We start from the raw sequence: 56,522 nt of genomic DNA, 5'->3' as shown, positions 1-56,522 counted from the left end.
ACAGATCGCGCCGGCGCGGCCGATACCCTGGGTGCGTGACGTTCCCGGTAGTCGGCATGGTCGGCGGGGGCCAGCTCGCTCGTATGACACACGAGGCAGGCATCCCGCTGGGCATCAGGTTCAAGCTCCTCAGTGACACCCCTCAGGATTCCGCGGCGCAGGTCGTCGGTGATGTCGTCGTAGGCGACTACCGCGACCTCGACACGCTGCGCGAGTTCGCGAAGGGCTGCGACGTGATCACCTTCGATCACGAACACGTACCCACCGAGCATCTGCGTGCTCTGGAGTCGGACGGCATCCCCGTGCGCCCCGGCCCGGACGCGCTCGTGCACGCCCAGGACAAGGGGGTGATGCGCGCGAGGCTCGACGCCCTGGGCATTCCCTGCCCGCGGCACCGGATCGTGAGCGACCCGGAGGACGTCGCGGCGTTCGCGGCCGAACTCCAAAGGGGGGAGCCCGAAGGGCCTTCCGGCGAGGGCGGTGGCGGACGGCGGTCGGGCGGCTTCCCGGTCGTCCTCAAGACGGTCCGCGGCGGCTACGACGGCAAGGGCGTGTGGGTCGTCGACTCCGCGGAGGAGGCCGCCGAGCCCTTCCGGGCCGGCGTCCCGGTCCTCGCCGAGGAGAAGGTCGACTACGTCCGGGAGCTGGCGGCGAACGTCGTACGCTCCCCGCACGGCCAGGCCGTCGCGTACCCGGTCGTGGAGTCCCAGCAGGTGAACGGCGTCTGCGACACGGTCGTCGCACCCGCCCCCGGCCTGCCGGAGTCCCTGGCCCTGGAGGCCGAGGAGATGGCGCTGACCATCGCCAAGGAACTCGGCGTCGTCGGCCACCTCGCCGTCGAGCTGTTCCAGACCCGCGACGGCCGCATCCTCGTCAACGAGCTCGCCATGCGCCCGCACAACTCCGGCCACTGGAGCCAGGACGGCGCGATCACCAGCCAGTTCGCCAACCACGTCCGCGCGGTCCTCGACCTCCCGCTCGGCGACCCGCGCCCCCGCGCGACGTGGACCGTCATGGTCAACGTCCTCGGCGGCGACTACCCGGACATGTACTCCGCGTACCTGCACTGCATGGCCCGCGACCCCCAGCTGAAGATCCACATGTACGGCAAGGACGTGAAGCCCGGCCGCAAGGTGGGCCACGTCAACACCTACGGCGAGGACCTGGACGACGTCCTCGAGCGCGCCCGGCACGCGTCCGGCTACCTGAGAGGCACGATCACGGAATGAGCCCTGTTGTTGGCATCGTCATGGGGTCGGACTCCGACTGGCCCGTCATGGAGGCCGCCGCCCAGGCCCTCGACGAGTTCGAGATCGGCTACGAGGTCGACGTCGTCTCCGCGCACCGGATGCCGCGCGAGATGGTCTCCTACGGCGAGCGGGCCGCCGAGCGGGGACTGAAGGTGATCATCGCGGGGGCCGGCGGCGCCGCCCATCTGCCGGGCATGCTCGCCTCCGTGACCCCGCTGCCGGTCATCGGCGTCCCGGTGCCGCTGAAGTACCTCGACGGCATGGACTCGCTGCTGTCCATCGTGCAGATGCCGGCCGGTGTGCCCGTCGCGACCGTCTCCGTCGCCGGTGCCCGCAACGCCGGTCTGCTCGCGGCCCGCATCCTCGCCGCGCATGACGAGGACCTGCTCGGCCGCATGCGCGAGTTCCAGCAGGAGCTGAACGACCAGGCCACCGAGAAGGGCAAGCGCCTGCGCGCCAAGGTCGAGGGCGCGGGCAACGGCTTCGGCTTCGGGAAGTGACGCGGATGACCCGTCTGGAGGAAGCCCGCGAACTGCTGCGCGCGTTCCCGGTCGTCGACGGCCACAACGACCTGCCCTGGGCGCTGCGCAAGGTCGGCTACGACCTGGACGCCCGGGACATCGCCGTGGCCCAGAACACCCATCTGCACACCGACATCCCGCGCCTGCGCGAGGGCGGCGTCGGCGCGCAGTACTGGTCGGTGTACGTCCGCTCCGACCTGCCGGACGCGGTGCCCGCGACGCTCGAGCAGATCGACTGCGTACGGCAGTTGCTGGAGCGCTATCCGGCGGACCTGGCGCCCGCGCTGACGGCCGCGGACATGGAGGCGGCGCGCGCCGGCGGCCGTATCGCCTCCCTCATGGGCGCGGAGGGCGGCCACTCCATCGGCTGCTCGCTCGGCACGCTGCGCGGTCTGTACGAGCTGGGCGTGCGCTACATGACGCTCACGCACAACGACAACATCCCCTGGGCGGACTCGGCGACCGACGAGCCGAACGTCGGCGGGCTGTCCGCGTTCGGCCGTGAGGTGGTGCGGGAGATGAACCGCCTCGGCATGCTCGTCGACCTCTCGCACGTGGCGGCGACGACGATGCGCGACGCGCTGGACGCCTCGTCCGCGCCGGTGATCTTCTCCCACTCCTCCTCCCGGGCCGTCTGCGACCACCCGCGCAACATCCCGGACGACGTCCTGGAGCGCCTGCCCGGCAACGGCGGCGTCGCGATGGTGACGTTCGTGCCGAAGTTCGTGCTGCAGGCCGCCGTGGACTGGACGGCCGCGGCCGACGAGAACCTGCGCGCCCACGGCTTCCACCACCTGGACACCGGAGAGGAGGCGATGAAGCTCCACCGTGCCTTCGAGGAGCGCAACCCGCGCCCGGTCGCCACGGTCGCCACGGTCGCCGACCACCTGGACCACATGCGGGAGGCCGCCGGCGTCGACCACCTCGGCATCGGCGGCGACTACGACGGCACGGCCTTCACGCCCGACGGCCTCGGCGACGTCTCCGGCTACCCGAACCTGATCGCCGAGCTGCTGGACCGCGGCTGGTCCAGGGCCGACCTGGCCAAGCTGACCTGGCAGAACTCGGTGCGGGTGCTGGGCGCGGCCGAGGACGTGGCCCGCGGGCTCCGGGCGAGCCGCCCGGCGTCCAACGCGACGATCGAGTCACTGGACGGCTGAGCGGACGCCGTACCCCCGAACGGCTCCGCTCATCAGGAAGCCCGGCGCGCTCCCGTGCGACGGTGGCCGTACCCCCACGGGACGGACACCACGTACGGAGCCGCCATGGCAGACCTCCAGGACGAACTGCACAGCACCAGCGGACTCGACGGGGTGCCGGACCCCTTCGAGGACGCCTCCCGCACGTCCGCCCGCGAGCCGGACACCGCCGAGCTGGAGCGGGCCCGCGCGGTCCTCACCGCGCATCCCGTCGCCGACGGCTACAGCGGGCTGCCGTGGGCCCTCAGACGCCTGCCCTGGTACGACCTGGAGCTCGGCGAGAGCTCCGTCGACACGGACCTGCCGCGGCTGCGCCAGGGCCACGTGGGCGCGCTGTTCTGGTCGCTGCACCTGCCGGAGGGCATCGCCGGGGACGCGGCCGTCGGCTCGACGCTGGAGCAGCTGGACCTGGTGAACACCGTCGTGCGCACCCACCCCGAGGGCCTGCGCCTGGTGTGCACCGCGGGCCAGGCCACCGACGCCCGCCTCTGCGGCCGGGTCGCGGTGCTGCTCGGCCCCGCCGGGGCCGCCGCCCTCGGCGACTCGCTCGGCATCCTGCGCGCCCTGCACGGCCTGGGCCTGCGCGTCCTGACCCTGTCCGGGGTGTCCTGGGCGGGCGAGAGGGGGCTCACCCGGTTCGGTGAGGAGGTGGTGCGCGAGATGAACCGGCTCGGTGTCCTCGCCGACCTCTCCGGCGCCTCCGCGGACACCGTCCGGCGCGTCCTGCGGGTCTCCCGGGCACCGGTCCTGTTCACCCGCTCCGCCGCCCTGGCTCTGCGCCCCCACCCGTCGAACCTGCCCGACGACCTGCTCGCCGGGCTGGGCGCGGCCGGGGGCCTGTGCATGGTGCCGCTCACGCCGGAGCAGACGGGCCCGTCCGTGCGGGCCGTGGCCGACCACCTCGACCATGTGCGGGAGGTCGCGGGGCCGGAGTGCGTCGGCCTGTCCGGCAGCTACGACGCCGGCACCGCGCACCCCCAGGACCTCGGTGAGCCCTCGCGCTATCCGCACCTCATCGCCGAATTGCTGCACCGCGGCTGGTCCGAGGCCGACATCGCCCTGCTGACCTGGGGCAACGTCCAGCGGGTGCTGCGCAGCGCCGACTTCACGGCGCGTGCGGCGCAGCAGCGCCGGGAGCCGTCGACCGCGCGGATCGCGGACCTCGACGGCTGACCCGGCCCGCCGCACGGCCGCTACGGCCGGTCGATCCGGCACAGGCAGAAGGGATGCCCGGCCGGGTCGGCGTACACCTGGAAGTCCTTCTTCTCGCGGTCCTGCAGATCCAGCGGCCGGGCCCCCAGCCGCAGCACCTTCTCGTGTGCCGCGTCCATCTCCTCCCACGTCGACCCGGCGTCGAAGTCGATGTGGAACTGCTGCGAGTTGCGGTCGGCGCGCGGCCACTCGGGCGGTGTGAAGCCCTCGGCCCGCTGGAACGCCAGCCGGGGTCCGTCCGGGACCTGGAGCACGACCCAGTCGTCGTCCTCGGCCTGCGGGGTGCCGCCGCCGACCTCGGCGTAGAACCCGGCGAGCGCGCGCGGGTCGGGGCAGTCGAGGACGACGGAGCGGAAACGGGCCACAGACATGGGTTCCTCCCGGTTCAGCAGGCGCAGAGACAGAACGGGTGCCCGGCCGGATCCGCGTAAACCCGGAAGGTGCGGGTGCGGTCGCCGGTGTCCAGCGGCTTCGCGCCGAGCGCCAGCACGCCCGCCTCGGCCGCGTCGAGGTCCTCGACGGTCAGGTCCAGGTGGAACTGCTGCGAGTGGCCGGGCGCGGGCCAGCGCGGGGCCACGAACCCGGGGGCGGCCTGGAAGGCCAGGGCCGGTCCGCCGGGCGGCTTCAGGTCCACCCAGTCCCCCTCGCCCTCGACGGTGCCGCCCAGCACCTCGGCGTAGAAGGCGGCCAGCGCGCCCGGGTCGGGACAGTCCAGGACGACGGCACCCAGCTCGGCGAGAGCCATGGGTCCTCCTCGGATGGTCGGAGTCCGGTTACCCGAAGAACCCGGTAACCGGTAACGGTTACTGCATACTCCCGCATGGGGGGTAACGTCGCAAGCATGAGTGAGAGATCGGCCGCGCCCGGCGCGCTGGCTCTGGTCGAGTCCCTGGTGAACACGGTGGACCTGGAGTCGGGCAGCGACGCGCTGGACACGGCGGAGGGGCGGGCGCGCTTCGGTCTCGCCCAGCACGAGGTGGAGCAGGCACGCGAACTGCGCGAGTCGCTGCGCGCGACCCTGCTCGCCCACGCCGGCCACCCGCCGCACCGCGCGGTGACCCCGCTCGGGCGGCTGCTGGCCGGGGCTCCGCTGGTGGTCACGGTCGACGAACGGGACGGCACGGCCGCCCTGGCCCCCGCGGACCGCGGCCCCCTGGTCTCCCGCGTCGCGGCCGCCGTGGCCGACGCGCTGGTGGAGGGCACCTGGGCCCGGCTGAAGGCCTGCGAGGCCGCCACCTGCCACTGGGCGTACTACGACCGCAGCCCGGCCGGCCGCGGCCGCTGGTGCTCGATGCAGGTGTGCGGGGCACGCGCCAAGATGCGCCGCTACCGCGCCAAGTAGTTTCCGCCGCGGGGCCACGGGCCGGTGGTGCAGAATGCGACAGGACGCCGGTTCGGCCGACTGAGCCTCGGCCGAACCGGCGTCGCCCTGCCCGCGGGGCCGGTGCGGGGGATCAGGCCGTCGGGCGGCCCATCGCGCGGTACGTCCAGCCGGCCTTGCGCCACAGCTGCGGGTCCAGGGAGTTGCGCCCGTCCAGGATCACCCGCTCCGCCGCGACCGCGCCGAGCTCCGCCGGGTCCAGCTCGCGGAACTCCCGCCACTCCGTGAGGTGCAGCACGACGTCGGCGCCGCGCACCGCCTCGATCGCGGAGTCGGCGTAGCCGAGCGTCGGGAAGACCCGGCGGGCGTTGTCCATGCCCTTGGGGTCGTAGACGGTCACCTGGCCGCCCTGGAGGTGGATCTGCCCGGCGACGTTCAGCGCGGGGGAGTCGCGCACGTCGTCGGAGTCCGGCTTGAAGGTGGCGCCGAGCACCGCGACCCGCTTGCCCAGGAAGGGACCGCCGCCCAGCGCCTGCCGCGCCAGCTCCACCATCTGCCCGCGCTGGCGCATGTTGATCGAGTCGATCTCGCGCAGGAAGGTCAGCGCCTGGTCGGCGCCGAGCTCACCGGCGCGCGCCATGAACGCCCGGATGTCCTTGGGCAGGCAGCCGCCGCCGAAGCCGATGCCGGCCCGCAGGAACTTCTTGCCGATCCGGTCGTCGTGCCCGATCGCCTCGGCGAGCTTGGCCACGTCGCCGCCGGACGCCTCGCACATCTCCGCCATGGCGTTGATGAAGGAGATCTTGGTGGCGAGGAAGGAGTTCGCCGAGGTCTTCACCAGCTCGGCGGTCGGGAAGTCGGTGACGACGAACGGCGTCCCCTCCGACAGCGGCGTCGCGTACACCTCCCGCAGCAGCCTCTCCGCCCGCGCGCTGCGCACGCCGGCCACGATCCGGTCGGGGTGCAGGGTGTCGTCGACGGCGAAGCCCTCGCGCAGGAACTCCGGGTTCCAGGCCAGCTCGGCGTCCTGCCCGGCGGGCGCGTGCTCGGCGAGGTAGGCGGCGAGCCGGTCCGCGGAGCCGACCGGCACGGTGGACTTGCCGACGACCAGGGCCGGGCCGGCCAGGTGCGGGGCGAGGGAGGCGATCGCGGCGTCGACGTGGGACATGTCGCAGGCGTACTCGCCGTGCTTCTGCGGGGTGTTCACGCAGACGAAGTGCACGTCGCCGAAGGAGCCGACCTCCGCCCAGTCCTGGGTGAACCGCAGCCGCCCGCTGGAGCCCTCCAGCCCGGCGACGTGCTTGCGCAGCAGTTCCTCCAGGCCGGGCTCGAACATCGGGGCCTCGGCCCGCCGGAGCTTGTCGATCTTCTCCCGCACGACGTCCAGAGCGAGCACCTCGAAGCCCAGCTCGGCCATGGCCGCGGCGTGCGTGGCGCCGAGGTAGCCGGTGCCGATCACGGTGATCTTGAGGCTCATGGGGGCTCCAGTACGGGACGGTGATCGCTGCGGGCCCGAGCATATCCGGGGCGTGCCGGGGCCCTTCGGCGGGCAGCTCTCCCGCTGTCGCCAAGCTCACGTATCACTCCCGTGGGCCGCCCCCTAAAATTTGAGTTACTTAACGGTAATTAGCGCCATCACCACCGTTCGTCATCAAGCGTCCTTGGAGCGTGAGAGACCTTGGCCGGATCGGCTGACTTCGACCTGTACCGCCCGTCCGAGGAGCACGACATGCTCCGCGACGCGATCCGTTCACTGGCCGAGGCGAAGATCGCGCCGTACGCGGCCGCGGTGGACGAGGAGGCCCGCTTCCCGCAGGAGGCGCTGGACGCGCTGGTCGCGAACGACCTGCACGCCGTGCACGTGCCCGAGGAGTACGGCGGCGCGGGCGCGGACGCGCTCGCCACCGTGATCGTGATCGAGGAGGTGGCGCGCGTGTGCGTCTCCTCGTCCCTGATCCCGGCCGTGAACAAGCTGGGCTCCCTGCCCGTGATCCTCTCCGGCTCCGAGGAGCTGAAGAAGCGCTACATGACCCCGCTGGCCAAGGGCGAGGGCATGTTCTCCTACTGCCTCTCCGAGCCGGACGCCGGATCGGACGCGGCCGGCATGAAGACCAAGGCCGTGCGCGACGGCGACCACTGGATCCTCAACGGCGTCAAGCGCTGGATCACCAACGCCGGCGTCTCCGAGTACTACACCGTCATGGCGGTGACCGACCCCGCCAAGCGCTCCAGGGGCATCTCGGCCTTCGTCGTCGAGAAGTCCGACGAGGGCGTCTCCTTCGGCGCCCCGGAGAAGAAGCTCGGCATCAAGGGCTCGCCCACCCGCGAGGTCTATTTCGACAACGTCCGCATCCCGGCCGACCGCATGATCGGCGAGGAGGGCACCGGCTTCGCCACGGCGATGAAGACCCTCGACCACACCCGCATCACCATCGCCGCCCAGGCCCTCGGCGTCGCCCAGGGCGCCCTCGACTACGCCAAGGGCTACGTCCAGGAGCGCAAGCAGTTCGGCAAGCCGATCGCCGACTTCCAGGGCATCCAGTTCATGCTCGCCGACATGGCCATGAAGATCTCGGCCGCCCGCGCCCTGACCTACCAGGCCGCGGCCGCCTCCGAGCGCGGCGACAAGGACCTCACCTTCCAGGGCGCGGCCGCCAAGTGCTTCGCCTCGGACGTGGCGATGGAGGTCACCACGGACGCCGTGCAGCTCCTCGGCGGCTACGGCTACACCCGTGACTACCCGGTGGAGCGCATGATGCGCGACGCCAAGATCACGCAGATCTATGAGGGCACGAACCAAGTCCAGCGGATCGTGATGGCAAGGAACCTTCCCTAGCGGGATTTTTGCAGGTCAGGGGCTGTTTCGAAGCTTCGGAGGGGCACTCTCGGCTTTCTGCCCGTTGCGGCCCGATCAGGGCTGTTCCTGGGCGTCATGCTGGGGGAATCCTGGGCGGATGCCGGGCTGAAAATGGCCACTGACCTGCACAAACAACACAGCCCCCGGCGCGACGCTGGGGGCTGTCGTCGTACGCGGATCAGGCGACCTCTGATGCCTCCGTCGGGTCGTCGGCGCCGGGCGTCAACATCGTCGCGATGGCCGCCCGGCCACGCTGCTCGGCCCCTTCGAAGATGTAGTGGTAGTGCTCCCTCAGCACGTCCGTACTGCTGTGGCCCATCCAGTCGGCCACGTCGTTCTCGGGGACTCCGGCGTACAGCAGTCGCGACCCGTAGTAGTGCCGGAGTGAGTGCGCCTTGCAGTACTTCACCTGTCCCTTGCCCAGAGCCTCCATCCAGATCTTCGGGTAGAAGTACGACGCGTAGAGATAGCCGGTCCGCGTCACGTTGGGGAAGAGAAGCCGCTCCGGTCCCCATACGCCGTGGTTCTTGATGTGCCTCCGAAGCTCGAAGGCGACGTTCGGCGGGAGAGGGACGGATGGTGTCCCTCGTCGTGGTGTTGCGGATCAGCGGCTGGGAGTGCGCGGGCGTTTGCCCGGGGCGCACTTCCACGGGTGAGTGCCGCTCCCTGAACAGGGGGTGGGCCACCGCGTAACTCTCTTTGGTGAACGCCCAGTTCAACCACGAGGAGTGCGCGATGGCCCTGTCCCAGTCCGAGCTGATACGGCTGCTTGAGTCACTACGTTCGACCGACGGAATCGAGCTGATCCACGCCATCGCGGAGCGGATGGTGCAGGAGCTGATCGAGGCCGAAGCCAGTGCCCACATCGGCGCGGAGTGGAACGAGCACACGCCGACGCGGACCACCATCCGCAACGGGCACCGGGAGAAGGTGCTGACCACGCTGGCCGGCGATCTGGACCTGGAGATCCCCAAAGTCCGCACCGGTAGCTTCTTCCCGTCCCTGCTGGAGCGCCGGCGCCGCATCGGCCAGGCTCTCTACGCCGTCATCATGGAGGCATACGTGCACGGCGTGTCCACCCGCAGCGTGGACGACCTGGTCAAAGCCCTGGGCGGGGACAGCGGCATCTCGAAGTCGGAGGTCTCACGGATCTGCGCGGCGCTGGACGAACCGCTGACCGCGTTCCGCACCCGCCCGCTGGATCATGTCCGCTTCCCCTACGTCTATCTGGACGCGACCTACTGCAAGGCGCGGGTGAACCACCAGATCGTCTCGCGGGCCGTCGTGGTCGCCACCGGCATCACCGAGGACGGCAACCGCGAGGTCCTCGGGCTGATGGTCGGAGACAGCGAGAGCGAGGCGTTCTGGAAGGAGTTTTTGCGCTCGCTGCGCGAACGCGGCCTGCCCGGGGTCCGCCTGGTCGTCACCGACCAGCACTCCGGCCTGGTCGCCGCGGTCCGCAAGGTCATGCTCGGCGCCGCCTGGCAGCGTTGTCGTGTCCATTTCCTGCGAAACGTCTTCAACGTGATCGACCGGGACTCCGGCGAAATGGTCGCCGCGACCATCCGCACCATCTTCACCCAGCCCACCGCCGAGCTGGTGCGCGCCCGACTCGACACCGTCGCCGACATGCTCGGCACCCAGTTTCCCAGGGTCAGGGGCATGCTCCTGGACGCGAAGGAGGATCTGACCGCGTTCGCGAACTTCCCACCGAGGCACTGGAAGAAGATCCAGTCGACCAACCCGCTGGAACGGATCAACCTGGAGATCAAGCACCGCACCGACGTCGTCCAGGTCTTCCCCAACGACGACGCGCTCTTGCGGCTGGTCACCGCCGTGCTCTTCGAGATGCATGACGAATGGATCGCTTTCCCCCGCCGCTACCTGCCCGAAAGCAGCATGGACGAGGTCTACCGCGAACGCCCCGAAAGCGCCCCCGCGCTACCCAACACCACCAACACAACCGCCAGTTGATCCGCAACACCACGACAAGGGGCACGATCAACGGTCAGGCAAGACGGGTCGGCCGGCCACCGTTTTCACACTCCGCGGTGACGATTCCGAGTCCGAGTCAGAACCGGTTTCCCATTCTTCCGCCCCCATGCCGGCCGCAGCAGATCGGGAGGCGCAGCGGCCCACCGTGGTCCGCCTGGACGCCTACCGTCCGGAGCCGAACCGTGCCCCGGAGCCTGCGCCGGAACCGAAGCGGTCGGTTCGCCCACCGGTTTCCGTGGCCGAGCGGCCCGAACCGCTCGAAGAGAACCCGTTCCGCGCACTGCTCCAGCAAACAAAGTCAGCCCTCGGAACCACTTCCGGGGGCTTCGTCCGGCATCTGGCAGGTGGCGCCAGTCGACGTCTACACCGGCTGGATGGGTGCCCTGGTGAGCGAGTACGTGGTGAAACCGCACCGATGAGAGGGCGCAAGCATTTTGCGAGCAACCGCGCGGTCCGGGCAGGGACTGAGAGTCCGGTGTTTATACCTTGCTCGCGACCACCATGTAGTTCTCGGCCTCCAGATCGAACGTGCTCAGTTCCATCTGGAGTCCGACCCGGTGCAACTCGACTTCGAGTTCCTCGTACCGGTAGGGCCAGCAGGACAGCAGTTCCGAGCGGACAAGAACCAACCCGGTCGCATCAACTTGCGCGATCGCAATCTCGATATGGTGCTCCTCCTCCCAATGCGGCGCAATCTCCCAGCGGTAGACCACGACGGCATCGCGACCGTTCCGGCGGACGAGTCGGTCACTGATGTCCAGCCGGGAACCTCTGGCCCTCACGAGTTCCCAAGTACGGGAGGTGAGTACCAAGCGCCCGCCGGGACTCAGAAGCCGTGACATCGACTCCAGAGCAGCAACCCTGCCTCTCGCGCCCACGGCATGGTGCAGCGAGTTGCCAACGCAGAACACCATGTCGAACGTGTTGTCCTGGAAATGGTCGGGCAACTCTTCCCAGTTCGCCCGTACGGCCCGGACGGATGCTCCGAACTCCTCAGACAACTCTTCAGTCCGACGAACCATCGTTTCGCTGGCGTCAGTTGCGACAACCTGCATGCCGCGACCGGCGAGGCCAACCGCCAACTGTCCGGTTCCGCACGAACAGTCGAGGACGTGAGCGTTCGACGGCAGGAGACTGAGGACGTCATCGAACGACGCAGCGAACTCGGCTGGAGCCAGCTTTGCATCCGAGATGAGCCACTCGTACACCTCGGCAAGCGCGTTATAACCCGTCACAACTACTACCTCCGTCACGCGGCAGACTCACGGCAGGACGTCAGTTCATCAGCGGAGCAGGCCGGGCACCAATGGTTTTCGCAAGGATGGCTCTGACGGTGTTTATGGGTTGTCAGTCGTCCGTCTGAGTGGATGTCATCGGTTGGTTAGCTGAGAAGTTGTTCGTGAGGTAACTCTGCGCCGCAGCCGGCCAGCACGGACAGCAACAGGAACCGGGACACTTCCCGTCACGCGGAGCTGCAGTCGGCCAGCGCGGAGCGTGAACAGAACCGCGCAACGGTTGTCCAGCTTGACGCTTACCGACCAGCACCCAAGCCTGCGCCGGAACCGAAGCGACCGGAACCGCTCGGGGACACGAATCCCTTCCTTGCCCTGCTCTAGGCAAACCAAGCAGGCCCCGTCCATTCGGACGGGGCCTTTCGTTGTTTCGACTACGCGACTGGGCAGGCCGCTCCAGGAAGCGCACGATTCGGGGAGCACGTCACCACTGCCAGGGACAGATACGAGAGACGTTCCAGATAGAAGCCGTACGACACATCAGCGCCCGAGTACAGGTGTTCGGCAGCAGCGACCACCAGTCGGGCCAGGCGGGTGGTGTCTCGGTCCCGTTCCGCCGCGAACCGGGGCGCGTACTCGGCCAGCCGCTCACCGAGCCAGGTTGCAGCCTCCTTGGCTTCCTCCCATGTGCCACGAACGATGGAACGGGGCTTGATCAGCCAGTACGCCGTTTCAAGGGGCGGCAGGTCGACGGTCGGGAACTCCGCTGCGACCTCCCGGTAACGCTGGATCAGTTCTGGCCTGCTTCCGGCCGGGGGCGGCTCAGGATGTGGAGGTCGCCGCAGGGCCTCATTGTCAAAACGCTCTTTCGGGCCGGTCCATAGATAGCCATGGTGGTGCACCAGTCGTTCCGTTCCGAGGAGTGCCAGCCGGGCCGGACCAGGGACAGGAGGACCCGGCCCGGCTGGCGGGAGGGGGAGGCTCAGACGTTCAGGCCGAAGCGCGCCGGGTCGATGCCGGCCGCGTCCAGTTCCTCCGTGGTGAACCGCAGCGGTTGGGCGTCCGGCCGCTTGCTGTCACCCAGGGCCCAGGCGTCGTCACCGATCCGCGCCAGGGTCACGCACCCTTCGGTGCAGGGGCCGCCGCACGCCTTCACGAACGACGCCCCGTTGATGTCGAGCGCGTACAGATCACTTCCGTCCAGCATCACTGCACCTTCCTGCTCAACTGATCACGGCCATGACTGACCGTCGCCGCCCATACCGGGCGGGAGTTCAGGGATTCCACCGCAGGGGCGGTGTCTCACTCGGCGCGAACGACCATGGCGAACGAGGTCCGGATGCGCCGGAAACCGGCGTGCCCGGACCGGCCCGTGTGGCTCATGCACTCCACGTCGACGGAGGCCGAGTCATCGGCGGGAGTCGCCTTCCAACCGCAGTGCAGACACTCGGCCTCGCACGTCACTCCGTGTCGGGATGCTCGATGATCCGGTGCATGACGTACCGCATAGCCGCTCTGACGCTCACAGCCCACCCCTACGGCTCCGCGCGTTGGCTGCGGCGACTCTGCCGCTCAGTCCCGCTGACGGGCTATTCGGCGGGGGCTTGTAGTCAGGACACTTCGGGCTCCCGCACTCACACCGAGGCCAGCGCAAAGCCGAACTCGGCGCCAGGTCGGCGCCTTCGGGGCCAGGGTCGCTCGTCTGCACCATGAGCACGCCGCCGACACCGAACGCTCCGGAGAGACGGGAGAGGAACTGTCGGGCCTCACTGCTGCCCAGATGATCAGCCGCTTCGGTCCTATGCGCCTTGCTGTCGCTCACCATGGCCCCCATCTTCGGCGGCCCACGATTGCGCCTCTAGCCTGTTTCCTGTTCCCGCAAAAAGTCGTTGCGGATGCTTTCGATCAGATCCCGCATTTCGTCGCCGGCCAGCGCGGCTCGCGCGAATCCTTCGAACTTATCAACGTAGAGACTCACATCTCGCGGGTCCGTAACGACGACTTCGGCATGGACGGTTTCAACCGTCACCATGCGGTCGTCACGGATGACGAAGGCATGATTTGCGATGTCATGTTGCTGAATTCGCAGAGGGACTATCCGGATGTCCACGTGGGAGAGCCGCGAAATGGAGACGATGCGATCAAGCTGAGCGGCCATCATCTGCGGTCGCACGATGCGCCAGCGCAGAACAGGTTCGGTGATGATGAACCGGAGCGACTTTGCGTTGTCGTAGAGAACCGCTTGCCGTTCGAGTCGCCCATTGATCGTTCGCGTGAGTGCGTCTTCACTCAGATTGTGCCGTTGCAGAATGGCCCTGATGTACTCGGGCGTCTGGAGCAGGCCCGGAACGAGCGCGGGTTGAAACAGCCGCAGTACAGACATCTGGGCTTCCAGAGCCTTGGCGGCCTGCTGGCCCTTGTGGACCCCGATTCGCTTGAGCAGGCGCCACGCCGTCGCTTCCGTCGCTGACGCGCGTGCGGCTTCCGCGTACTCCGCTTTGACCTCGTCCGAGACACCGATGGCGGTCAGGATGCGCTCTACGTCCGTCGCGCTGGGTGCCAGCTTCGCATTCTCGATCTTGGACAGCTTGGACGGAGACATGAGGGCGCTGCGGGCCACCGCTTTGGCTTCCTTGCCGGATGCCACTCGCAGCGCCCGCAGCGCGGCTCCAAGCTGTGCTTTGTTCACGTCCCGTACTTCGCCCACCATTCGGTGAACGGTTCCGCGTGCGCGAGAGCCGCATCACGGTACCGTGTGAATTCCGCTGTTCGTTCCGGCGGTAGCACTTCCGATCCCAGGTACTTTCCGCTTCCGTCGTAGTTCATCACGGCCACGGATTCGGAGTCGAAGAACCAGAAATCCGGAACGTTCTCCAGGGGGTTGGGTTTGTCGGTGATGTCGAGGATGAAGAACTCTTCACCCCCGCTCACATTCTTGTGGTAGCCCCAGCCGAGTTCGAACCTGAGATAGTCCGTGAGCGGGCGGGACAGGATATGGACCCGGTATACCCGCTTCCCCTTCTCGGTGTGCGAGCGTAGTTCTTCGATCCAGCCTGCGTTGTAGTCGTCTGGCTGTGGCTCCCCGGCCAGGAATGCCTGATAGGCGTCGACGCTCCCGGACTTGCTGTAGTCATCCAGGGTCTCCAGCCGGAATGCCTCGCGTTCGAATGCCTCGAAGAGGTCGCCGAGGGTCCTAGATGAGGTTGTCACGGATGGCCTTCTGGATCAGTTCCATCGGGATCTCGACCAGGGTTTCGTGCGCGGGAATCTGAAGCCCGTGGTCGGTCGGCGTCTCGCCCTGTACCAGGAAGGTGCCGCGATCCGTGGCGTAGATCGTCGGGCAGTCCTTGATGTCGCACGTGCTGACCAGCTTGGTGACCTTCATGGTCTGGGTTCCCCTCTCCCGTGCCGCTGCCAGTACCCCGCCTCTGGGTTGATGCTCCCGAGGGCTGTGCGCACCGGTCAAGCGATCACGGTTGACGGAACGGGAAACCGCGTAACTTGCGTCGGGCCTGCTCGTATACCGCGCGACTGGCGGCAGGGCCTCCAGCGCGCCTCGGGCCTGCACAGACTGTTGACGATCATGGGGAAATGCTGGGGAGGCCCTCTCCAGGAGGAGTCTTCGTGCAGGTCAGGGTCGTATGACCTGTAAAGCACGCAGATCTACGAGGGCACGAACCAGGTCCAGCGCATCGTCATGGCGCGCAACCTGCCGTGACCCGCGACCTGCCGTGACCCGCCTGCCCGGGAGCCCGGCCGGCTCCCGGGCGGAGAGCCCCCGGAGGGATTCCGGGGGCTCCTGCCGCTCCGGCGACGAGACATTCGTGGCGGATTGTTCGCGTCCGCCCCATGGCGCCCGGTGCCGGGCGGGCGTAGGACGGAAGGGCACGGGCCCACCCCGGACCCTCTTCCTCGCAGGAGGAGCCATGACCCAGACCGGACCCATGAGCGCCATGAGCAAGGAGACGCAGGAGTGCGTCGAGGCCTGCATGACCTGCCACAGCGTGTGCGAGGAGACCATGAGCTCCTGCATGCAGAGCATGGGCGGTCAGGCCCAGATGCAGATCATGCGCGCGCTCATCGACTGCTCCGAGACCACCCGGATGTGCGCGGACATGCTGATGCGCCGCTCGCCGATGTCGGCCGAGATGTGCGGGCTGTGCGCCAAGGCGTGCGACATGTGCGCCGAGGCGTGCATGTCCATGCCGGACGACCCGCAGATGGCGCGCTGCGCGGAGGCCTGCCGCCGCTGCGCCGGGATGTGCCGCGCGATGGCGGGCGCCACGATGTGAGCACCGCCCGGCCCGCGTCCGCGGGCCGGCTCTCAGTCGAACAGCGGCTCCAGCGCCCGCTCCAGGTCGGCCGGTCCGCGGAAGTGCACGGCCCGCATGCCCAGTGCGGCGGCCGCCTCGACGTTCTCCTCGCCGTCGTCGACGAACAGACAGCGCTCGGGCAGCGTGCCCGCCAGCTCCGCCGCCATGCGGAGGATCCGCGGGTCCGGCTTGGCGAGCCCGACGCGGGCGCTGTTGACGACGTGGTCGGCGAGATCGCTCAGCCCCATGGAGTCCAGGTCGGCCTCCAGCTCCAGGGCCGCGTTCGAGACGAGGACCAGCGGCACCCGGACGCGGGCGCGCCGCAGCAGGGCCACGACCTCGTCGTCCGCGTGGAAGGGGGTCTCCAGCAGGGCCAGGGCCAGGTCGTACGCGGTCTGCGGTTCGGGCACGAGTCCGGCGAGCCCTTCCGCGATCGCCTCCGCCCACTCCTGCGAGGTGATCTCGCCCAGCAGCAGCGGCAGCACCGTCTCCCGCGCGAACGCCACCTTGGCGGTGGTGCCCTCGGCGATCCCCGCGACCCGCTCCAGCGCCCGGAGGCGGGAGGAGTCGAAGGTCCGGATCACATTGTCCACGTCGCACAGAACCGCCCCGTAGGGCGGTCTGCGGCCGCTGCCGTCACTCACTCGAGACCGTGACCTTCTGGTCGTTGTTCAGCTCGTTCACCAGCGTCTTGACCTTCGCCTTGTCCCAGAGGAGGTTGCCGCCGGTGGACCCGGAGATCGGCATGTTCATCGACGTGCCGTCCCCGCCGCTGACGCCCTTCATCGCCCAGAACATCGACGCCAGGTCCCACAGGCTCATGTCCTTGTCGACGGTGAGGGAGTCCAGGCCCGCGCCCAGCGTCGGGTACAGCTTGAACGGGTTCAGGACCGTCGAGGGGGTCGCCACCTGGTGCGCCAGCGCGGAGAGGAACTTCTGCTGGTTCTTGGTGCGCTGCAGGTCGGAGGCGGCGAAGGCGTGCCGGGTGCGGACGAAGGCCAGGGCCTCGTCGCCGTTGAGGGTCTGCTTGCCCGCCTTGAAGTCGGCGCCCGAGTACTTGTCCTTGAAGCCCTTGTCGATGTCGATCGTCACGCCGCCCACCGCGTCCACGATCTTCGCGAAGCCGGCGAAGCCGATCTCCACGTAGTGGTCGATGTGCAGGCCCATGTTGTATTCGATGGTCCGCACGAGCAGCGTGGGGCCGTCCTCCGCGTACGCCGCGTTCAGCTTCGTCTGCCGGCCGGTGTTCGGGTAGGTCTTGCCGGAGGCCGACCCCTTGTACGAGGGGATCGTCACGTTCGAGTCGCGCGGCAGCGAGATCAGCGTGTCGCCGCTGGAGCCGACGTGCAGGATCATCATCGAGTCGGTCCGCTTGCCCTCGGCGGAACCGGTGTGCAGCTGCTTCTTCTGCGCCGCGCTCAGTCCGGCGCGGCTGTCGGAGCCGACGATCAGGTAGTTCGTGCCGTCCCCCGCCGACGGCCGATCGATGACCTTGGACAGGTCGACGTCGCGGTGCAGCTTGGAGTCGGCCCAGAAGTACGTGCCGACCGACGTCACGACCAGCACCGTCACCAGGGTGATCGCGGTCCACTTGACACGGCGCCGCCAGTTCGGCCGCGGCCGGTAGCCGCCCGGGTCACCCGGACCGCCCGGCCCGCCGCCGTGCGCGCCGTAGACGTGGCCGGTGTTGTAGTCGCTGTCGTAGCCGTCGTAGCCGCCGCCGTGTCCCTGGCCGTCGACGTACGTGGGCTGCTGGGGCACCCGCCCGCCGTGGGGCGGTGCGGACGGGCCGGGGCCCCCGTACGGGCCCGAGGCGGGCCGGCGGACCTGCCGCATCGCCCGCGCGCCCTCGGGCTGTGCGCTGGCGCTGCCGCGTCCGTACCGGTTGCGGTTGTCGTCGGACCATGCCTCGGGCCAATCGTTCATGGGCCCCAGTGTGCAGGCAGCGGCCAGGTCCTTCACAAGGGTCGTAGGAAAATCAGGGCACGGCTGTTGCGAACCCAACACAAAGTCCGCAGATGTCACGTCGGCATAGGGTGGAGGCCATGACAGACCAGGCCCCCGCCGTGGCAGCGGAGACTGCGGAGATCCCGGCCAAGCCCACCTCGGCGTCCCGGACCACGCTCAGCCACATCATGACCCACAACGACACCAACCTGCTGGGCACCGTGCACGGCGGCGTGATCATGAAGCTGGTGGACGACGCGGCGGGCGCGGTGGCCGGCCGGCACAGCGGCGGGCCCGCCGTCACCGCCTCCATGGACGAGATGGCGTTCCTGGAGCCGGTCCGGGTCGGGGACCTCGTCCATGTGAAGGCCCAGGTCAACTGGACCGGCCGGACCTCCATGGAGGTCGGCGTACGGGTGCTCGCGGAGCGCTGGAACGAGTCCGCCCCGCCCACCCAGGTCGGCTCCGCCTATCTGGTCTTCGCCGCCGTGGACGCCGACGGCAAGCCGCGCCCGGTGCCGCCGGTGCGCCCCGAGACGGAGAAGGACCGGCGCCGCTACCAGGAGGCCCAGATCCGCCGCACCCACCGGCTGGCGAGGCGGCGGGCGATCCTGGACCTGCGTGAGAAGCGCACGGCCGAGGGCCTGGACGACTGAGCGCCGCCGCGCCCCTTCAGGGCGCCGCCGGCCCGCTCGGCGGCGTCACGAGCATGCCACCTGGTCTCCGGTCACCACCCCGGACTGCCCGAGGTAGCCGTCCCGCGCCCGCACCTGGCGCACCTGCTTGAAGTCGGCGCCGACGATCACCTTCAGCGTCGGCCCGAGCCCCTTCACCGGCTTGAGCTCGCTGCCGGGCAGCGCGGCGGCCAGTGACGCCGCGGAGCGGTCCCAGCCGGGGTCGTAGGCGACGACCGTCCGCTTCTGGGTGCGGTCGTCGGCGTTCGTCGGCGCCCCCGTCGTGCGGAAGCCGGTGGCCGCCAGGGCCGCGTCGACGCGCCGCCCGAGCCCTTCGGTGGCCGTGCCGTTCTCGACCTGGACCCGGATCTGCCGCGGGGCCACCTCGACCGCCACGGGAGCGGGCCGCGCGGGGTGCGCGTGGTGCGCCGCCAGGGGCTTGTCGTCGCGCAGGGACGCGAAGAGGCGGTCGGCCTTGGCGGTGTCCCACTTCAGCGTCTCGCCGAGCCCCTTCACCACGTATTTCATCTGGCCGATGGGCACGGTCGTGAACTCGGAGGACGAGGGGGAGAAGTTGCGCATCGCCCGCCCGAGGTCGAGCAGCTCGTCCGTGCCGAAGCCCTTGTCGGCACGCACCGACCCCAGTACCGCCCGCGTCACGTCCCGGAACTTCATCGGGTTCAGCAGGATCCCGGAGGAGGTGGCCCGGTCGACCAGCGCCGCCAGGAAGCGCTGCTGGCGCTTCATCCGGCCGAGGTCGGAGGCCCCGTCGACATGGCGGGCGCGGACGTACTGAAGGGCCTGTCCGCCCGTGAGCCGGTGCGTCCCGGCGGGCAGGTCGAGCCCGGTGTAGGAGTCCTTCAGCGGCGTGGCCGTGCAGATCCGCACCCCGCCGAGCACGTCCACGGTCCGCATGAAGCTCGTGAAGTCGACCTCCAGATAGTGGTCGATCTTGACGTGGGTCATGTCCTCGACGGTCCTGACGGTGAGGTTCGGGCCACCCTCCGCGTACGCCGCGTTGAGTTTGATCGGGTGGCCGGGGACCCGCTTCCCGGTCCGCTCGTCGACGTACGCGGGCGTCGTGGCGTAGGAGTCGCGCGGCAGGCTCACCACGCTCGCCCGCTCCCGGTCCTCCGAGATGTGCACGATCATCATCGTGTCGGTGCAGTGGCAGGGGGCGCCGCCCAGGTGGTACCGGCGCCGCTCCTCGTCGCTGATCCGGTCGCGGCCGTCGGTCCCGACCAGCAGGACGTTCATGCCGTGGCCCGCCCGCGGGCGGTTCTTCATGTCCTTGAAGGGATCGACGCGCGCGATGCCCGCGTCGAGGCTGCTGACGACCGCGTGCCCGATCCCCGCCGAGGCGAGGACCACGACGGAGAGGGTCATCGCCGCACGCATGGCCCAGCGCGGCTTCTTCCGCCGTACGGGAGGCCGGGGCCCGCGCTGGTGCGGGGCGCGGGGCGGCTGGGTGCGGCGCTGCGGACGGGCGGGCGCGGCGGACCGAGGCTGCGTGGGCAAGGGGGACACCTCCGGCGTCGGCCGTACGTGGGATCGTGAGCACCGTAGGCCCATACGATCTGTGGCCCGGGCCACCGCCCCGGCGGGGCGCGAAGGTGTCCCCCGTTCGCGGTAACGTAACGGGCGATGAACGCCAACCCCGACGTGCAGCTCCCCGCCGTGTCTGTGATCATGCCCGTCCTCAACGAGGAGCGGCATCTGCGCGGAGCCGTCCAAGCGATCCTCGCGCAGGAGTACGCCGGCGAGATGGAGGTCGTGATCGCCCTCGGTCCGTCCACGGACCGCACGGACGAGATCGCCGCCGAGCTCGTACGAGACGACCCGCGCGTGCACACCGTGCCGAACCCGACCGGGCGCACCCCGGCCGCCCTGAACGCCGCGATCAAGGCCTCCCGCCATCCGGTCGTCGTCCGCGTCGACGGCCACGGCATGCTCTCGCCCGACTACATCGCGACCGCCGTGCGGCTCCTGGAGGAGACCGGCGCGCAGAACGTCGGCGGCATCATGCACGCCGAGGGCGAGAACGACTGGGAGCACGCCGTCGCCGCCGCCATGACCTCCAGGATCGGGGTCGGCAACGCCGCCTTCCACACCGGGGGCGCCGCGGGCGAGGCCGAGACGGTCTACCTCGGGGTGTTCCGGCGCGCGGCGCTGGAGCAGCAGGGCGGGTACAACGAGGAGTTCGTCCGCGCCCAGGACTGGGAGCTGAACTTCCGCATCCGCGAGGCCGGCGGGCTGATCTGGTTCTCGCCGGAGCTGCGGGTGTCGTACCGGCCGCGGCCGAGCGTGCGGGCGCTGGCCAAGCAGTACAAGGACTACGGCCGCTGGCGGCACGTCGTCGCCCGCTACCACGAGGGCTCCATCAACCTGCGCTACCTCGCGCCGCCGACGGCACTCTGCGCGATCGCCGCCGGTCTCGTGGTGGGCGCGGCGCTGACCCCGTGGGGCCTGGTCGTCCCCGGCGCCTACCTCGCGGCGATCGTGCTCGGCTCCCTGCCGGCGGGCAAGGGCCTGCCGCCGAAGGCGCGCCTGTGGATACCCGTGGCGCTGGCGACCATGCACATGTCCTGGGGCTGGGGGTTCCTGACCAGCCCCAGGGCCCTGGCGAAGAAGGTCATGGCCTCCCGCCGCCCCGCGGTGCTCGCCTCCGACTGAGCACCGGGGACGGGGGGCCGATCCCCGTGCCGGCCCGGACCACCGGGTGTGGTCCGGGCCGGTGTGCGTGCAGCCGCCGGTCCCTGCCCGCGCACACCGGCCCGCGCCGCCCTGCCACCCCTGCCCGTACGGGCGCCCGTCCCGGTGCCCGCACCGGGCGGCCGCCCCTACCAGCGGTAGGGCGCGTACACGTCCATGCACTGGCCGCTGTCCGAGCCGTTGATCGAGTCGGCACCGCTCGGCAGGCCGCCGTCCCCGGGTTCGGACTGCCGGTACGACGTGCCGGTGCGCCAGTCGGCGCCGACGACGAGCGTGACTCCGGAGACATCCGTCGACCGCCGCACCGAACTCAGCGGCACCCCGAGCGACTTGGCGACCCGCTGGGCGTCGCCCTCCAACTCGGCGCTCGGGTAGCGCACGACGGTCCTGTCCTCGGTGAGCCCCGCCGTCATGTCCTTGGACGCCCTGGCGAACCCCTTGCGCACGAGCTCCCGGGCGACGGCGCCCGCGCGGCCGGGGACCGGGGCCAGGGTGGAGGTGCCGGTGGCGTTCTGCACCAGCACGCCGATCTCGGCGTCCGGCGCCGAGGGGGCCTTCGTCGCCTCCTTCGGTGCCTTGCCCTGCTTCCCGTTGCTGCCGCCCGGTCCCTTGCCCTTGCCGTCGAAGGGCACGTCGTCGCGGAGCATCTGCCACACCTTCTCGGCGCCGGCGCGGTCCGGCAGGAGGTGGTTGGCGTTCGCGGGGTCCTCGACGTGCGGCATGGTCAGCGACGTGATGCGGTCCGTGGGCACCGACTTCAGCTGCATCCCGAGGTCGTAGAGCTTCTTCACGGAGCCGATCTCCTCGGAGACCTTCAGGGACTTCGTGGCCGCCTCGGCCAGGTCGGTCAGCCGGCCGGTGTCCGTGAAGACGTTCTGCTTCTTCAGCGTGCGGAGCATCGAGTTCAGGTACATGTGCTGCGCCCGGGCCCGCATCGGGTCGCTTCCCCAGGCGTGCCGCGTCCGCAGCCACTGCAGCGCCTGCTTGCCCTTGACCTTCCTGGTCCCGGCCCTCATCTTCAGGCCGGAGCCGCCGGGCACGGCGGCCGTCGGGTGGTCCCACACGTTCTGCTTGACGCAGACGTCGACCCCGCCGATGGCGTCGGCCATCCGCACCACACCGGCGAAGTCGATCGTCATCCAGTGGTCGATGTAGACCCCGGTGAGGTTCTCCCAGGTGGCCAGCGTGCAGCCGGCCCCACCGCGGGCCAGTGAGGTGTTGATGATGTCGTTGGTCGCCGGGTAGACCCTGCCGGTGTGCGGGTCGGTGCACCGGGGGATGTCGACCCGGGTGTCCCGCGGGATGCTGACCATCGCGGCGCTCTTGCGGTCCGCGGAGAGGTGGATGAGCATCTGCACGTCACCGAGCGGCGGGTTGCCGCGGTCGTTCCTGCCGCCGCCGAGCTTCACGTTCTCGTCCGAGCTGCGGCTGTCGGAGCCGATGAGCAGGATGTTCAGCGGCGTCTGCCCGGCCGCGTTCGGCCTGGCCCTGCGCGCCTTGGAGTCCCCGCTGCTGCGCTCGCCCTTCTGGATGTTGGCGTTCAGGTGCCGGTAGTACAGGTATCCGGCACCGGCCGTGCCGAGTATCAGTACCGCGAGCGTCGTCGCGGACCATCTGAGCACCCGGTGCTTGCGCCGCGGCCCTGGCCGGCGGCGTCCGCCGCCCGTGCCGCTTCCCGCCCCCTCCCGCGCCGTGCCCTCGCCGTCCGGACCGCGCCGAACGTCCGGTCGAGGTGCCGCTCTGCGCACACCGCTCCGCGTCATCCCCCGTCCTCCCCACCCTTGCGCCGACAAATGGGCCTGCCATGCGTCCTGTTAGACGCACGACAGGCCCATTAGGTCACTTGGCGCACTGAACCTTGTCCGCCGTGGACTTGTCGACGTCCGGCGCCTTGGTCGCCGCGGTGAGGGGCTCGCCCGCGGTCTCGAAGTCCTTGCCCAGGGTCAGGGTCATCGTCGGCAGGCCCTGCGCGTTGATCACGCTCTTGCCGGGCTTCAGCGCCGAGCCGGACAGGCCCATGATGTCGGCCAGCCGGCGTGCCTGGTCGGCCTGGTCCGGGGCGTACTCGAGCGTCGTCCTGCTGACCTCGGTGTCCGCGTTGCCGGCGTTCTCGGACTTGTTCACGCCCGCCTTGTTCTGCAGGTACTCCAGCTCCGCCTGCGCGCTGCCGGCCGCCGCGCCGCCGTTGAGGATCCGCACGCGCACATCGGACGCGGCGGACTTGGTGCCCTTCAGACGGGCCGCCACGGCGGCCGCCTCCTTCTTCTTCTCCTGCTTCACCGCGGTGAAGGACACGTCGTTCTTGATGGCCTGGAAGACCTGCGGGGCCTTCGTCTCGTTGAGGACGACGGTCGCCTTCACCTTCTCGGCCGGGTTGTCGACCACCGGCACGGTGGTGAACGTCAGATTCTTGGGGTTGAGCTTGCCCAGCTCCAGGCCGAGGTCCTTCAGCTTGCCGATGCTGTCGAGGTTGGAGTCGACGGTCAGCGCCTTGGTGCCCGCCTCGGCCACCTTCACCATCTTCGCCGGGTTGGTGAGCGTGTCGTTCGACTTGAGTTTGCGCATCAGGGCGCTGAGGAACTGCTGCTGCAGCGTGATCCGGCTCAGATCGCCGCCGAAGCCGACCGCGTGCCGGGTGCGGACGAAGGCCAGGGCCGTCTCGCCCTGGATGTGCCGCATGCCCTTCTTCAGGTTCAGGTGCGAGTCCGGGTCGTTGATGTCCTTGCCGAGGCACACGTCGACCCCGCCGACCGCCGTGGTCAGCGTCTTGACCGCGTTGAAGTCGGCGACCATGAAGTTGTCCGGCTTGATGCCGGTCAGCTCCGTGACCGTGCGCGCGGTGCAGCTGGGCGTACGGCCGTCCTGGCCGAGGCTGGTGTTGAAGCGGACGCCGCTGGTGCCCGGGATGACCTTCTCGGTGCCGTCCGCCTGCTGGGTCGGGCAGTCCGGGATGTCGGTGATCAGGTCGCGCGGGATGCTCAACGCGGTCGCGTTGGAACGGTCCTTGGAGACGTGCAGCAGGATCGTGGTGTCCGCGTGGCCGACGCTGCCCGCGTCGCCGTACTTCGTGTTGCCCTTGCCCGTGCGCTTGTCGGTGCCGATCAGCAGGATGTTGATCGCCTTGCCCTTGCTGAAGCCACCGGTGCTCGCGCCGTCGTCGGAGACGGAGGTGATGTTGTCGTTGAGGTGCTTGATGTAGAGGTAGGCACCGCCGGCCACGGCGAGCAGCACGAACGCCATGCTCCCGCCGGTCCACATCAGGATCTTCTTCGCCTTCGACTTCTTCGCCGGACGGCGGCCGCGCCGGCCCGGCGCCGGCCCGTCGGGCGTCGCGCGCCGCCGCCGCTGGGGCGGCACGTCGCGCCCGGGGGCCCGCGGGGCCGTGGTGCGCGACCGTGCCCCGTCGCCGCCGCGTGGGGCGGATCTGCGAGGTCCGGGAACCGTCGATCGCGGTGCGGAAGGAGTCAGTCGCAGTTCGTATTCACCGGTGTTCGGATTGAGCACCCACTGGTCTGCGGGATCGACGTTGTCCGCCCGCCCACGGCTTTGCGCGTCCACGGTTGTCCGAATCCTCCGTCTGGGCCACGCGGCGCCTTCCCCCTCAAAGGCGCTCGGGTCTCGGTCTCGCAGTGCACGGCTCCAGGAAGACGTCGTGGTTGGGTGCACCGGATCGCTCACACTATCCGCCCAGTTCAATGCCGAGCGACGTCGGTGACAAATTCCACGTCCCTACAAGTGGGCAATCTGCCCATTTCCTTGAGATTTCTTGGGGTGGCTGTTCGTCGTCTTGGTGTTCGCTTTACGTGCAGCCGTCCTCGGACGCGGTGTTCCCGCTGAACGTTGGGGCGGGCGAAACGGACGTCCCGGGCCGGGCGGGCGGCTTTCCGGTGGAGTGCTCGTCGCCCTTCGTGGTTGCATTGCGACTCTTCGCGTCGGAATCCGGCGGGGCGCCCTTCGCGACGGCCAATGGCGCGTCCGTACGCAGCCGTTCGAACAGTTTTTCCGCCCCGGGTTCCACGAGTTGGTCGCGATTTGCGTCGTAGGCGTACGACTCGCGCGGAACCGTGAGGAATTGCACGTCTTCCGCGGGGATGTCGCGCAGTCCGCGCACGAGTTCGTACAGACCGCGCAGACTCGCCAGACCCGGGTCTGCGGTGAGGGACGACGTGGCGGCGTCCAGCACGGGATAGAGCTTCACCGGATTCAGCAGTACGCCATTGCTCCGCACCTTGGTGACGAGCGCCCCGAGGAATCGCTGCTGGCGTTCCATCCGGCCGGTGTCGCTGCCGTCGCCGAGGCTCTTGCGGGCGCGGACGTAGCCGAGGGCCTGTTCGCCGTCGAGCGTGACCCGTCCCGCGGGCAGCCTCAGCCCGGCCGCCTCGTCGTCGATCGGCTCCTTCAGGCAGACCCGGACACCGTCGACCGCGTCGACCATCTTCTTGAAGCCGTGGAAGTCGATGACGACGTGATGGTCGACGCGGATGTCCGTGAGCTTCTCCACCGTCCGGATGGTGCAGGCCGAACCGCCCGTCTCGAACGCGTGGTTGAACATCGTGAACGCCGGTTCGGAGCGGGTGCCGTCGGCGCGCAGGCAGGAGGGCACGTCCACCATGAGGTCGCGGGGCAGGGAGACCGCGGTGGCGCTGTGCCGTCCCGCGGACAGGTGCAGCAGGATCGTGGTGTCGGAGCGCTGGGTCCCCGAGTCGCGCCCGTAGCGGGAGTTGCCGTCGCCGGAGCGCGAGTCCGAGCCGATCACCAGGATGTTCTGCGCGCCCTTGACGAGCGACGTGGGCCGCTCCTTCTCGTACCGGGCGAGCTCACGGGCGGCGGCCTCGTCGGGCGTGATGTTGCCGTCCAGCTTCATGTACAGCACCCACCCGCCCCCCGCGGCCCCGGCGGCCAGCACGGCGACGGCGAGTCCCCCGTACCTCAGCCATCGCCGCCGGCGCGGTCGCCGCGGTCGTCTCAGCCCTTTCACGTGCCGCTCCACCCCTCGTGGCATAGGAACGCGCCGGTCCTACGACCATGCCGCGGAGGCGGCCCGCGAGCGGGCTGTTGCTGACCCGTTCGGGTGACCGCGGCTCAGCGGCGCACCACCGACACCCGCTCGCTCTCGATCCGCGCGGCCACCGTCTCCTCGCCCGCCCGCTCCAGGTGCCGGCACAGGACCACCGACCCGCCGGCGGCGAGCGGCCCGTACAGCCCCGCGTTCAGCCCTTCCCACGTGTCGTAGGGCAGCCCGGACAGGATGCGCGCGCCCGGTCCCGTCAGCCCGAGCTCCGCCGCCTCCGCGACCGCCCGCTCGACGACCTCCGCCCCGCTGAACTCCCGCCCGGCCACGATCAGCGCCGGCTCATCGGGATCCACCGGCGCCAACGGCGCGAACCGGTCTCCCTGGCCCGGCACTTCCGCGGCGTAGTCGGCGAAGTCCGGCGGGGGTTGCGGGAACCGCCCGCCCAACGGCCGCAGGGCGAGGGCGACACGCTCACCTCTGCAGGCCCGCGCGGCGTCCAGCGTGTCGGGCCCGCTCACCACGACGTCGGCCGCCGCGGGATCCCCGTCGACGTCCGCGACGACGCCCGTCGACGCACACGCCAGCAGCCACACGGCCGTCTGCCAGTGCGCGGGCAGCAGCAGCGCCGCCCGGTCGCCGGGCGCGGCGGCCAGGTCGCCCTGGAGGAGATTGGCGGTCTTGGCCACCCAATTGGCGAAGGTGGCCACGGACAGTTCGACGCGTTCGCCCGTGGCGTCGTCGTAGAAGGTCACCAAGGGGCGCGCGGGGTCCGCGGCGAGCGCGGAACTCAGCAGGTCGGCAGGGGTGCGGTCGGTGGCGTTCACCCGCGCAAGGGTACGCGGGCGCCCGGCCCCGCACCGTCCGGCGGTGCCACCGGTTCGGGGGAACGGCAGCCGACGGGCCGTCAACTCCCAAATGGACATATATGTCTGGCTTTGCGAAAGATCATGGTCATGCGTCGACTTCTTGCTTCCTCGATCGCCGCCTCGGTCGGCGTCGCCTGTGCGACCGCCCTCGCTCTGCCGCCGGCGCCGCCCGCCGCGGCGGCGACCGCACGCCCCGCGGCGAGCCGCGACGGATCAGGGCCGGCCGCCGTCCGGCACGACCCTCCGGGGAGCACCCGGTCGCTGCCGCTGCACCCGCTCGGCCCGGGTGCCCGCGACCGTGCCGTCGGCTCCCCGGCCGCCGGCGAACTGGGCCTGACCCGCCGCGACGTACGGCACTTCTCCATGGTCGGGGTCGTCTGGGACGACCCGGGCACCGAACTCCACGGCCGGGTACAGGTGCGCACCCGCGCGGCCGGCTCCGGCGTCTGGTCCGGCTGGCGGAACCTCGAGACGCACAACGACGACGCTGCCGACCCCGGCACCCCCGAGCGCGGCTCCGGACGCGTGCACGGTGCCACCGCACCGCTGTGGGTCGGGGACTCGGACGGGGTCGAGGTCCGGATCCGGGCCGAGGCCGCGCCCCGTACCGCGCCCCGTACCGCGACCCCCGCACCCGGCACCCGCGCCGCCCCGCCCGCCTCCGCGCTGCCCTCGGGGCTGCGGCTGGAACTCGTCGACCCGGGCGGGAAGGCAGAAGGGGAGGGCGGGGCGCAGGCCGCGCCGTACGCCGCGCCGGCCGGCGTTCCCCGCCCCGGTGCCCTCGGCGCCGGGGCGGCCGAGGAACGGGCCGCCTCCGCCGCCAACGCCGGCCTCGCCCCGCTCGGCGCCACCGAGATCCCCGCGCTGAGCCGGACGGCGACCGAGAGGGAGCTGCAGACCCTGGGCGGCGGCGAGCCGGCGGCCGGTCAGCGCGCGAAGCCGTACATCGGGCCGCGGCCCCGCATCATCACCCGCCACGGCTGGGGCGCGAACGAGAGGCTGCGCGAGAAGGGCTTCGTCTACACGAGGAAGGTCAAGGTCGCGTTCGTCCACCACACCTCGTCGGGCAACGGGTACCGCTGTTCGCAGGCCGCGTCCGTCATCCGTGGTATCTACCGCTACCACGTCACGAGCATGGGCTGGCGCGACCTCGGCTACAACTTCCTCGTCGACAAGTGCGGAAACATCTACGAGGGGCGCGCCGGGGGCGTGGCGAAGGCCGTCCTCGGCGCCCACACGCTCGGGTTCAACACCGACAGCATGGGCGTCGCCGTCATCGGCAGCTTCGGCTCCCACAGGCCGCCCGCCGCGGCGCTGCGCGCCGTCTCCCGGCTCACCGCCTGGAAGCTTGGCCTCTACGGCGCCAATCCGCGTGGAAGGACATATTTGAAGTCGGGGGGTGGCAATCTCTACCGAAAAGGAAAGAAAGTACGTCTCCACGTGATTTCCGGCCACCGCGACGGCTACGCCACGGCGTGTCCGGGCACGCAGCTCTACCGCAGGCTCGGCACGGCCCGCACGACCGCGGCGCGCTACCAGGGGCGCTAGCGCCGGGCAGGGGGCGTGCGGGGACCACGTGCACGCCATTCGGGGGACACCGGGTGGAACCGCGCACCACCGCACGGCCGTCGAAGGCGCCACGACGATCTGCACACACTTGCCGGCCGAAAAACAGTTCGGCCGGTCCCGGCAGGAAGCAGAGACGACAGGTGACAGAAGCGATCCTCCTGGTCGGCGGCAAGGGAACCCGGCTGCGGCCGCTTACGGTCCACACCCCGAAGCCCATGGTCCGGGCGGCCGGCGTCCCGTTCCTCACCCACCAGCTGGCGAGAGCGAGAGCGGCCGGCGTGGACCACATCGTCCTCGCGACGTCCTATCTGGCCGAGGTCTTCGAACCCCACTTCGGCGACGGCTCGTCCCTGGGCCTGCACCTCGAGTACGTGACCGAGGAGGAGCCCCTCGGCACCGGCGGCGCCATCCGCAACGTCGCCTCCCGGCTGCGCTCCGGGCCCGACGAACCGGTCCTGATCTTCAACGGCGACATCCTGACGGGCCTGAACATCCGCGCCCTGGTCGACACCCACGAGAAGACCGGCGCCGACGTCTCCCTGCACCTCACCAGGGTCACCGACCCGCGCGCGTACGGTCTGGTCCCGACGGACGAGACGGGCCGCGTCCTCGCCTTCCTGGAGAAGCCGCAGACCCCGGAGGAGATCGTCACCGACCAGATCAACGCGGGGGCGTACGTCTTCCGCCGCTCGGTCATCGACACCATCCCCGCGGGCCGCCCGGTCTCCGTCGAACGGGAGACCTTCCCCGATCTGCTCGCCGCCGGGGCCCATCTGCAGGGCATGGTCGACTCGACGTACTGGCTGGACCTCGGCACCCCGGCGGCCTTCGTCCGCGGCTCCGCCGACCTCGTCCTGGGCCGGGCCCCGTCGCCCGCCGTGCCCGGCCGCTGCGGCGACCGCCTGGTCCTGCCGACGGCCCGGGTCGCCGCCGACGCCAAGCTCACGGGCGGCACGGTGGTGGGCGAGGGCGCGTTCGTCGCGGAGGGCGCCCGCGTCTTCGGCTCCACGATCCTGCCGGGCGCCGTCATCGAACCGGGCGCCGTCATCACCGACTCCCTGATCGGCACCCGCGCGCGCGTGGGCGAGCGCTCCGTCCTGACCGGCACGGTCATCGGCGACGGCGCGGTCATCGGCGCCGACAACGAACTGCGCGACGGAGCACGGGTGTGGTGCGACGCCCGCATCCCCGCGGGCTCGGTGCGCTTCTCCTCCGACCGGTAACGCACGTCCCCGCGGCGGGGACGCCCGTCCTGGCGCCCCCGCCGAACCCACCCACGACCACGGCCGCCAGAACCAACCACACGTCCGGCACCGCTCGGCGCGGCCCTGTGCCGCTCCGCGCCACCGGCTGGCGGCTGCGGGGCACGGGGTACGGCCCTGGCCCCCTCAAGGGCCGGGGCAGGAGGCGTCAGATGCCCGTCGGGCCGCCCGGGGCGCTCGTTGGTGCGGCGTGGGGGCGTGGGGGCGTGGGGGCGTGGGGCGTGGGGGCGTGGCGGCGTGGCTGTGTGTTGTGGTGGCGTCCGTCGTGGTGCCGTTCTGGCGTGGCGGCGTGTCGTGGTGGCGTCCGTCGTGGGGTGTCGTCCCGGCGTGGTGTGCGCGGGGCGGTGGCGTCGTCTGGCGTGTCCATGGCCGGATGGCCAGATGGCCGGCCGGGCGGCCCGGCCGCGGGTCCGCCTCCCCGGGACAGCGTTCAGGGGCGTCCGATCCGCGTCGGACCGCTGGGGCGCTCGCCGTGGCGGGGTGGGGTGTGGGACGTCATGGCGTGGTGTGCGCCGGGGCAGTGGCGTCGTCGGCGCCCCATGGCCGGATGGCCAGATGGCCGGCCGGGCGGCCCGGCCGGGGGCCGCGCCTGTCCGGCGCGGCGGTCAGAGGCGTCCGATGTCGCCCTTCGGCATGCGCGGCGCGCGTCTCGGCGGGGTCCGGCCGCTGAGCAGGATCAGCCGGGCCGCCCGGTGCCGCTGGCCCGCGTACGGCTCGAGCAGTTCCAGCATCATGGCGTCGTCCGCGTCCCGGTCCCCGGCGAGCGCCCAACCGACGATGCCCGGCAGATGCAGATCCCCCACGGTGACGGCGTCCGGGGCCCCGTGGCTGCGCTGCACGGTCTCCGCCGACGTCCACGGGCCGATCCCGGACACGAGCTCCAGCCGCGCCCGCGCGGCCGCCGGTTCCATCCCGGCCGCCTCCTCCAGCCGCGCGGCGACCCGCACAGCCCGCAGGATCGTCGACGCCCGCTTGTTGTCGACGCCGGCCCGGTGCCACTCCCAGGACGGGATCAGCGCCCAGGTCCGCGGCCCCGGCATCACCCACAGCCGCCCGCCCGCCGCGGGCCCCGGCGCCGGCTCCCCGTACTTGCGCACGAGCAGCCGCCACGCCTGGTACGCCTCCAGGGTCGTGACCTTCTGCTCCAGGATCGACGGGATCAGCGACTCGAGCACCAGTCCGGTGCGCGTCAGCCGCAGCCCGGGCCGCCGGTGCCGGGTCAGCGCCACCAGCCGGTGCCGGGGCGTGAAGGCGGCCGGGTCGTCCCCGGCCCCGAGCATCCCGGGCAGCCGCTCCAGCAGCCACTCGGCCCCCGGCCCCCACGCCTCCCCGCGTACGGCACCGCCCTTCGCGGCGACCCGCAGCGTCCCCGGCCCGGCCGGGGTGAGGCTGGCCCGCCACACGGCTCCGTCGGGCGTCGCCCGGAACGTCGGATCGCCCGGTCCCCGCCGCAGCGGCCCCAGCACGAGCCCGAGGTCGAGCGGCCCCTCCGGCACCACCGTCCGCGTCCGGCCCGGCGCCACCGCCTGCCGCGGCACCCCGCGCGCGGGAACGCCGGCCTGCCCGCCCCGCACGGGCGGAGGGGCACCCCCCACGCCTTTTCGGCCGTGGGGGAGGGTGGGCCGCGGAGCGAACCGTCCTGCCATGAAGGAAGTCCCGGGAGAGGAGAGGAACGAGGAACCCCGTGGGGCACGGGGAAGGGGCCCTAAGAGAGTAGGCGCACGCGCGCGCGTGTCACCGGACCTCTATGAAGCTCCCCGCGTCCCGCTCCGGCCGCGGCCGGGGTTCCCCGGCCGGATGCCCGACCGCGACGGCGCCCATCGGGTCCCAGTCGGCGGGCAGCCCCAGCGCCTCCCGTACGACATCCCGGCAGAACATGGTCGACGACACCCATGCCGACCCCAGGCGCTCCCCGGCCAGCGCGACCAGGAAGTTCTGCACCCCGGCGCCGGCGGCGACCACGAACATCTCCCGCTCGGCACCGTCCCGCCGCGGGTCCCCGTACGTGTGCGAGCCGTCCATGACGAGGCACGGCACCACCAGATACGGCGCGTTGCGCAGGACGTCGCCCCGGCGCACCCGCTTGGCGATGGACTCCTCGCTCTTGCCGTCCCGCCGCAGATCGGCGATCCAGGCGTCGCGCATGGCGTCCAGCAGCCCGCTCCGCGCGGCCGCGGACTCCAGCAGCACGAACCGCCACGGCGTCGTGTGATGCGGCGCAGGCGCCGTCACGGCCGCGGCGACCGCCCGCCGTACGGCGCCGGGATCGACCGGTTCGTCGGTGAAGGCCCGCACCGTACGGCGCTGGGTCACCGCCGTCCGTACGGCCTCCGACGTCCCGAGCCGGAACATGTCGTCCCGTCCGCCGCGCACCATGGCCCGCGCCCCCTCCCCGTCGTCCCGCGTCACCACGTGCGGCAGCCCGCGCACCACGGCGACGGGCAGCCCGGCGGCCTTGCCCTTGACCAGATCACCGGCCGCGGCCAGCTCGTCCGCCGTCGCCACGACCGTCGCGCCGAGCGGATTGCCGTACGCGTCCGTGCCGCCGCGCAGGTCGTCGAGCACGCGCACCCCCGCGGCGCCGATCGCGACGTCCGTGAGCCCCGAACGCCACGGCCGCCCGAAGGTGTCGGTGACGACGACCCCGACCTCGACGCCGAGCGCGTTCCGCAGGCCGTCCCGGATCGCGCGGGCGGACGCGTCCGGATCCTCGGGCAGCAACAGCACCGTGCCGGGCGGGGTGTTGGAGGCGTCGACCCCGGCCGCGGCCATCACCAGGCCCTGCCGGTTCTCGACGATCCGCAGGTTCCCGCGCCGCGCCACGACCCGTACCGTCTCGGCGTCGATGGCGGCCTCGCGGTCGGCGCCCGCGACGACGCGTCCCTCCGCCTTGGACACGATCTTCGAGGTGACGAGCAGGACGTCGCCGTCGGCGAGACCGGGCTCGGCGGCGGCGATCAGCTTGGCGACGTCGTCGCCCGCGGCCACCTCGGGCAGCCCGGGCACGGCCCAGACCCGGTAGCCCGGCACACCGCCGGCCGCCGCGGCGCCCCCGGACGTCCCGCCGCTCAAGACGGCCGCACCTCCTCCGCCAGCGCGAGCGCCTCGCGTGCCATCCGGGCGCTCGCCTCCACATCGGTCATCATCAGCGGTACGGCCCGGCAGCGGATCCCGGCGGCCTCGACCCGCTCCACCGCCCCCGCGTCCACGGTGTCCACGAGCCAGCCGTCCAGCAGCCCCGAGCCGTAGTGCTCGGCCACCGCCGCGGCCGTCGACTCCACGCCGACCGCCGCGAGCACCTTGTCGGCCATCCCGCGCACGGGCGCGTCCCCGACGATGGGGGAGAGGCCGACGACCGGCACGCCCGCGTCGGCGATCGCCTCCCGGATGCCGGGCACCGCGAGGATCGTGCCGACGGAGACCACCGGGTTCGACGGCGGGAACAGCACGACGTCCGCCTCCGCGATCGCCTCCAGCACGCCCGGAGCCGGCTTCGCCTGCTCGGCGCCCACGGGCACGACCGCCTCGGCCGGCACCGAGGCGCGCAGCCGCACCCAGTACTCCTGGAAGTGCACCGCCTTGCGCTCGCCGTCGACCTCGACGGCCACATGCGTCTCGACCCGGTCGTCCGTCATGGGGATCAGCCGCACGCCCGGCTTCCACCGGTCGCACAGCGCCTCGGTGACCGCGCTGAGCGGATACCCGGCGCCGATCATCTGGGTCCGCACGATGTGCGTGGCGAAGTCCCGGTCGCCGAGGCCGAACCACTCCGGCCCCACGCCGTAGGCCGCGAGCTCCTCCTTGAGGTGGAAGGTCTCCTCGGCCCGCCCCCAGCCCTGCTCCTCGTTGATGCCGCCGCCGAGCGTGTACATCACCGTGTCGAGGTCGGGGCAGACCTTCAGCCCGAAGAGGTGGATGTCGTCCCCGGTGTTGCCGATGACGGTGATGTCCGCGTCCTGCGCGGCCCGCTTCAGGCCGCGCAGGAACCGGGCACCGCCGATGCCGCCTGCCAGAACCACAATGCGCATGGGCCCAGTCTTACAGGCGGGTACGACAGCGCGTCAGGCGGTCACCGCGTCGACCTCGTCGTACGCCGCCGGGGCGGCCGCGCACGTGGTGTGCATCGGCATCTCGGTGAGGCCCGGGTAGTAGACGTGCAGGCTGACCGCCGGCTCCAGCGCGTCGTTGACCACCTCGTGCACGTACCCCGGCGCGAACACCTTCTGGGCGCCCGCCGCCAGCGCGCGCGTGCCCCGCCGCGTGCGCTCGGTCAGCGTGCCCTCCAGGACGGTCAGCACCCCGGAGGAACGCCCGTGGTCGTGCGGTCCGCTGCCCTGGCCGGGCACCCAGGACAGCAGCCACACCTCGTAGCCCGGTCCGGTGCGCAGCCGGTGGTACCAGCGCGTGGTGGCGTCGTACTGGACGAGGTGCCGCCACTGCGCGCGGTCCGCGGCGACGGAGCGGGCCAGGCCGACGAACTCGGCGACGGTGGCCGGGTGTTCGCGCGGGGGCTGCAGCAGGTGCGGGACTTCGAGGATGTCGCCGGCGATCTGGAGGTCGTTGTCGCTGTTCATGGGATGCGGTGTTTCCTCGGCGGGAAGTGGGGGCCGGCTGGGGTCGCCCACCGTCCGCCGGGACCGCGGACGGCAGGGATGCCCTGGTGGGGCGTCGAAGGAGGGGACGGCAGCCGGGTCGGGACGGACTCAGAGGCGGCCGGAGCGCGTGCGGCTCAACAGCTGGAACAGCAACAACAGCTGCAGCGAGCGCGGGCAGCACCGTGGGACCCGGTCGTGCGGGTCGAGGCGGGTGCCGAGTTCGCGAGCATGCCCAAAGGACATCGGGTCACTCCTTCAGTGTCAACTCGACGCCCGCCATATGGGACGCGGTTCACCTCATCCGGTCCATGTCCACGACGAAAGGTTTGTGCATGCGACTTCCGGGACACATGGCGCACAACCGGGCGCACAAGCCTCGTTGCGATCCCGTGATCCGACTGTGATCCGGTTTGCTTCGGGAGACGCGTGGAACGAGATCGGATCTACGGGCGTCCTTCCCCGTACAGGCTCTGCACGGGGGTGGCCGCCCTTCCGGGCCCCGTCTGCATGTCAAGGTTTATGCCGATTTGAACACTTTCCGCATGGCCTTGGTTCCGCAGAGTGAATAAGGGGCCCAATAGCAGATCTCGGCTTGACTCGCCCGGAGCAGCACACTTGTAATTTCACTCGTGTCGTTCAGCCGGGATCGGTAACGGCTACATCACGGGGACGCGAAAGACAGACGAGGGGCGCACATGACCGAGCTGGTGCAGCAACTGCTGGTCGACGACGCGGACGAGGAACTCGGCTGGCAGGAGCGCGCGCTGTGCGCCCAGACCGATCCCGAGTCGTTCTTCCCCGAGAAAGGCGGCTCCACCCGCGAGGCCAAGAAGGTCTGCCTCGCCTGTGAGGTCCGCTCCGAGTGCCTCGAGTACGCCCTCGCCAACGACGAGCGCTTCGGCATCTGGGGCGGCCTGTCCGAGCGCGAGCGGCGCCGCCTGAAGAAGGCGGCCGTCTGAAGACGGCCGCCGTCCGGCCCGGGGGCCTCGCACTCCCCCGCCCTCCCCGTCCGAACGGCCCGTCGCCGGTGGTTGTCCACAGGCGGCGGGCCGCCGTCATGCCCAGCCGATAGTGTGGTCGCTCGTCCGAGGCGCCTCGTCGCCCCCACGGGGCACAGACGTCCACCGCAGTCCATCGAACCGGGGCCCGTACCTCGATGTCCGTGCACAGCCACACGGCAGCCCAGCAAGGCGTCGCTGCCACCGCAGGGTTCGACCCGACCCGCCAGGCGGAGTTCGACCCCGCCCGCCAGGCGGAGTTCGACCCCACCCGCCCGCCCGAGTTTCCACGTCACGTGGTGACAGCGGTCGTCGTCTCCCACGACGGCGCCCGCTGGCTGCCCGACGTGCTCACCGGGCTGCTCGACCAGGAGCGCCCCGTCCAGTACGCCGTGGCGGCCGACACCGGCAGCGCCGACGACTCCGCGCGGCTGATCACCGACGCCCTCGGCGCCGACCGTGTCCTGCACCTCGCCCGGCGCACCGGCTTCGGCCAGGCCGTCGAGGAGGCGGCCCGCACCGCCCCGCTCCTCACCCCGGAGGAGCTGCCCTACCTGAAGCGGCCGAGCGGCTGGGACCCGGTCACCCGCTCCTGGCGCGACGACGCCTACGACATGCCGGAACTCCCGCACGGAGAGCCGGTCCAGTGGCTGTGGCTGCTGCACGACGACTGCGCTCCCGAACCCGGTGCCCTGGCCCAGCTCCTGCGCGTGGTGGAGAACGAACTCGACCTCGGCCGCGACGACGTGGCCGTCGTGGGCCCCAAGCTGCGCGGCTGGTACGACCGCCGCCAGCTCCTGGAGGTCGGTGTCAGCATCGCCAACTCCGGCCGCCGCTGGACGGGTCTGGACCGCCGGGAGCAGGACCAGGGCCAGCACGACCACGTACGGACCGTGCTGTCGGTGTCCACCGCCGGCATGCTGATCCGCCGCGACGTCTTCGAACAGCTCGGCGGCTTCGACCGCCGGCTGCCCCTGATGCGTGACGACGTCGACCTGTGCTGGCGCGCCCACGCCGCCGGCCACCGTGTCCTGATCGCTCCGGACGCGGTCGTACGACACGCCGAGGCCGCCTCCCGCGAGCGCCGCACCGTCGACTGCGTGGGCCGCACCGCCGCCTCCCCGCACAAGGTCGACAAGGCCGGCGCCGTCTACACCCTCCTGGTCAACGCCCGTACGGCCGTGCTGCCCTGGGTGCTGCTGCGCCTGGTCCTCGGCACGCTCATGCGGACCGTGGCCTACCTCGTCGGCAAGGTCCCCGGACAGGCCGTCGACGAGATCCGCGGCCTCCTGGGCACGCTGCTGCGCCCCGAGCGGATCATCGCGGCACGGCGCAGACGCGGGCGCCCGCAGATCGACAAGGAGGAGCTGCGCGCGCTGTTCCCGCCGCCCGGCGCGACCGTACGGGCCACCGTGGAGCAGGCCGCGGGCAACCTCGTCGGGCGCTCCGACCCCGAGGTGACTTCCGGCGCCGGACGGCACGGCGGCGCGGTCGAGTCGGGCCCCGGCGGCGACGACGCCGAGTTCCTGGAGATAGAGCAGTTCGCCCGCCTCAAGCGCGTCGGCCGCAAGCCCGGCCCGATGCTCTTCCTGATACTGCTGTTCGTCTCCCTCGTCGCCTGCCGCCAGCTGCTCGGCGGCGGCGCGCTCGCGGGCGGCGCCCTGCTGCCCGCCCCGGCCGACTCCGGCGAGCTGTGGTCGCGCTACGCCGACTCCTGGCACGCCGTGGGCGCCGGCGGCACCCCGGCCGCGCCGCCGTACCTGGCGATCGTGGCGATGCTGGCCTCCGTGCTGTTCGGCTCGACCGGGCTCGCGGTCACGGTCCTGCTCGTGTGCTCCGTGCCGCTGGCCGGGTTCACCGCGTACTTCGCCTCCCGCCCGCTCGTCGACTCGCGCCTGCTGCGCGCGTGGGCGGCCGTCGTCTACGCCTTCCTGCCCGCCGCCACGGGCGCCCTCGCGGGCGGCCGGATCGGCACCGCGGTCCTCGCGGTCCTCCTTCCGCTGATCGCGCGCGCCGGCGTCGCCGCCGCCGGCCTGGCCAACAGCTCGGGCGCGCGCGGCAGTTGGCGCGCCACCTGGGCGTACGCGCTGCTGCTGACGGTCACCACGGCGTTCACGCCGATCGTGTGGCCGATCGCGCTGGTCCTCGGCGTCGCGCTGCTGGTCCTGCGCCGCACCGACCTCCCCGCCCACGGCCTGCGCTTCCTGGCCCAGTTCGGCACCCCGCTGCTGGTCCTCGCGCCCTGGTCGCTGTCGCTGCTGCCGTTCGGCTTCTTCCAGGAGGCCGGGCTGGACTACGGCCCCTCGGCCGCCTCCGCGCTCGACCTGCTCGGCGCGGACCCCGGCGGCCCGGGCACGGTCAGCGGGCTGATGCTCATCGGCATCGTGCTGGCCGCGCTGGCCGCCCTGATGCGCTCCGAGCGCCTCTCCGGGATCCGGGCGGCCTGGGCCGTCGCCCTGGTGGGCCTCGTCTTCGCGGTCCTGTCCAACCGGTCGGCCTGGGCCGGCCCCGCGACCCTCGTCTACGGCATCGCCCTGCTGGCCGCCGCCACCCTCGGCGCCGACGGCGCGCGCACGCGCGTGGCCGAGCAGAGCTTCGGCTGGCGCCAGCCGGTGGCCGCGCTGATCGCCTTCGCCTCGGTCGCGGGCCCGCTGGTCCTCGCCGTCGGCTGGATGATCGGCGGCGCCGACGGACCGGTCGAGCGGCGGGACCCCGTGCAGGTGCCCGCGTTCGTCGCCGAGGAGAGCGGCACCCGCGACCAGGCCCGCACGCTCGTGCTCGACAGCGACTCCACGGCCCGCGTCGCCTACACCCTGGTCCGCGGCTCCGGTGCCCGTCTCGGCGACGCCGAGGCCGCCGCGGCCGACGGCGAGAACAGCCACCTCGACAAGGTGGTCGCTAACCTCGTCGCCGGCTCCGGGGCCGATCAGGCCGACCAGCTGGGCAAGTTCGCCGTGCGCTACGTCCTCGTCCACAAGGGCGCCCCCCGCGGGATCACCCGCGTCCTGGACGCCACCCCCGGCCTGACGCGCCTGAGCCAGCAGGACGGCAGCGCCCTGTGGCGGGTCGACCAGGAGGTCGCGCGCGCCACCATCACCTCCGGCTCCGGGACGGCGCTGCCGGTCGCCGCGGGCCCCGTCGAGATCCACACCACGGTCCCGTCCGGTCCGGGCGGCCGCGTCCTGCGCCTCGCCGACACCGCCGCCGAGGGCTGGACGGCCACCCTGGACGGCAAGCCGCTCACCCGCACCACGGTCGACGGCTGGGCCCAGGGCTTCGAACTCCCGGCGTCCGGCGGCCGACTGGACGTCACCTACGACGCCCCGATCACCCACACGGCGTGGCTGTGGGCGCAGGGCTTCCTCGCCGTCGTCCTGGTGGTCCTGGCCCTGCCCGGCCGGCGCCGCGACGTCGACGACGACCTGCCCGAGGAGCCGGCCGTCCCCGCGGAGGCCGTGGCCGGCGAGGGCCGCCGGGCCCGCCGGCTGCGCGCCCAGGCGGAGGCCGAGGAGGCCGGCCGCGAAGAGGAACCCCCGGCTCCGCCCGCGGAGGAGCCCCCTGTCGCGGTCCCGCAGCAGCAGTCCTACGACGAGTGGGACCCGTCGACCTACGCGGGCGCCGAGTACAACGGCTACGGCGAGCAGTACCCGGGCGCCCAGCAGTACCCGGCGGACTACGACCAGGCGTACCAGGCGGACCCGTACCAGAGCGGCCAGTACGACCCGTACGGATACGGCAACGCGCCCCAGGGGGCGTACGACCAGAACGCCTACGACCCGTCGTACCAGCAGGGCTACGACCCCGCGTACGACCCGCACGCCCCTGAGCGCCCCGACGGGAGTCAGCAGTGAACCGCACCACCATCTCGCTGATCGCCGGCACCGCCGCACTCGCCGCCGTCACGGGGTTCGCCGCGCTCACCGCGCCGGGCGCCTCCGGCGCGGACCCCGCCAGGGCGGCCGCCGAGCTGCCCGTGCAGCGCACCAGCCTGCTCTGCCCGGCGCCCAGCACCTCCGACATCGCCGACACCTCGTACACGTCCTTCACGCCGGTCACGAAGGGCGCGGGCAGCGGAGGCACGGGCGAACTGCGGGCCGCCCCGGGCCAGTCGGCCGGCGCCTCGGGCACCGGCGGCAGGACGGACGGCAAGAAGAGCGGGAAGAAGAAGACCGGCACGGCGGACAAGGCGGCCAAGCCGGTCCTCACCCCGAAGGCGCCCGGGAAGCCGGTCACCGGCGACACCTCCGGTTCCGACACGCCCGCGTTCGTCGGCACGGCCGAGGGCGGGTACGCGCCCGGCTGGACGGTGCAGGAGACCACCGAGGTCGCCGCGGGCAGCGGACGCGGCCTCCAGGGCGTCAACTGCACCGCGCCGGACACCTCGTTCTGGTTCCCGGGCGCCAGCACCGACGCCTCCCGCACCGACTACGTCCACCTGACCAACCCCGACGACTCCGCCGCCGTCGTCGACATCGAGCTCTACGGCAAGAACGGCACCCTGGAGTCCGCGGTGGGGGAGGGCATCACGGTCCCGCCGCACTCCACCGACCCGGTCCTGCTGTCCACGCTCACCGACGAGAAGCAGACCGACCTCACGGTGCACGTGAACGTCCGCAGCGGACGGGTCGGCGCCGCCGTGCAGGCCCTCGACGACAAGCTCGGCGGCGACTGGCTGGCCGCGTCCACGGACCCCACAGGCAGCCTCGTCCTGCCCGGCATCCCCAAGGACGCCACCTCCGTGCGCCTGATCGCCTTCACCCCCGGCGACGCGGACGCGGACCTGAAGGTGCGGCTGGCCTCGCCGTCCGGCCTGATCACCCCGGCCGGGAACGAGACGCTGCACGTGAAGGCGGGCATGACCTCCGCCGTCGACCTCGGCCCCGTCACCCGCGGCGAGGCGGGCTCCCTGGTCCTGACCCCCACCGACAGCTCCGTCCCGGTCGTCGCCGCGCTCCGGGTCGTGCGGGGCAAGGGCGGCAAGCAGGAGACGGCCTTCATCCCGGCCACGAGCCCGGTGGGCACGCGCGCGACGGCCGCCGACAACAGCGGCAAGCACTCCACGCTCTCCCTCACGGCGCCGACCCGCACCGCCCGGGTGAGGGTCACCGCCTCCGCGGGCAGCGAGGCCGGCACGGCCGCCACCAGGACGTACACGATCAAGGCGGGCACCACCCAGGACGTCGACGCCCCCGTGCCCAGCGGCCTGAAGGGCACGTACGCGCTGACCGTCGAGACCCTGTCCGGCGGCCCCGTCTACGCCTCCCGCACCCTGTCGGCCACGGAGGAGGGCGTTCCGGGCTTCACGGTCCAGACCCTGCCGGACGACCGGGGGACGGTCGCGGTGCCGCGGGCGGACGAGGACCTGTCGGTGCTGCAGAAGTGACGGCGCCGCGCCTCGGCCGGGGGTGGCAGTGACCGGCCGGTCCGTGCCTCAGTCCTCGCCGTAGCGCGGATCCACCGTCTCCGGGGTCAGCCCCAGCAGGTCGGCCACCTGCTCGACGACGACCTCGTGCACCAGCGCCGCCCGCTCGTCCCGGCCCTTGGTGCGGATCTCCACGGGCCGCCGGTACACGACCACCCTGGCCGGCCGCCCGTCCCGGGAGGGGACCGTGCCGCCCAGCGGTACCGCCTCGTCGTTCCAGGACTGGCCGGGGCCGTCCAGACGGGGCACCTCGAGGACGAGGAAATCGATGTCGGCGAGCTGCGGCCACCGTCGTTCCAGCCGTTCCACGGAGTCCTGCACCAGTTCCGCGAAGACGTCGGCGCGGCTAGCGGCGAGCGGCACCTGGGGCGGCGCGATGGGGCCGCGCATGCCCCGGCCGTGGCGATCACGGCGGCGGGGCCCGGGGCCGGCGACACGGGGCGGTACGGGGTTGTCCATCACTGACGAAGCGTAGTCCCCGCCGGGACCGCACGCCGCGCCCCGCACGGTGTGCCGGGCGCTCGCGGGCCCCCGGGACGGCATGTCGGAGGATGACCATTCCAGCCAAGGTTGGGCTCGATTCCGTATCTCTCCGAGACCGGCGATCGCGAGGCAAATGACGGTGTTTGTACGGAGTGTTGACCGGACGCAGAGCTGCCCGAAGGCCTGTGAACGCGCGTCCTCGCAGGTCAGTGGGGTGGCGCCGGAGAGGTGTGTGGGGCGATTCACAGCACGACACGGTGGAGTGACCTGGGGGAGAGTCGTCGCGGCCCGCTCAAGAGTGCGGTACCGTCCAACGTCGTGAGCCCTGTACGTCGCTGTTCGCGCACCGCTTGCGGCCGTCCCGCCGTCGCGACGCTGACGTACGTCTACGCCGACTCGACCGCGGTCCTCGGCCCGCTCGCCACCTACGCCGAACCCCACTGCTACGACCTGTGCGCCGAGCACTCCGAGCGCCTCACCGCCCCGCGCGGCTGGGAGGTCGTGCGGCTGCTGGACGGCTCCGCCCCGGCCCGCCCGAGCGGTGACGACCTGGAAGCGCTTGCCAACGCGGTGCGCGAGGCGGCCCGTCCCCAGGAGCGGGCGGCCGGTGCGGGCGGCGGTGGGCGCACGGCGGACCCGATGGAGGTCGCGCGCCGCGGGCACCTGCGCGTACTGCGCTCGCCGGACAACTGACGGCGTCCTGCCGTTCGTCCCCCCTTTTCCCGTGCGGTCCTTGTCCCGTCCGTGTCCTTTTCCCGTGTGTGTCCGGTGCGCGTTTCGCTCGGTGACGCACAGGGATTGACGCCTCCTTGTCGCGGACACGACCATTCCGTACGGCGGGAAATCGCTTTCCGCATGCCGGAATCCGGGGAGGCGTCCGTGTACGTCCAGGAACTGGAACCCGTCGCCGACTCGCTCGGCCTGTCCGCGCTCGTCGCGGCCCTGCCCCTGCTGATCGTGCTGGTCCTGCTCGGCGGGGTGCGCATGAAGGCCCATCTGGCGGGCCTGACGGGGCTGCTGGCGGCCGTGGCGGTCGCCTGGCTCGCGTACGGCATGCCGCTCGACCAGACGCTCTCCGGCGCCGCCCAGGGAGCCGTGTTCGGCCTCTTCCCCATCCTGTGGATCGTCGTCAACGCCCTGTGGGTGTACCGGATGACCGTCCGCACCCGTCACTTCGACATCCTGCGGCGCTCCTTCGGACGGCTGTCCGACGACCCGCGCATCCAGGCACTCGTGGTCGCGTTCTGCTTCGGCGCGCTCCTGGAAGCCCTCGCGGGCTTCGGTGCGCCGGTCGCGATCTGCTCGGTCATGCTCGTCGCGCTCGGCTTCGACCCGGTGCGCGCGGCCGTGGTCTCCCTGGTGGCCAACACCGCTCCGGTCGCCTTCGGCGCGATGGGCACACCGGTGGTGACGCTCGCCCAGGTGACAGGGCTGCCGCTGGACGACGTGGCCTCCGTGGTGGGTCGTCAGACGCCGCTGCTCGCTCTCGTCGTACCGCTGCTGCTGGTCGGACTGGTGGACGGCCGGCGCGGCCTGCGTGAGACCTGGATCCCCGCCCTGGTGTGCGGAGTCGCCTTCGCCGCCGCCCAGTTCGCGGCCTCCAACTACGTCTCCGCGCAACTCGCCGACATCTGCGCCTCCCTGATCGGCGCCGGCGCGCTGGTCGCCGTTCCGCACGCGCGCGTACCCGCCACCGAGTCCGTCCGCGTCTCCGTGCTGACCGGCTCCCGGGACGAGGAACTGGACCAGCGGGACCCGCGGCGCGAGGTCCTGCGCGCGTACGCCCCGTACGCCCTGATCGTCGTGGTCTTCTCCGTCGCGCAGATCCCGGCCGTCAAGGACTGGCTGGCCGGGGCGACCCAGACGTACGACTGGCCGTTCCTGGACGTCGCGGGACCCGACGGGAAGCCGGTCGGCGGCAACGTCTTCTCCTGGCCGATCGTGTCCACGGGCGGCACGCTCGTGCTGATCGCCGGCCTCCTGACGGCGGTCGTGCTCGGCATGCACGCGCGCGTGGCGGTCCGGGAGTGGGTGGCGACCGTGCACGAACTGAGGTTCGCGATCCTCACGGTGACGTCCGTGCTGGCGCTCGCCTACGTCATGAACCTCTCCGGGCAGGCGGCCACCATCGGCCACTTCGTGGCGGCCGCCGGCGCGGGTCTGGCGTTCCTGTCGCCGGTCCTGGGCTGGTTCGGGGTGGCGGTCTCCGGCTCGGACACCTCGTCCAACGCCCTGTTCGGGGCCCTGCAGGTGACCGCCGCGCGCGAGTCCGGCCTGTCTCCCGCGCTCCTGGCCGCCGCCAACAGCTCGGGCGGTGTCCTCGGCAAGATGATCTCGCCGCAGAACCTCACCATCGCGTGCGCGGCGGTGGGCCTCGCCGGCCGCGAGGGGGATCTGCTGCGCAAGGTCCTGCCGTGGAGCCTGGGCCTGCTGCTGGTGATGTGCCTGATCGTGGTCGGCCAGAGCACGCCCGTGCTGGGCTGGATGCTGCCCTGACCCCCGTTCCGCCGGCCCGGCTCCTACCGGTTTCTCACCCGGCCCCCGACCTGAGGCCGCGTGCGCGGACTCCGCTCGCAGCGCACGGCGCACCGTCCGGTACGGGTAGTTTGGGGCGACCGACAGGAAATCCAGGAAGGGTTGGCCGTGGCTGCTGATCTGTCACAGATCGTGAAGGCGTACGACGTACGCGGGGTGGTCCCGGACCAGTGGGACGAGGCGCTGGCCGAACTCTTCGGCGCGGCCTTCGTCCGGGTGACCGCCGCCGACGCGATCGTGGTGGGCCACGACATGCGGCCGTCGTCGCCCGGGCTGTCGCGTGCCTTCGCGCGCGGGGCGGCCGCGCAGGGTGCCGACGTGACCGAGATCGGCCTGTGCTCGACCGACCAGCTGTACTACGCCTCGGGCGCGCTGAACCTGCCGGGCGCGATGTTCACGGCCTCGCACAACCCCGCGCGCTACAACGGCATCAAGATGTGCCGCGCGGGCGCGGCGCCGGTGGGCCAGGACACGGGCCTGGCGCAGATCCGCGAACTGGCCGAGCGGTGGACGGAGTCGGGCGCTCCGCAGCCGGCCGCCGCACCGGGAACGATCACGCGGCGCGAGACGCTGGCGGACTACGCGGCGCACCTCCGCTCCCTCGTCGACCTGACGTCGGTCCGCCCGCTGAAGGTCGTGGTCGACGCGGGCAACGGCATGGGCGGCCACACCGTCCCCACGGTGTTCGAGGGCCTGCCCCTGACCCTCGTGCCGATGTACTTCGAACTCGACGGCACCTTCCCGAACCACGAGGCGAACCCCCTGGACCCGGCGAACCTCGTCGACCTGCAGCGGCGGGTCCGCGAGGAGGGCGCCGACATCGGCCTCGCCTTCGACGGCGACGCGGACCGCTGCTTCGTCATCGACGAGCACGGCGACCCGGTGTCCCCGTCCGCGGTCACGGCCCTGGTGGCCGCCCGCGAACTGGTGCGCAACGGCGGCCAGGGGGTGATCATCCACAACCTGATCACGTCGTGGACGGTCCCGGAGGTCGTCGAGGAACACGGCGGCACCCCGGTCCGCACCCGGGTCGGCCACTCCTTCATCAAGGCGGAGATGGCGGCCTCGGGCGCCATCTTCGGCGGCGAGCACTCGGCCCACTACTACTTCAAGGACTTCTGGAACGCCGACACGGGCATGCTGGCCGCCCTCCACGTCCTGGCCGCCCTCGGCGGCCAGAGCGGCCCCCTGTCCGCCCTCACCGCCGAGTACGACCGTTACGTGGGCTCCGGCGAGATCAACTCCACCGTCGCCGACCAGGCCGACCGCCTGGCAGCCGTCAAGGCGGCGTACGGCGCCCGCGAGGACGTCAGCCTCGACGAACTCGACGGCCTGACGGTCGCCTCCGCCGACTGGTGGTTCAACGTCCGCCCGTCCAACACCGAGCCGCTCCTGCGCCTGAACGCGGAGGCCCGGGACGAGGCGACGATGACCAAGATCCGTGACGAGGCGCTGGCGATCATCCGGGCGTGACCGCTCCGGGACCACCGTCCGAAGCGCCGGTCTCCTGCCGCACGGCCCGCCCGGCGTCCGATGCGGCACGGCCGGCCCGGCGTCCGGGGACGAGGCCCCTCCCGGGCCGGTCGCGGCCCCGGGGCACGGTCTCCGGGCGGGGCGTTCCGGGCGGGGGCGCCCGGTCGCGGCCACCGCCCCGCCCCGGCCCCCACGGCGGTAACCTGACCAGGCACATCCGCACAACCCCACGCCGAGACAAGCGCACCCGAACCCGCCCCGAAGGGACACCCCATGCCGCTCGAAGCCGCCCTCCTGGAGATCCTCGCCTGCCCGGCCTGCCACGCTCCCCTCGAGGAGCAGGAGACCGAGCTGATCTGCACGAGCGCCGACTGCGGCCTGGCCTACCCTGTCCGCGACGGCATCCCCGTCCTGCTGGTGGACGAGGCCCGCCGCCCCGCGTGACGCCGGGCCCCGCCACCGGCGCGCGGCGCCCCGCCGCGCACCCGGCGGCCCCGGCGACGCGCACACCCAGACCCCGGCGATCGGAGGCTGCCACCCATGCTTGACGAATCGCTGCTCGACGCACCCGAGGCCCTCGCGGAGTCCGACCGCCGCGGCCTGCTGCGCGGTGCCGCCGAGGCGGGTGCCCGCGTCCGCACCGCCGCGCGCCATGCCGCCGAGGCGGGCGTCGGCGACCTCAAGCCCGACGGCCGCCCCCGTGCCGTCCTCATCGCGGGCCCCGGCGCCGCCGCCACCTGCGCCGCGGACCTGCTCGGCACGCTCGCCGGCCCCGGCAGCCCGGTCATCCGGCTCGCTCCCACGGGCGTCGCGCCCGCCGCGGGCGCCCTGCGCTGGGAGCTGCCCGGGTGGGCCGGCTCCGTCGACCTGCTGCTGATCGCCACCCCCGACGGCACCGAGCCCGGCCTGTCCCTGCTCGCCGACGCGGCCTACCGCCGCGGCTGCACCGTCGTCGCGGTCGCCCCCGCCGGCACCCCGGCCGCGGAGGCGGTGGACGGCGCGCACGGCCTCTTCGTGCCGATGGCGACAGCCCCGTACGAACACGACGGCCAGGAGCTGACCGCCTCCGCCCCCGGCGTCCTGTGGGCGCTGCTCACCCCCCTGCTCGCCCTCCTCGACCGCACCGGGCTGCTCAGCGCCCCGCCGGAGGCCGTCGAGAAGATCGCCGACCGCCTCGACCACATCGCCGAACGCTGCGGTCCCGCCATCGCGACCTACAGCAACCCCGCCAAGACACTCGCCGCCGAACTCGCCGACGCGCTGCCGGTGGTGTGGACCGAGGGCGTCTCGGCGGGCCCCGCGGGCCGGCGGTTCGCGGCCGCCCTCGCCGAGCTCTCCGGCCGCCCTGCGGTCGTCGCCGAACTGCCCGAGGCGCTCGCCGCGCACAGCGCCCTGCTGGCAGGACCGCTCGCCGCCAGCGCCGACCCCGACGACTTCTTCCGTGACCGTGTCGAGGAGCCGCCCGCGCTGCACGCGCGCGTGGTGCTGCTGCGCGACCGCCCGCTCGGCGGCCTCACCGCGGCCCCCGCCGCCCGGGACCTGGCCCTCAGCCACGACACGCCGATCAGCGAACTGGAGCCGGAACCGGGCGACGAACTGGAGACCCTCGCCGAACTGATCGCCATCACGGATTTCGCCGCCGTTTACCTGGCGCTCGCCTCGGGGGCCTGATCTTGACGCCGGCCTCCTGACGCCGTCGTATGCACGAGAAGCCGTACGCACGAAGAACCGGCAGAAAGAACCGCAACCGCATGGACCGCCTGGACAACACCATCCGCCCCTACGCCTGGGGCTCCGCCACCGCCATCCCCGCCCTCCTCGGCGTCGAACCGAGCGGTGAACCGCAGGCGGAGATGTGGATGGGAGCCCATCCGGGCGCACCCTCGCGCACCGCGCGCGGCACGCTCGCCGAGGTCGTCGACGCCGACCCGGAGAAGGAGCTCGGCCCGGCGGCCGTCGCCAGGTTCGGTCCCCGGCTGCCCTTCCTGCTCAAGATCCTCGCCGCCGGCGCCCCGCTCTCCCTCCAGGTTCACCCCGACCTGACACAGGCCAAGGAGGGGTACGAGGACGAGGAGCGCCGGGGCGTCCCCGTGGACGCCCCGTACCGCAACTACAAGGACCCCAACCACAAGCCCGAACTGATCTGCGCGCTCACCGGGTTCGACGGGCTGTGCGGCTTCCGCGACCCGCTGCGGTCGGCCGACCTGCTGGCGGGCCTCGGCGTGGACTCCCTCAAGCCCTACGTCGACCTGCTGCACGCCCGGCCCGCGGACGCCGCCCTGCGCGAGGTCCTCACGGCGATCCTCACCGCCGCCCCCGACGAGATGCACCGGACGGTCACCGCGGCCGCCTCCGCCTGCACCCGCCTGGGCGGCGCGTACGCGCCCTACGCGGACATCGCCCGGCACTACCCGGGCGACCCCGGCGTCATCGCCGCCATGCTCCTCAACCACGTCCGCCTGCAACCCGGCGAGGCCCTCTTCCTCGGCGCCGGCATCCCGCACGCCTACCTGAGCGGGCTCGGCGTCGAGATCATGGCCAACTCCGACAACGTCCTGCGCTGCGGCCTGACCCCCAAGCACGTCGACGTCCCCGAGCTGCTGCGCGTCGTCCGCTTCGAGCCCGGCGACCCGGTCGTGCTGCGCCCCGAGGCCTCGCAGGACGGCGAGGAGGTCTACGAGACCCCCATCGACGCGTTCCGGCTCTCGCGGTACGTGCTGCCCGACGGCGGCGCCACCCGCGACCTCACCCGCGACAGCCCGCAGATCCTGCTCTGCACGGCCGGTACCGTGCGGGCCGGCGGACACGAACTGCGCCCCGGCCGGTCGGTCTTCGTCCCGGCCGGCGAACAGGCCGAAGTCTCCGGAACGGGCACGCTCTTCCGGGCCACTGTGATCGTATGACCGGGGTTGTGGACACCTGAGGCGCCGCTGCCGGGCCGGGCTGCAAGAATGACCCACCGGCAAAGGGCGGGCAAAGGCGGCGGGCGAGGGGCCCGGCCGGCTCAGGGCATGCAGGCGAAGGGACATCGCGACACATGAGCGCGTCAGGCGGCAGCAAAGCGATCGTGGCGGCACTCGGCGCCAACCTCGCGATCGCGGCATCGAAGTTCGTGGCGTTCGCGTTCAGCGGTTCGTCGTCGATGCTCGCCGAGGGCGTCCACTCGCTCGCCGACTCCGGCAACCAGTTCCTGCTGCTGGTCGGCGGCAAGAAGGCCGAGCGCGAGGCGACCCCGCAACACCCCTTCGGCTACGGCCGCGAGCGGTACATCTACGCCTTCCTGGTCTCCATCGTGCTGTTCTCGGTCGGCGGCATGTTCGCCATCTACGAGGGCTACGAGAAGATCCGCCACCCGCACCAACTGGAGCACTGGTACTGGCCGGTGGGCGTCCTCGTCTTCGCGATCCTCGCCGAGGGCTTCTCCTTCAAGACGGCCATCAAGGAGTCCAACGAACTGCGGGGCAAGCTCTCCTGGTCGCAGTTCATCCGCCGGGCCAAGGCCCCCGAGCTGCCCGTCGTCCTGCTGGAGGACTTCGGCGCGCTGATCGGCCTGGTCCTCGCTCTCGGCGGGGTCGGCCTCGCGCTGCTCACCGGTGACGGCGTGTGGGACGGCGTCGGCACCGTCTGCATCGGTGTCCTGCTCGTCATGATCGCTCTCGTCCTCGCCGCGGAGACCAAGTCCCTCCTGCTCGGCGAGTCCGCCGGCGCCGAGGAGGTCAGGAAGATCGAGGACGCCGTCGTCGACGGCGACACGGTCACCGGCATCATCCACATGCGCACGCTGCACCTCGGCCCCGAGGAACTGCTGATCGCCGCCAAGATCGCGGTCCAGCACGACGACACGGCCGCCGAGGTCGCCTCCGCCATCGACGCCGCCGAGGCCCGCATCCGCGCGGCCGTCCCGATCGCCCGTGTCATCTACCTCGAACCGGACATCTACAGCGAGGCGGAGGCGGCCAAGGGACCGGACCGCGAGGCGACCCCGGGGGGCCCGGCGCCGCACCCCGCCGGCCACTGACACCACTTCGCCGTGACGATCGGGCAGCCCGCCGAGAGCCCGGCGGGCCCCTCGCTCACATCCGCACGGCCCAGGGCGGGGGCGGAGGCACCACGACCTGCTTGCGCACGGCCACGGCAGCGATGCCCAGTCCGAGCCCGGTGAGCGCCAGCAGCACTCCCGCGGCCGCGGCCAGTCCCAGCAGCACCAGACCGCTGCGGTCGTACGTCACGCGGCCCTGGACCGCGCTCACGGGCACGGTCCCGCCGTGATCGTCGGCGAAGAACCGCGAGTCCCTCGAGTTAACCCGGTGATCACCGAGCAGGAAGAGCCGCCCCTTCGGCACCTTCACGTCGTACGGGTGGTGCAGACCGTCGGAGACGCCGTCCGCGACGTAGGGCTCGCTGAGCGGCCTGCCGTTGACGGTGATCCGCTCGTCGTCCCCCTCGCCCGTGCAGCACACGACGTGATCACCTCCCACGGCGATGACGCGCTGCATGACGGGCGCATCGAAGCCGTAGCGGCCCGGCGCCTGGTAGAGCACTACGTCACCCCGCCGTACCCCGCCCCCGTCCGTCCGCTCGTACACCAGTCGCTGCCCCCGCTTGTACGTCGGGGACATGCTGTCGCTGGTCACCGTCGTCCCGTGGTAGCCGGTCCACACGCTCGCCAGCGCGACGACCACCAGCACCAGACCCAGCGGGCCCAGCACCCCCGCCCATGTCCCGAGCTTGCGCGCTCTGCTCATCGTCACTCCCTCCCCACGCGGAACACCCGCGCCGGCGAGAGGGTAGCGGCCCTCTGTGAACCGTCTGTACGGGGCACACGTCCTCGCGGGGAGCGCCCCGCGACCCGCACGGTCCCGCCCGCCGCCCACAGCGATCGGCCGGATGTGTTCGGAGGTGGACTGGGGGCGGCCGGGCCGACCGGTGTAGCTTGGGTGGGAGCCAGACGTCGCTGCTGATGGCGGTCGGGCGGTCCCCCTGGGGACCGGCCGAGGGAGAGAGGGCCTCCGACGGACTGCGCTGCGCGTACGCGGCATGCCTTGTGTCCTCTTCGGGCACTCCTGTGTCCGCCGCCGTGCAGACCAGCCGTACCCACCTCGCCCCAACCCCGAGGAGCAGCTCGTAATGACGACTGTCGACAACCGACAGGACTTCAAGGTCGCCGACCTCTCGCTGGCCGAGTTCGGCCGCAAGGAGATCACCCTCGCCGAGCACGAGATGCCCGGCCTGATGGCCATCCGCAAGGAGTACGCCGAGGCCCAGCCGCTGGCCGGTGCCCGCATCACCGGCTCCCTGCACATGACCGTGCAGACCGCCGTGCTCATCGAGACCCTGACCGCCCTGGGCGCGCAGGTCCGCTGGGCGTCCTGCAACATCTTCTCCACCCAGGACCACGCGGCCGCCGCCATCGCCGTCGGCCCGAACGGCACGCCCGACAACCCGCAGGGCATCCCGGTCTTCGCCTGGAAGGGCGAGACCCTTCAGGAGTACTGGTGGTGCACCGAGCAGGCGCTGACCTGGCCGGACACCGCCACCGGCGGCCCGAACATGATCCTCGACGACGGCGGTGACGCCACCCTCCTCGTCCACAAGGGCGTCGAGTACGAGAAGGACGGCAAGGTCCCGTCCGTCGACACCGCCGAGTCCGACGAGCACCGGGTCATCCTCGAGCTCCTGCACCGCACCATCACGGACGGCTCGCAGAAGTGGACCCAGCTCGCCTCGGAGATCCGCGGCGTGACCGAGGAGACCACCACCGGCGTCCACCGCCTGTACGAGATGCAGCGCGACGGCACCCTCCTGTTCCCGGCGATCAACGTCAACGACGCCGTCACCAAGTCGAAGTTCGACAACAAGTACGGCTGCCGTCACTCCCTGGTCGACGGCATCAACCGCGCCACCGACGTCCTCGTCGGCGGCAAGACCGCGGTCGTCTGCGGCTACGGCGACGTGGGCAAGGGCTGCGCGGAGTCCCTGCGCGGACAGGGCGCCCGCGTCATCATCACGGAGATCGACCCGATCTGCGCCCTGCAGGCGGCGATGGACGGCTACCAGGTCACGACCCTCGACGAGGTCATCGACAAGGCCGACATCTTCATCACCACGACCGGCAACAAGGACATCATCATGGCCTCGGACATGGCCAAGATGAAGCACCAGGCGATCGTCGGCAACATCGGCCACTTCGACAACGAGATCGACATGGCCGGTCTCGCCAAGGTCCCGGGCATCGTCAAGGACGAGGTCAAGCCGCAGGTCCACACCTGGACCTTCCCGGACGGCAAGGTCATCATCGTGCTGTCCGAGGGCCGCCTGCTGAACCTCGGCAACGCCACCGGCCACCCGTCGTTCGTGATGTCCAACTCCTTCGCGGACCAGACCCTGGCCCAGATCGAGCTGTTCACCAAGCCCGACGAGTACCCGACCGGCGTGTACACGCTGCCCAAGCACCTCGACGAGAAGGTCGCGCGCCTCCACCTCGACGCGCTCGGCGTGAAGCTGACCACGCTGCGCCCCGAGCAGGCCGCGTACATCGGCGTCCAGGTCGAGGGCCCCTACAAGTCGGACCACTACCGGTACTGAGCCGCTCGGCTCAGCCCAAGGTGAGTCGGCCCATGGTGAGCGTGTCGGTGCGCTGACACGCTCACCGGCAGCAGTTCCTCCGAGGCAGGCCCCCGCACCCCCGTGCCGGGGGCCTGCCCCTTTGGCCGCTGCGGCCGGACCAGCCCGTCAAGACCCAGGACCCCCATGCCCCGCGGCCGTTATTCGCTCCACGATCCGCACGACCACACCCCTCTCGCCGAAGAGCACTTCCACTGCGCCCCCGGACCCTCCGGCTGGCGCTACGTCTCTCAGCTGACCGACCCGTCGGGCGGCCACATCGGCTCCGTCGACCTCGCCCTGGACGGACTCGGCCGCCCCATCCGCCTCGAGCTGCACGCCGCGCACTGGCAGGTCCGCGGCGCCGCCCTCGACGGCGTCACCTGGGTCCGTACCGACCCCACCGGGGCCCATGCCACCGAAGGCAACGTGCGCGCCCACGCCTTCACCGGCACATCCCCCGCGTTCCTCATCGCCACCACCCGTCTCCTGCGCCTCACCCCTTCCGCCGCGGCAACCTGCGTACGCCTCGTCGCCTTCACGGACCCCGTCCTCGCCCCGCGCACCGTGGACCAGTCCTGGGCCTTGGTGAACAGAGAAGCACACGCCACTGACAACGCCCCTCTGACCGTGGACGAATACCAGGTCACGGCCCTGGACACGGGCGAGCGGCACGCCGTGCACATCGCCGGTGACGTAGTCCTCGCGGCACCCGGAATCGAGCTGGAAGACCTCGACTCGCCGCCGTCGACATTCGCCTGAGCGGGGCCCGACCGAGACATGCGGCTACGCGGGCGGCACGAATCCGTTCGGCTGGGTGGGTCCGGTGGGTCCGGTGGGTCTGATCGGCCCGGTGGGTCCGGTGGGTCCGGTCGGTCCGGTGGGTCCGGTCGGTCCGGTGGTGCCGTGCTCCGCGCCGAACGGAGGGCCGGACGGGGGCTCGTCGTACGCGGCGGCCGGAGCCGCCCCCGTGAGGTGAGCCTCCGGCGGCGTCACCACGGGAGGCGACCACGCCGGAGGCTCGTGGGACCCCGGCTCACCCGCCGGTCGCGTGCCCTTCCCGGCCCGCCCGCCCCCGGCCGGCACAGCTCCGGCTTGACCACCGGCAGCCGGAGCGCCCGCCGCCGAACCGTTCCCGAAAGTCCGCCGTACCTCCCGGGCCTGCCGCTCCTGCATCACGGCCGCCAGATACGCCGCCGGCGGGATGCCCTGCGGGACCGGCGTGCCCGTACGAGCCGCGAGATCAGAGGCGAGCCGCTCCGCCATGGCCCAGCCCACCTGCGGGTCCAGCTGCTGCATCCGCGTCAGGTACTGACGGATGGCCAGCCACAGTCCGTCGGGAACCGCGGACAGATCAAGCCCGGAGAACCTCCCGGCCAGCCAAGGCGGCGGAGGAGGCAGAAAGCCCGTCGGGGTGACGGGAATCCTTTCCCGTACGACGAGAGTCCCGGCGAACACGTCACCGAGCCGCCGGCCGCGAGCCGACACGAGCGATGCGATGCAGGCGATGACCCCGAACGTCATCAGGATCTCGAAGACTCCGATGCCGCCCCGAACCAGTGCATGCCGGAACCTGATCGGCCCGCCGTCGTCCCGCACCACCCGCAGCCCGCATGCCAGCTTTCCGAGGGACCGCCCATGGCTGAGCGTCTCGACCGCGATGGGGCCGCCCACGAGCACCAGTACGAAGCTCGCTATCGACACCGCGATCTGTGCCGCGTCGTCCAGCGAAGCCGTGGAGGCGACAAGAGCGATGGTCAGGACGATGTAGACGACCATGGCCGCGGCCAGATCGAGCAACACCGCCAGCGCCCTGCTGGGCAGTCTCGCGGGGCGCAGCTCCAGCGCAACCGCCTCGCCCGTCACCAGCTCGCTCACGTCCGTCGTCCTTCCCCTGGCCTGCCCCTTGAACGGTCAGTCTGCCAAGCTGAGGGCGCATCGCGCCCCAGTACGACAAGCTGACTCCATGACGAGCCGCCGACGAACAGCCGAGGAGCAAGCAGACCGATGGACCTCGACGTCTTCGTCACGACCCACCGGGCCGAGTGGGACCGCCTCGACGCACTGCTCAAGCGCCAGCGTCGCCTCACCGGCGCCGAGGCCGACGAACTCGTCTCGCTCTACCAGCGAACGGCCACCCACCTCTCACTGATCCAGTCCAGCGCCCCCGACCCACAGCTGACCGGACGTCTCAGCCAGCTCGTGGCCCGCGCCCGGAGCGCCGTGACCGGCACGCGACGTGCCTCCTGGCGCGATGTCACACGGTTCCTGACGCACGGCTTCCCCGCCGCGGTCTACCGATCGCGCCGCTGGTGGGTCCCCACCGCGCTGCTGTCCACCGTCGTCGCCGTCGTCCTCGGCTGGTGGATCGGTACGCACCCAGAGGTACAGGCCACCATCGCGGCTCCCAGCGAGCTGCGGGAGCTCACTCGCCCCGGCGGCCAGTACGAGACGTACTACTCGAGCCACCCGGCGGCGTCGTTCGCCGCCCAGGTCTGGACGAACAACGCCTGGGCCGCCGCCCAGTGCCTGATCCTGGGAGTCTTCCTGGGGCTGCCCGTCCTGTGGATCCTCTTCCAGAACATGCTCAACCTCGGAGTCGGCTTCGGCCTGATGTCCTCGGCCGGGCGGCTCGACACGTTCCTCGGCCTGGTCCTCCCGCACGGGCTGCTCGAACTGACCGCGGTCTTCGTGGCCGCCGGTACCGGGCTCCGTCTCGGCTGGACCCTGATAGATCCGGGCCCCCGCTCCCGGCGCACCGCTCTCGCCGAGGAAGGTCGCGCCGCCATCGGCATGGCGATAGGCCTCGCGCTCGTCCTCTTCGTCTCCGGAGCCATCGAAGGCTTCGTCACCCCGTCCGGCCTGCCCACCTGGGCCCGGATAGGCATCGGGGTCGGCGCTGAGCTCGCCTTCCTCGCCTACGTCTTCGTCCTCGGCGGACGAGCCGCCCGCGCCGGTGAGACGGGCGACGTCGCAGCAATGGAGCGGAGCGCCACGGTGCCGACGGCCGCCTGATGTGCGCACGCACCTGGTGAGCTGTTACTCTCGTCTCCGCCCCGCGAGAGCCGTTGACACGGCGCTGGTGGGGAGGTAGATTCGAACAGTTGCCTGGAACTGGGTATCACCCGGTCGGCAGCAGTGAGTGTCTGTCAGCTTCTCGGAAACATCGATTCCTGGAAGCCCCTCCCGATGAATCGGAAATGAACGGCCGGTCAATCCGGCCCGAAAGTTCTGATAAAGTCGGGTCCGCCGGAAGGGGAAACGCGGAAGCGGGAACCTGGAAAGCACCGAGGAAATCGGATCGGAAAAGGATCTGATAGAGTCGGGAACGTAAGACCGAAGGGAAGCGCCCGGAGGAAAGCCCGAGAGGGTGAGTACGAAGGAAGCGTCCGTTCCTTGAGAACTCAACAGCGTGCCAAAAGTCAACGCCAGATATGTTGATACCCCGTCTCCGGCCATACGGTCGGGGCGAGGTTCCTTTGAAAAAATACACAGCGAGGACGCTGTGTGCGGGGGGATTATTCCTCCTCTCGCACCGCTCTCGTGTGTGTCGCCCCGATGACGGGGAAGCATTCACGGAGAGTTTGATCCTGGCTCAGGACGAACGCTGGCGGCGTGCTTAACACATGCAAGTCGAACGATGAACCACTTCGGTGGGGAAGAGTGGCGAACGGGTGAGTAACACGTGGGCAATCTGCCCTGCACTCTGGGACAAGCCCTGGAAACGGGGTCTAATACCGGATACAACCGCTGACCGCATGGTCGGGTGGTGGAAAGCTCCGGCGGTGCAGGATGAGCCCGCGGCCTATCAGCTTGTTGGTGAGGTAATGGCTCACCAAGGCGACGACGGGTAGCCGGCCTGAGAGGGCGACCGGCCACACTGGGACTGAGACACGGCCCAGACTCCTACGGGAGGCAGCAGTGGGGAATATTGCACAATGGGCGCAAGCCTGATGCAGCGACGCCGCGTGAGGGATGACGGCCTTCGGGTTGTAAACCTCTTTCAGCAGGGAAGAAGCGCAAGTGACGGTACCTGCAGAAGAAGCGCCGGCTAACTACGTGCCAGCAGCCGCGGTAATACGTAGGGCGCAAGCGTTGTCCGGAATTATTGGGCGTAAAGAGCTCGTAGGCGGCTTGTCGCGTCGGTTGTGAAAGCCCGGGGCTTAACCCCGGGTCTGCAGTCGATACGGGCAGGCTAGAGTTCGGTAGGGGAGATCGGAATTCCTGGTGTAGCGGTGAAATGCGCAGATATCAGGAGGAACACCGGTGGCGAAGGCGGATCTCTGGGCCGATACTGACGCTGAGGAGCGAAAGCGTGGGGAGCGAACAGGATTAGATACCCTGGTAGTCCACGCCGTAAACGGTGGGCACTAGGTGTGGGCGGCATTCCACGTCGTCCGTGCCGCAGCTAACGCATTAAGTGCCCCGCCTGGGGAGTACGGCCGCAAGGCTAAAACTCAAAGGAATTG

The 56,522-nt window shown here is 71.3% G+C and carries 51 protein-coding genes and 1 rRNA gene (1 of these 52 running past the window's edge); 26 read left to right on the top strand and 26 right to left on the bottom strand.

Going from position 1 to position 56,522, the window contains the following annotated elements; all coding sequences use genetic code 11:
• Positions 1-35 precede the first annotated feature (35 nt).
• The 4 genes from ACJ9NR_RS16020 to ACJ9NR_RS16005 all read left to right on the top strand — a co-directional run bounded on the left by ACJ9NR_RS16020 (position 36) and on the right by ACJ9NR_RS16005 (position 4,143).
• On the top strand, positions 36-1,229 hold the full coding sequence (locus tag ACJ9NR_RS16020) for a 5-(carboxyamino)imidazole ribonucleotide synthase (RefSeq protein ID WP_412488237.1): 1,194 nt from the start codon (positions 36-38) through the stop codon (positions 1,227-1,229).
• Entirely contained in the window at positions 1,226-1,750 is a 525-nt protein-coding gene (gene purE, locus ACJ9NR_RS16015) for a 5-(carboxyamino)imidazole ribonucleotide mutase (RefSeq protein ID WP_412488236.1), read from the top strand. Before ACJ9NR_RS16020 ends, purE begins: the two co-directional genes overlap by 4 nt.
• A 5-nt stretch (positions 1,751-1,755) precedes the next feature.
• Positions 1,756-2,931, top strand: a complete 1,176-nt coding sequence (locus tag ACJ9NR_RS16010) for a dipeptidase (protein WP_412488235.1) — start codon at positions 1,756-1,758, stop codon at positions 2,929-2,931.
• Positions 2,932-3,036: 105 nt separating this feature from the next.
• The gene (locus ACJ9NR_RS16005) at positions 3,037-4,143 is read left to right on the top strand and encodes a dipeptidase (RefSeq protein ID WP_412488234.1); all 1,107 of its coding nucleotides are present in this window, start codon (positions 3,037-3,039) and stop codon (positions 4,141-4,143) included.
• Between the two features lie 20 nt (positions 4,144-4,163).
• Here the strand turns inward: ACJ9NR_RS16005 and ACJ9NR_RS16000 are convergent, their stop codons facing one another.
• Both ACJ9NR_RS16000 and ACJ9NR_RS15995 read right to left on the bottom strand, forming a co-directional pair.
• Positions 4,164-4,553, bottom strand: a complete 390-nt coding sequence (locus ACJ9NR_RS16000; RefSeq protein WP_412488233.1) for a VOC family protein — start codon at positions 4,551-4,553, stop codon at positions 4,164-4,166.
• 14 nt (positions 4,554-4,567) lie between these two features.
• Positions 4,568-4,927 carry a VOC family protein gene (locus ACJ9NR_RS15995; protein ID WP_412488232.1) on the bottom strand — a complete coding sequence of 120 codons (360 nt, stop codon included), beginning with the start codon at positions 4,925-4,927 and terminating at the stop codon, positions 4,568-4,570.
• 96 nt (positions 4,928-5,023) lie between these two features.
• On the opposite strand from ACJ9NR_RS15995, the gene ACJ9NR_RS15990 reads away from it, so the two are divergent.
• Positions 5,024-5,524, top strand: a complete 501-nt coding sequence (locus ACJ9NR_RS15990; protein ID WP_412488231.1) for a CGNR zinc finger domain-containing protein — start codon at positions 5,024-5,026, stop codon at positions 5,522-5,524.
• A 112-nt stretch (positions 5,525-5,636) separates the two neighbouring features.
• On the opposite strand, the gene ACJ9NR_RS15985 is transcribed toward ACJ9NR_RS15990, so the two are convergent.
• A complete protein-coding gene (locus ACJ9NR_RS15985; protein ID WP_412488230.1) occupies positions 5,637-6,980 on the bottom strand; it encodes a UDP-glucose dehydrogenase family protein in 1,344 nt (447 codons plus the stop codon).
• Positions 6,981-7,181: 201 nt separating this feature from the next.
• Between ACJ9NR_RS15985 and ACJ9NR_RS15980 the strand changes: the two genes are divergently transcribed.
• Positions 7,182-8,339 carry an acyl-CoA dehydrogenase gene (locus tag ACJ9NR_RS15980; RefSeq protein ID WP_412488229.1) on the top strand — a complete coding sequence of 386 codons (1,158 nt, stop codon included), beginning with the start codon at positions 7,182-7,184 and terminating at the stop codon, positions 8,337-8,339.
• A gap of 199 nt (positions 8,340-8,538) precedes the next feature.
• On the opposite strand, the gene ACJ9NR_RS15975 is transcribed toward ACJ9NR_RS15980, so the two are convergent.
• A complete protein-coding gene (locus ACJ9NR_RS15975; RefSeq protein ID WP_412488846.1) occupies positions 8,539-8,892 on the bottom strand; it encodes a tyrosine-type recombinase/integrase in 354 nt (117 codons plus the stop codon).
• A 203-nt stretch (positions 8,893-9,095) separates the two neighbouring features.
• On the opposite strand from ACJ9NR_RS15975, the gene ACJ9NR_RS15970 reads away from it, so the two are divergent.
• Positions 9,096-10,334, top strand: coding sequence for an IS256 family transposase (locus tag ACJ9NR_RS15970; RefSeq protein ID WP_412488845.1), 1,239 nt, complete (start codon positions 9,096-9,098; stop codon positions 10,332-10,334).
• 500 nt (positions 10,335-10,834) lie between these two features.
• On the opposite strand, the gene ACJ9NR_RS15965 is transcribed toward ACJ9NR_RS15970, so the two are convergent.
• The 7 genes from ACJ9NR_RS15965 to ACJ9NR_RS15940 form a co-directional block, all read right to left on the bottom strand.
• Entirely contained in the window at positions 10,835-11,590 is a 756-nt protein-coding gene (locus ACJ9NR_RS15965) for a class I SAM-dependent methyltransferase (RefSeq protein WP_412488844.1), read from the bottom strand.
• 431 nt (positions 11,591-12,021) lie between these two features.
• Positions 12,022-12,489: a hypothetical protein gene (locus tag ACJ9NR_RS15960; protein WP_412488228.1), complete on the bottom strand. Its 468-nt coding sequence runs from the start codon at positions 12,487-12,489 to the stop codon at positions 12,022-12,024.
• An 80-nt stretch (positions 12,490-12,569) separates the two neighbouring features.
• Positions 12,570-12,794: a DUF397 domain-containing protein gene (locus tag ACJ9NR_RS15955; protein WP_046427928.1), complete on the bottom strand. Its 225-nt coding sequence runs from the start codon at positions 12,792-12,794 to the stop codon at positions 12,570-12,572.
• Between the two features lie 95 nt (positions 12,795-12,889).
• Positions 12,890-13,051, bottom strand: coding sequence for a DUF7848 domain-containing protein (locus ACJ9NR_RS41745; protein ID WP_491074820.1), 162 nt, complete (start codon positions 13,049-13,051; stop codon positions 12,890-12,892).
• A gap of 394 nt (positions 13,052-13,445) precedes the next feature.
• Complete coding sequence (locus ACJ9NR_RS15950; protein ID WP_412488227.1) at positions 13,446-14,297, bottom strand: helix-turn-helix domain-containing protein; 852 nt, start codon at positions 14,295-14,297, stop codon at positions 13,446-13,448.
• Positions 14,273-14,797 carry a DUF6879 family protein gene (locus ACJ9NR_RS15945; RefSeq protein ID WP_352141651.1) on the bottom strand — a complete coding sequence of 175 codons (525 nt, stop codon included), beginning with the start codon at positions 14,795-14,797 and terminating at the stop codon, positions 14,273-14,275. Before ACJ9NR_RS15945 ends, ACJ9NR_RS15950 begins: the two co-directional genes overlap by 25 nt.
• A complete protein-coding gene (locus ACJ9NR_RS15940) occupies positions 14,781-14,972 on the bottom strand; it encodes a hypothetical protein (RefSeq protein WP_030115393.1) in 192 nt (63 codons plus the stop codon). Before ACJ9NR_RS15940 ends, ACJ9NR_RS15945 begins: the two co-directional genes overlap by 17 nt.
• A gap of 541 nt (positions 14,973-15,513) precedes the next feature.
• Between ACJ9NR_RS15940 and ACJ9NR_RS15935 the strand changes: the two genes are divergently transcribed.
• A complete protein-coding gene (locus ACJ9NR_RS15935; RefSeq protein WP_412488226.1) occupies positions 15,514-15,879 on the top strand; it encodes a four-helix bundle copper-binding protein in 366 nt (121 codons plus the stop codon).
• A gap of 32 nt (positions 15,880-15,911) precedes the next feature.
• Here the strand turns inward: ACJ9NR_RS15935 and ACJ9NR_RS15930 are convergent, their stop codons facing one another.
• Together ACJ9NR_RS15930 and ACJ9NR_RS15925 are read right to left on the bottom strand one after the other, a co-directional pair.
• Complete coding sequence (locus ACJ9NR_RS15930) at positions 15,912-16,544, bottom strand: HAD family hydrolase (protein ID WP_412488225.1); 633 nt, start codon at positions 16,542-16,544, stop codon at positions 15,912-15,914.
• Positions 16,537-17,826: an LCP family protein gene (locus ACJ9NR_RS15925; RefSeq protein ID WP_412488224.1), complete on the bottom strand. Its 1,290-nt coding sequence runs from the start codon at positions 17,824-17,826 to the stop codon at positions 16,537-16,539. The genes ACJ9NR_RS15930 and ACJ9NR_RS15925 overlap by 8 nt, the downstream gene beginning before the upstream one ends.
• A gap of 119 nt (positions 17,827-17,945) precedes the next feature.
• Between ACJ9NR_RS15925 and ACJ9NR_RS15920 the strand changes: the two genes are divergently transcribed.
• Positions 17,946-18,503, top strand: a complete 558-nt coding sequence (locus tag ACJ9NR_RS15920; RefSeq protein ID WP_412488223.1) for an acyl-CoA thioesterase — start codon at positions 17,946-17,948, stop codon at positions 18,501-18,503.
• A 45-nt stretch (positions 18,504-18,548) separates the two neighbouring features.
• Here ACJ9NR_RS15920 and ACJ9NR_RS15915 read toward each other — a convergent pair whose 3' ends face one another.
• Entirely contained in the window at positions 18,549-20,039 is a 1,491-nt protein-coding gene (locus ACJ9NR_RS15915; protein WP_491074819.1) for an LCP family protein, read from the bottom strand.
• Between the two features lie 126 nt (positions 20,040-20,165).
• Between ACJ9NR_RS15915 and ACJ9NR_RS15910 the strand changes: the two genes are divergently transcribed.
• Positions 20,166-21,194, top strand: a complete 1,029-nt coding sequence (locus tag ACJ9NR_RS15910; protein ID WP_412488221.1) for a glycosyltransferase family 2 protein — start codon at positions 20,166-20,168, stop codon at positions 21,192-21,194.
• Between the two features lie 167 nt (positions 21,195-21,361).
• On the opposite strand, the gene ACJ9NR_RS15905 is transcribed toward ACJ9NR_RS15910, so the two are convergent.
• From ACJ9NR_RS15905 to ACJ9NR_RS15890, 4 genes are all read right to left on the bottom strand, one after another.
• Positions 21,362-22,996 (bottom strand): LCP family protein, encoded by a 1,635-nt coding sequence (locus tag ACJ9NR_RS15905; RefSeq protein ID WP_412488220.1) that lies wholly within the window; start codon positions 22,994-22,996, stop codon positions 21,362-21,364.
• A 76-nt stretch (positions 22,997-23,072) separates the two neighbouring features.
• The gene (locus tag ACJ9NR_RS15900) at positions 23,073-24,791 is read right to left on the bottom strand and encodes an LCP family glycopolymer transferase (RefSeq protein ID WP_412488219.1); all 1,719 of its coding nucleotides are present in this window, start codon (positions 24,789-24,791) and stop codon (positions 23,073-23,075) included.
• 241 nt (positions 24,792-25,032) lie between these two features.
• Positions 25,033-26,235, bottom strand: a complete 1,203-nt coding sequence (locus ACJ9NR_RS15895; protein WP_412488218.1) for an LCP family protein — start codon at positions 26,233-26,235, stop codon at positions 25,033-25,035.
• An 80-nt stretch (positions 26,236-26,315) separates the two neighbouring features.
• Positions 26,316-27,071 (bottom strand): TIGR03089 family protein, encoded by a 756-nt coding sequence (locus tag ACJ9NR_RS15890; protein WP_412488217.1) that lies wholly within the window; start codon positions 27,069-27,071, stop codon positions 26,316-26,318.
• A gap of 129 nt (positions 27,072-27,200) precedes the next feature.
• On the opposite strand from ACJ9NR_RS15890, the gene ACJ9NR_RS15885 reads away from it, so the two are divergent.
• Both ACJ9NR_RS15885 and manB read left to right on the top strand, forming a co-directional pair.
• Positions 27,201-28,661 carry a peptidoglycan recognition protein family protein gene (locus ACJ9NR_RS15885; protein ID WP_412488216.1) on the top strand — a complete coding sequence of 487 codons (1,461 nt, stop codon included), beginning with the start codon at positions 27,201-27,203 and terminating at the stop codon, positions 28,659-28,661.
• A 161-nt stretch (positions 28,662-28,822) separates the two neighbouring features.
• Positions 28,823-29,905, top strand: coding sequence for a mannose-1-phosphate guanylyltransferase (gene manB, locus ACJ9NR_RS15880; RefSeq protein WP_412488215.1), 1,083 nt, complete (start codon positions 28,823-28,825; stop codon positions 29,903-29,905).
• A gap of 644 nt (positions 29,906-30,549) precedes the next feature.
• Here manB and ACJ9NR_RS15875 read toward each other — a convergent pair.
• The 5 genes from ACJ9NR_RS15875 to ACJ9NR_RS15855 form a co-directional block, all read right to left on the bottom strand.
• On the bottom strand, positions 30,550-31,590 hold the full coding sequence (locus tag ACJ9NR_RS15875) for a DNA-3-methyladenine glycosylase family protein (RefSeq protein WP_412488214.1): 1,041 nt from the start codon (positions 31,588-31,590) through the stop codon (positions 30,550-30,552).
• Positions 31,591-31,678: 88 nt separating this feature from the next.
• Positions 31,679-33,016, bottom strand: a complete 1,338-nt coding sequence (locus tag ACJ9NR_RS15870) for a coenzyme F420-0:L-glutamate ligase (RefSeq protein ID WP_412488213.1) — start codon at positions 33,014-33,016, stop codon at positions 31,679-31,681.
• A complete protein-coding gene (gene cofD, locus ACJ9NR_RS15865) occupies positions 33,013-33,972 on the bottom strand; it encodes a 2-phospho-L-lactate transferase (RefSeq protein WP_412488212.1) in 960 nt (319 codons plus the stop codon). The genes ACJ9NR_RS15870 and cofD overlap by 4 nt, the downstream gene beginning before the upstream one ends.
• A gap of 33 nt (positions 33,973-34,005) precedes the next feature.
• Positions 34,006-34,518: a cysteine dioxygenase gene (locus ACJ9NR_RS15860; protein ID WP_412488211.1), complete on the bottom strand. Its 513-nt coding sequence runs from the start codon at positions 34,516-34,518 to the stop codon at positions 34,006-34,008.
• A 129-nt stretch (positions 34,519-34,647) separates the two neighbouring features.
• Complete coding sequence (locus ACJ9NR_RS15855) at positions 34,648-34,782, bottom strand: hypothetical protein (protein WP_412488210.1); 135 nt, start codon at positions 34,780-34,782, stop codon at positions 34,648-34,650.
• A 452-nt stretch (positions 34,783-35,234) separates the two neighbouring features.
• Between ACJ9NR_RS15855 and ACJ9NR_RS15850 the strand changes: the two genes are divergently transcribed.
• The 3 genes from ACJ9NR_RS15850 (at position 35,235) to ACJ9NR_RS15840 (ending at position 40,920) form a co-directional block, all read left to right on the top strand.
• Entirely contained in the window at positions 35,235-35,498 is a 264-nt protein-coding gene (locus tag ACJ9NR_RS15850) for a WhiB family transcriptional regulator (protein ID WP_003975777.1), read from the top strand.
• Positions 35,499-35,695: 197 nt separating this feature from the next.
• Positions 35,696-39,388: a glycosyltransferase gene (locus tag ACJ9NR_RS15845; protein ID WP_412488209.1), complete on the top strand. Its 3,693-nt coding sequence runs from the start codon at positions 35,696-35,698 to the stop codon at positions 39,386-39,388.
• The gene (locus ACJ9NR_RS15840; RefSeq protein WP_412488208.1) at positions 39,385-40,920 is read left to right on the top strand and encodes a DUF5719 family protein; all 1,536 of its coding nucleotides are present in this window, start codon (positions 39,385-39,387) and stop codon (positions 40,918-40,920) included. Before ACJ9NR_RS15845 ends, ACJ9NR_RS15840 begins: the two co-directional genes overlap by 4 nt.
• A gap of 48 nt (positions 40,921-40,968) precedes the next feature.
• On the opposite strand, the gene ACJ9NR_RS15835 is transcribed toward ACJ9NR_RS15840, so the two are convergent.
• Positions 40,969-41,418 carry a metallopeptidase family protein gene (locus tag ACJ9NR_RS15835; RefSeq protein ID WP_412488843.1) on the bottom strand — a complete coding sequence of 150 codons (450 nt, stop codon included), beginning with the start codon at positions 41,416-41,418 and terminating at the stop codon, positions 40,969-40,971.
• A gap of 291 nt (positions 41,419-41,709) precedes the next feature.
• Here ACJ9NR_RS15835 and ACJ9NR_RS15830 point away from each other — a divergent pair, with 291 nt between their 5' ends.
• From ACJ9NR_RS15830 to ACJ9NR_RS15800, 7 genes are all read left to right on the top strand, one after another.
• On the top strand, positions 41,710-42,135 hold the full coding sequence (locus tag ACJ9NR_RS15830) for a DUF3499 domain-containing protein (RefSeq protein ID WP_275773589.1): 426 nt from the start codon (positions 41,710-41,712) through the stop codon (positions 42,133-42,135).
• A 186-nt stretch (positions 42,136-42,321) separates the two neighbouring features.
• On the top strand, positions 42,322-43,938 hold the full coding sequence (locus tag ACJ9NR_RS15825; RefSeq protein ID WP_412488842.1) for an L-lactate permease: 1,617 nt from the start codon (positions 42,322-42,324) through the stop codon (positions 43,936-43,938).
• A 147-nt stretch (positions 43,939-44,085) separates the two neighbouring features.
• Positions 44,086-45,450, top strand: coding sequence for a phosphomannomutase/phosphoglucomutase (locus ACJ9NR_RS15820; RefSeq protein ID WP_412488207.1), 1,365 nt, complete (start codon positions 44,086-44,088; stop codon positions 45,448-45,450).
• A 273-nt stretch (positions 45,451-45,723) separates the two neighbouring features.
• Positions 45,724-45,894 (top strand): Trm112 family protein, encoded by a 171-nt coding sequence (locus ACJ9NR_RS15815; RefSeq protein ID WP_412488206.1) that lies wholly within the window; start codon positions 45,724-45,726, stop codon positions 45,892-45,894.
• Between the two features lie 96 nt (positions 45,895-45,990).
• Complete coding sequence (locus tag ACJ9NR_RS15810) at positions 45,991-47,121, top strand: SIS domain-containing protein (protein WP_412488205.1); 1,131 nt, start codon at positions 45,991-45,993, stop codon at positions 47,119-47,121.
• An 80-nt stretch (positions 47,122-47,201) separates the two neighbouring features.
• A complete protein-coding gene (manA, locus tag ACJ9NR_RS15805) occupies positions 47,202-48,353 on the top strand; it encodes a mannose-6-phosphate isomerase, class I (protein WP_412488204.1) in 1,152 nt (383 codons plus the stop codon).
• A 134-nt stretch (positions 48,354-48,487) separates the two neighbouring features.
• Positions 48,488-49,468 carry a cation diffusion facilitator family transporter gene (locus ACJ9NR_RS15800; protein ID WP_412488203.1) on the top strand — a complete coding sequence of 327 codons (981 nt, stop codon included), beginning with the start codon at positions 48,488-48,490 and terminating at the stop codon, positions 49,466-49,468.
• Between the two features lie 55 nt (positions 49,469-49,523).
• Here ACJ9NR_RS15800 and lepB read toward each other — a convergent pair whose 3' ends face one another.
• A complete protein-coding gene (lepB, locus tag ACJ9NR_RS15795; protein ID WP_412488202.1) occupies positions 49,524-50,195 on the bottom strand; it encodes a signal peptidase I in 672 nt (223 codons plus the stop codon).
• A gap of 382 nt (positions 50,196-50,577) precedes the next feature.
• Here lepB and ahcY point away from each other — a divergent pair, with 382 nt between their 5' ends.
• A complete protein-coding gene (gene ahcY, locus ACJ9NR_RS15790) occupies positions 50,578-52,035 on the top strand; it encodes an adenosylhomocysteinase (RefSeq protein WP_412488201.1) in 1,458 nt (485 codons plus the stop codon).
• 165 nt (positions 52,036-52,200) lie between these two features.
• Positions 52,201-52,815, top strand: coding sequence for a hypothetical protein (locus ACJ9NR_RS15785; RefSeq protein ID WP_412488200.1), 615 nt, complete (start codon positions 52,201-52,203; stop codon positions 52,813-52,815).
• Positions 52,816-52,839: 24 nt separating this feature from the next.
• Here the strand turns inward: ACJ9NR_RS15785 and ACJ9NR_RS15780 are convergent, their stop codons facing one another.
• Positions 52,840-53,931: an RDD family protein gene (locus ACJ9NR_RS15780; RefSeq protein ID WP_412488199.1), complete on the bottom strand. Its 1,092-nt coding sequence runs from the start codon at positions 53,929-53,931 to the stop codon at positions 52,840-52,842.
• A 129-nt stretch (positions 53,932-54,060) separates the two neighbouring features.
• Here ACJ9NR_RS15780 and ACJ9NR_RS15775 point away from each other — a divergent pair, with 129 nt between their 5' ends.
• Positions 54,061-55,068, top strand: a complete 1,008-nt coding sequence (locus ACJ9NR_RS15775) for a stage II sporulation protein M (RefSeq protein WP_412488198.1) — start codon at positions 54,061-54,063, stop codon at positions 55,066-55,068.
• Between the two features lie 557 nt (positions 55,069-55,625).
• Positions 55,626-56,522 (top strand): 16S ribosomal RNA (locus ACJ9NR_RS15770) (it continues 629 nt past the right edge of the window).

Source organism: Streptomyces sediminimaris (assembly GCF_047049295.1).
GTDB classification, from domain to species: Bacteria; Actinomycetota; Actinomycetes; order Streptomycetales; family Streptomycetaceae; genus Streptomyces; species Streptomyces sediminimaris.
This window is presented reverse-complemented; position numbering and strand designations above follow the sequence as displayed.

What these genes read in the sequence shown, in the direction of transcription:
- purE (WP_412488236.1), top strand. Translation starts at nt 1,226, where the DNA reads ATGAGCCCTGTTGTTGGCATCGTCATGGGGTCGGACTCCGACTGGCCC.
- ACJ9NR_RS16010 (WP_412488235.1), top strand. Translation starts at nt 1,756, where the DNA reads ATGACCCGTCTGGAGGAAGCCCGCGAACTGCTGCGCGCGTTCCCGGTC.
- ACJ9NR_RS16005 (WP_412488234.1), top strand. Translation starts at nt 3,037, where the DNA reads ATGGCAGACCTCCAGGACGAACTGCACAGCACCAGCGGACTCGACGGG.
- ACJ9NR_RS16000 (WP_412488233.1), bottom strand. Translation starts at nt 4,553, where the DNA reads ATGTCTGTGGCCCGTTTCCGCTCCGTCGTCCTCGACTGCCCCGACCCG.
- ACJ9NR_RS15995 (WP_412488232.1), bottom strand. Translation starts at nt 4,927, where the DNA reads ATGGCTCTCGCCGAGCTGGGTGCCGTCGTCCTGGACTGTCCCGACCCG.
- ACJ9NR_RS15990 (WP_412488231.1), top strand. Translation starts at nt 5,024, where the DNA reads ATGAGTGAGAGATCGGCCGCGCCCGGCGCGCTGGCTCTGGTCGAGTCC.
- ACJ9NR_RS15985 (WP_412488230.1), bottom strand. Translation starts at nt 6,980, where the DNA reads ATGAGCCTCAAGATCACCGTGATCGGCACCGGCTACCTCGGCGCCACG.
- ACJ9NR_RS15970 (WP_412488845.1), top strand. Translation starts at nt 9,096, where the DNA reads ATGGCCCTGTCCCAGTCCGAGCTGATACGGCTGCTTGAGTCACTACGT.
- ACJ9NR_RS15955 (WP_046427928.1), bottom strand. Translation starts at nt 12,794, where the DNA reads ATGCTGGACGGAAGTGATCTGTACGCGCTCGACATCAACGGGGCGTCG.
- ACJ9NR_RS15950 (WP_412488227.1), bottom strand. Translation starts at nt 14,297, where the DNA reads ATGGTGGGCGAAGTACGGGACGTGAACAAAGCACAGCTTGGAGCCGCG.
- ACJ9NR_RS15940 (WP_030115393.1), bottom strand. Translation starts at nt 14,972, where the DNA reads ATGAAGGTCACCAAGCTGGTCAGCACGTGCGACATCAAGGACTGCCCG.
- ACJ9NR_RS15935 (WP_412488226.1), top strand. Translation starts at nt 15,514, where the DNA reads ATGACCCAGACCGGACCCATGAGCGCCATGAGCAAGGAGACGCAGGAG.
- ACJ9NR_RS15925 (WP_412488224.1), bottom strand. Translation starts at nt 17,826, where the DNA reads ATGAACGATTGGCCCGAGGCATGGTCCGACGACAACCGCAACCGGTAC.
- ACJ9NR_RS15920 (WP_412488223.1), top strand. Translation starts at nt 17,946, where the DNA reads ATGACAGACCAGGCCCCCGCCGTGGCAGCGGAGACTGCGGAGATCCCG.
- ACJ9NR_RS15910 (WP_412488221.1), top strand. Translation starts at nt 20,166, where the DNA reads ATGAACGCCAACCCCGACGTGCAGCTCCCCGCCGTGTCTGTGATCATG.
- ACJ9NR_RS15905 (WP_412488220.1), bottom strand. Translation starts at nt 22,996, where the DNA reads ATGACGCGGAGCGGTGTGCGCAGAGCGGCACCTCGACCGGACGTTCGG.
- ACJ9NR_RS15895 (WP_412488218.1), bottom strand. Translation starts at nt 26,235, where the DNA reads ATGCCACGAGGGGTGGAGCGGCACGTGAAAGGGCTGAGACGACCGCGG.
- ACJ9NR_RS15885 (WP_412488216.1), top strand. Translation starts at nt 27,201, where the DNA reads ATGCGTCGACTTCTTGCTTCCTCGATCGCCGCCTCGGTCGGCGTCGCC.
- ACJ9NR_RS15875 (WP_412488214.1), bottom strand. Translation starts at nt 31,590, where the DNA reads ATGGCAGGACGGTTCGCTCCGCGGCCCACCCTCCCCCACGGCCGAAAA.
- cofD (WP_412488212.1), bottom strand. Translation starts at nt 33,972, where the DNA reads ATGCGCATTGTGGTTCTGGCAGGCGGCATCGGCGGTGCCCGGTTCCTG.
- ACJ9NR_RS15860 (WP_412488211.1), bottom strand. Translation starts at nt 34,518, where the DNA reads ATGAACAGCGACAACGACCTCCAGATCGCCGGCGACATCCTCGAAGTC.
- ACJ9NR_RS15855 (WP_412488210.1), bottom strand. Translation starts at nt 34,782, where the DNA reads ATGTCCTTTGGGCATGCTCGCGAACTCGGCACCCGCCTCGACCCGCAC.
- ACJ9NR_RS15850 (WP_003975777.1), top strand. Translation starts at nt 35,235, where the DNA reads ATGACCGAGCTGGTGCAGCAACTGCTGGTCGACGACGCGGACGAGGAA.
- ACJ9NR_RS15845 (WP_412488209.1), top strand. Translation starts at nt 35,696, where the DNA reads ATGTCCGTGCACAGCCACACGGCAGCCCAGCAAGGCGTCGCTGCCACC.
- ACJ9NR_RS15835 (WP_412488843.1), bottom strand. Translation starts at nt 41,418, where the DNA reads ATGGACAACCCCGTACCGCCCCGTGTCGCCGGCCCCGGGCCCCGCCGC.
- ACJ9NR_RS15815 (WP_412488206.1), top strand. Translation starts at nt 45,724, where the DNA reads ATGCCGCTCGAAGCCGCCCTCCTGGAGATCCTCGCCTGCCCGGCCTGC.
- ACJ9NR_RS15810 (WP_412488205.1), top strand. Translation starts at nt 45,991, where the DNA reads ATGCTTGACGAATCGCTGCTCGACGCACCCGAGGCCCTCGCGGAGTCC.
- manA (WP_412488204.1), top strand. Translation starts at nt 47,202, where the DNA reads ATGGACCGCCTGGACAACACCATCCGCCCCTACGCCTGGGGCTCCGCC.
- ACJ9NR_RS15800 (WP_412488203.1), top strand. Translation starts at nt 48,488, where the DNA reads ATGAGCGCGTCAGGCGGCAGCAAAGCGATCGTGGCGGCACTCGGCGCC.
- lepB (WP_412488202.1), bottom strand. Translation starts at nt 50,195, where the DNA reads ATGAGCAGAGCGCGCAAGCTCGGGACATGGGCGGGGGTGCTGGGCCCG.
- ahcY (WP_412488201.1), top strand. Translation starts at nt 50,578, where the DNA reads ATGACGACTGTCGACAACCGACAGGACTTCAAGGTCGCCGACCTCTCG.
- ACJ9NR_RS15785 (WP_412488200.1), top strand. Translation starts at nt 52,201, where the DNA reads ATGCCCCGCGGCCGTTATTCGCTCCACGATCCGCACGACCACACCCCT.
- ACJ9NR_RS15775 (WP_412488198.1), top strand. Translation starts at nt 54,061, where the DNA reads ATGGACCTCGACGTCTTCGTCACGACCCACCGGGCCGAGTGGGACCGC.